General features: G+C 70.0%; 52 protein-coding genes (1 of these 52 running past the window's edge). 29 read left to right on the top strand and 23 right to left on the bottom strand.

Going from position 1 to position 56,771, the window contains the following annotated elements; all coding sequences use genetic code 11:
- Positions 1 to 184 carry the 5' portion of a LysR family transcriptional regulator gene (locus Aco03nite_RS31175; protein ID WP_203801204.1) on the bottom strand. The gene continues 701 nt to the left of window position 1, outside the view, so the window shows 184 of its 885 coding nt (coding positions 1-184); its start codon is at positions 182 to 184; the stop codon falls past the left edge of the window.
- Between the two features lie 84 nt (positions 185 to 268).
- Between Aco03nite_RS31175 and Aco03nite_RS31170 the strand changes: the two genes are divergently transcribed.
- A complete protein-coding gene (locus Aco03nite_RS31170; protein WP_239145586.1) occupies positions 269 to 1,441 on the top strand; it encodes an MFS transporter in 1,173 nt (390 codons plus the stop codon).
- A 4-nt stretch (positions 1,442 to 1,445) separates the two neighbouring features.
- On the opposite strand, the gene Aco03nite_RS31165 is transcribed toward Aco03nite_RS31170, so the two are convergent.
- Positions 1,446 to 2,387, bottom strand: a complete 942-nt coding sequence (locus tag Aco03nite_RS31165) for a hypothetical protein (protein ID WP_203801199.1) — start codon at positions 2,385 to 2,387, stop codon at positions 1,446 to 1,448.
- 206 nt (positions 2,388 to 2,593) lie between these two features.
- On the opposite strand from Aco03nite_RS31165, the gene Aco03nite_RS31160 reads away from it, so the two are divergent.
- Complete coding sequence (locus Aco03nite_RS31160; protein WP_203801196.1) at positions 2,594 to 7,723, top strand: diguanylate cyclase; 5,130 nt, start codon at positions 2,594 to 2,596, stop codon at positions 7,721 to 7,723.
- A 60-nt stretch (positions 7,724 to 7,783) separates the two neighbouring features.
- On the opposite strand, the gene Aco03nite_RS31155 is transcribed toward Aco03nite_RS31160, so the two are convergent.
- From Aco03nite_RS31155 to Aco03nite_RS31145, 3 genes are all read right to left on the bottom strand, one after another.
- Complete coding sequence (locus tag Aco03nite_RS31155) at positions 7,784 to 8,827, bottom strand: M15 family metallopeptidase (RefSeq protein WP_239145585.1); 1,044 nt, start codon at positions 8,825 to 8,827, stop codon at positions 7,784 to 7,786.
- A gap of 120 nt (positions 8,828 to 8,947) precedes the next feature.
- The gene (locus Aco03nite_RS31150; RefSeq protein WP_203801190.1) at positions 8,948 to 10,189 is read right to left on the bottom strand and encodes a glycoside hydrolase family 16 protein; all 1,242 of its coding nucleotides are present in this window, start codon (positions 10,187 to 10,189) and stop codon (positions 8,948 to 8,950) included.
- Positions 10,190 to 10,241: 52 nt separating this feature from the next.
- A complete protein-coding gene (locus Aco03nite_RS31145) occupies positions 10,242 to 12,662 on the bottom strand; it encodes an ATP-dependent Clp protease ATP-binding subunit (protein ID WP_203801267.1) in 2,421 nt (806 codons plus the stop codon).
- Positions 12,663 to 12,834: 172 nt separating this feature from the next.
- Between Aco03nite_RS31145 and Aco03nite_RS31140 the strand changes: the two genes are divergently transcribed.
- The gene (locus Aco03nite_RS31140) at positions 12,835 to 13,590 is read left to right on the top strand and encodes a hypothetical protein (RefSeq protein WP_203801187.1); all 756 of its coding nucleotides are present in this window, start codon (positions 12,835 to 12,837) and stop codon (positions 13,588 to 13,590) included.
- Positions 13,591 to 13,611: 21 nt separating this feature from the next.
- Complete coding sequence (locus tag Aco03nite_RS31135; protein ID WP_203801185.1) at positions 13,612 to 14,280, top strand: hypothetical protein; 669 nt, start codon at positions 13,612 to 13,614, stop codon at positions 14,278 to 14,280.
- Here the strand turns inward: Aco03nite_RS31135 and Aco03nite_RS31130 are convergent.
- Entirely contained in the window at positions 14,209 to 14,694 is a 486-nt protein-coding gene (locus Aco03nite_RS31130; RefSeq protein ID WP_203801183.1) for an NUDIX hydrolase, read from the bottom strand. The genes Aco03nite_RS31135 and Aco03nite_RS31130 overlap by 72 nt on opposite strands.
- A 12-nt stretch (positions 14,695 to 14,706) precedes the next feature.
- Between Aco03nite_RS31130 and Aco03nite_RS31125 the strand changes: the two genes are divergently transcribed.
- On the top strand, positions 14,707 to 15,378 hold the full coding sequence (locus Aco03nite_RS31125; RefSeq protein WP_203801181.1) for a hypothetical protein: 672 nt from the start codon (positions 14,707 to 14,709) through the stop codon (positions 15,376 to 15,378).
- 11 nt (positions 15,379 to 15,389) lie between these two features.
- Here Aco03nite_RS31125 and Aco03nite_RS31120 read toward each other — a convergent pair whose 3' ends face one another.
- Together Aco03nite_RS31120 and Aco03nite_RS31115 are read right to left on the bottom strand one after the other, a co-directional pair.
- Entirely contained in the window at positions 15,390 to 16,097 is a 708-nt protein-coding gene (locus tag Aco03nite_RS31120; RefSeq protein ID WP_239145584.1) for an SIMPL domain-containing protein, read from the bottom strand.
- 140 nt (positions 16,098 to 16,237) lie between these two features.
- Positions 16,238 to 17,149, bottom strand: coding sequence for a LysR substrate-binding domain-containing protein (locus Aco03nite_RS31115; RefSeq protein WP_203801175.1), 912 nt, complete (start codon positions 17,147 to 17,149; stop codon positions 16,238 to 16,240).
- Between the two features lie 55 nt (positions 17,150 to 17,204).
- Here Aco03nite_RS31115 and Aco03nite_RS31110 point away from each other — a divergent pair, with 55 nt between their 5' ends.
- The 8 genes from Aco03nite_RS31110 (at position 17,205) to Aco03nite_RS31075 (ending at position 24,789) form a co-directional block, all read left to right on the top strand.
- Positions 17,205 to 18,377, top strand: a complete 1,173-nt coding sequence (locus Aco03nite_RS31110; protein ID WP_203801172.1) for a thiolase family protein — start codon at positions 17,205 to 17,207, stop codon at positions 18,375 to 18,377.
- Between the two features lie 31 nt (positions 18,378 to 18,408).
- Positions 18,409 to 19,095 (top strand): 3-oxoacid CoA-transferase subunit A, encoded by a 687-nt coding sequence (locus Aco03nite_RS31105; RefSeq protein WP_203801170.1) that lies wholly within the window; start codon positions 18,409 to 18,411, stop codon positions 19,093 to 19,095.
- Entirely contained in the window at positions 19,095 to 19,706 is a 612-nt protein-coding gene (locus tag Aco03nite_RS31100) for a 3-oxoacid CoA-transferase subunit B (RefSeq protein ID WP_203801169.1), read from the top strand. The genes Aco03nite_RS31105 and Aco03nite_RS31100 overlap by 1 nt, the downstream gene beginning before the upstream one ends.
- 51 nt (positions 19,707 to 19,757) lie before the next feature.
- Positions 19,758 to 20,426: a SprT-like domain-containing protein gene (locus Aco03nite_RS31095; RefSeq protein ID WP_203801168.1), complete on the top strand. Its 669-nt coding sequence runs from the start codon at positions 19,758 to 19,760 to the stop codon at positions 20,424 to 20,426.
- A 50-nt stretch (positions 20,427 to 20,476) separates the two neighbouring features.
- Positions 20,477 to 21,130 carry a HEAT repeat domain-containing protein gene (locus Aco03nite_RS31090; protein ID WP_373872645.1) on the top strand — a complete coding sequence of 218 codons (654 nt, stop codon included), beginning with the start codon at positions 20,477 to 20,479 and terminating at the stop codon, positions 21,128 to 21,130.
- A gap of 451 nt (positions 21,131 to 21,581) precedes the next feature.
- Positions 21,582 to 22,673 carry a HEAT repeat domain-containing protein gene (locus Aco03nite_RS31085; RefSeq protein WP_203801166.1) on the top strand — a complete coding sequence of 364 codons (1,092 nt, stop codon included), beginning with the start codon at positions 21,582 to 21,584 and terminating at the stop codon, positions 22,671 to 22,673.
- Positions 22,674 to 23,285: 612 nt separating this feature from the next.
- Complete coding sequence (locus Aco03nite_RS31080) at positions 23,286 to 23,576, top strand: ArsR/SmtB family transcription factor (protein WP_203801165.1); 291 nt, start codon at positions 23,286 to 23,288, stop codon at positions 23,574 to 23,576.
- A 148-nt stretch (positions 23,577 to 23,724) separates the two neighbouring features.
- A complete protein-coding gene (locus Aco03nite_RS31075; RefSeq protein WP_239145583.1) occupies positions 23,725 to 24,789 on the top strand; it encodes an LLM class flavin-dependent oxidoreductase in 1,065 nt (354 codons plus the stop codon).
- On the opposite strand, the gene Aco03nite_RS31070 is transcribed toward Aco03nite_RS31075, so the two are convergent.
- Positions 24,764 to 28,027, bottom strand: a complete 3,264-nt coding sequence (locus tag Aco03nite_RS31070) for a PAS domain S-box protein (protein WP_203801163.1) — start codon at positions 28,025 to 28,027, stop codon at positions 24,764 to 24,766. The genes Aco03nite_RS31075 and Aco03nite_RS31070 overlap by 26 nt on opposite strands.
- Before the next feature lie 63 nt (positions 28,028 to 28,090).
- Between Aco03nite_RS31070 and Aco03nite_RS31065 the strand changes: the two genes are divergently transcribed.
- Entirely contained in the window at positions 28,091 to 28,750 is a 660-nt protein-coding gene (locus Aco03nite_RS31065) for an SDR family oxidoreductase (protein WP_203801161.1), read from the top strand.
- On the opposite strand, the gene Aco03nite_RS31060 is transcribed toward Aco03nite_RS31065, so the two are convergent.
- The 3 genes from Aco03nite_RS31060 to Aco03nite_RS31050 form a co-directional block, all read right to left on the bottom strand.
- Entirely contained in the window at positions 28,736 to 29,662 is a 927-nt protein-coding gene (locus Aco03nite_RS31060) for an alpha/beta fold hydrolase (RefSeq protein ID WP_203801159.1), read from the bottom strand. The genes Aco03nite_RS31065 and Aco03nite_RS31060 overlap by 15 nt on opposite strands.
- 105 nt (positions 29,663 to 29,767) lie before the next feature.
- On the bottom strand, positions 29,768 to 30,727 hold the full coding sequence (locus Aco03nite_RS31055) for an acetylxylan esterase (protein WP_203801157.1): 960 nt from the start codon (positions 30,725 to 30,727) through the stop codon (positions 29,768 to 29,770).
- A 44-nt stretch (positions 30,728 to 30,771) separates the two neighbouring features.
- On the bottom strand, positions 30,772 to 31,779 hold the full coding sequence (locus tag Aco03nite_RS31050; protein WP_239145582.1) for a LacI family DNA-binding transcriptional regulator: 1,008 nt from the start codon (positions 31,777 to 31,779) through the stop codon (positions 30,772 to 30,774).
- A 289-nt stretch (positions 31,780 to 32,068) separates the two neighbouring features.
- Between Aco03nite_RS31050 and Aco03nite_RS31045 the strand changes: the two genes are divergently transcribed.
- Genes Aco03nite_RS31045 through Aco03nite_RS31010 form a run of 8 tightly spaced genes read left to right on the top strand, consistent with a single transcriptional unit; the run spans position 32,069 to position 41,589 of the window.
- Positions 32,069 to 32,950 (top strand): ABC transporter permease, encoded by an 882-nt coding sequence (locus tag Aco03nite_RS31045; protein WP_239145581.1) that lies wholly within the window; start codon positions 32,069 to 32,071, stop codon positions 32,948 to 32,950.
- On the top strand, positions 32,947 to 33,816 hold the full coding sequence (locus tag Aco03nite_RS31040) for a carbohydrate ABC transporter permease (RefSeq protein WP_239145580.1): 870 nt from the start codon (positions 32,947 to 32,949) through the stop codon (positions 33,814 to 33,816). The genes Aco03nite_RS31045 and Aco03nite_RS31040 overlap by 4 nt, the downstream gene beginning before the upstream one ends.
- Before the next feature lie 12 nt (positions 33,817 to 33,828).
- A complete protein-coding gene (locus tag Aco03nite_RS31035) occupies positions 33,829 to 35,472 on the top strand; it encodes an ABC transporter substrate-binding protein (protein WP_203801148.1) in 1,644 nt (547 codons plus the stop codon).
- Positions 35,469 to 36,938 (top strand): GH39 family glycosyl hydrolase, encoded by a 1,470-nt coding sequence (locus tag Aco03nite_RS31030; protein WP_203801145.1) that lies wholly within the window; start codon positions 35,469 to 35,471, stop codon positions 36,936 to 36,938. Before Aco03nite_RS31035 ends, Aco03nite_RS31030 begins: the two co-directional genes overlap by 4 nt.
- Positions 36,935 to 37,576 (top strand): YesL family protein, encoded by a 642-nt coding sequence (locus tag Aco03nite_RS31025; RefSeq protein WP_203801144.1) that lies wholly within the window; start codon positions 36,935 to 36,937, stop codon positions 37,574 to 37,576. The genes Aco03nite_RS31030 and Aco03nite_RS31025 overlap by 4 nt, the downstream gene beginning before the upstream one ends.
- The gene (locus Aco03nite_RS31020; protein WP_203801142.1) at positions 37,573 to 39,558 is read left to right on the top strand and encodes a beta-galactosidase; all 1,986 of its coding nucleotides are present in this window, start codon (positions 37,573 to 37,575) and stop codon (positions 39,556 to 39,558) included. Before Aco03nite_RS31025 ends, Aco03nite_RS31020 begins: the two co-directional genes overlap by 4 nt.
- Positions 39,555 to 41,381 (top strand): alpha-glucuronidase, encoded by a 1,827-nt coding sequence (locus Aco03nite_RS31015; protein WP_203801140.1) that lies wholly within the window; start codon positions 39,555 to 39,557, stop codon positions 41,379 to 41,381. Before Aco03nite_RS31020 ends, Aco03nite_RS31015 begins: the two co-directional genes overlap by 4 nt.
- Before the next feature lie 46 nt (positions 41,382 to 41,427).
- On the top strand, positions 41,428 to 41,589 hold the full coding sequence (locus tag Aco03nite_RS31010; protein ID WP_203801138.1) for a hypothetical protein: 162 nt from the start codon (positions 41,428 to 41,430) through the stop codon (positions 41,587 to 41,589).
- A 35-nt stretch (positions 41,590 to 41,624) separates the two neighbouring features.
- Here Aco03nite_RS31010 and Aco03nite_RS31005 read toward each other — a convergent pair whose 3' ends face one another.
- Complete coding sequence (locus Aco03nite_RS31005) at positions 41,625 to 42,386, bottom strand: HD domain-containing protein (RefSeq protein WP_203801137.1); 762 nt, start codon at positions 42,384 to 42,386, stop codon at positions 41,625 to 41,627.
- Between the two features lie 77 nt (positions 42,387 to 42,463).
- On the opposite strand from Aco03nite_RS31005, the gene Aco03nite_RS31000 reads away from it, so the two are divergent.
- Complete coding sequence (locus Aco03nite_RS31000; protein ID WP_203801136.1) at positions 42,464 to 42,829, top strand: nitroreductase/quinone reductase family protein; 366 nt, start codon at positions 42,464 to 42,466, stop codon at positions 42,827 to 42,829.
- Here Aco03nite_RS31000 and Aco03nite_RS30995 read toward each other — a convergent pair.
- Both Aco03nite_RS30995 and Aco03nite_RS30990 read right to left on the bottom strand, forming a co-directional pair.
- Positions 42,826 to 43,803, bottom strand: coding sequence for an NAD(P)-dependent alcohol dehydrogenase (locus Aco03nite_RS30995; protein ID WP_203801131.1), 978 nt, complete (start codon positions 43,801 to 43,803; stop codon positions 42,826 to 42,828). The two genes, Aco03nite_RS31000 and Aco03nite_RS30995, sit on opposite strands and share 4 nt — an antisense overlap.
- A complete protein-coding gene (locus Aco03nite_RS30990) occupies positions 43,803 to 43,916 on the bottom strand; it encodes a helix-turn-helix transcriptional regulator (RefSeq protein WP_275415922.1) in 114 nt (37 codons plus the stop codon). The genes Aco03nite_RS30995 and Aco03nite_RS30990 overlap by 1 nt, the downstream gene beginning before the upstream one ends.
- Before the next feature lie 136 nt (positions 43,917 to 44,052).
- On the opposite strand from Aco03nite_RS30990, the gene Aco03nite_RS30985 reads away from it, so the two are divergent.
- Together Aco03nite_RS30985 and mraY are read left to right on the top strand one after the other, a co-directional pair.
- A complete protein-coding gene (locus tag Aco03nite_RS30985; protein WP_203801130.1) occupies positions 44,053 to 44,271 on the top strand; it encodes a hypothetical protein in 219 nt (72 codons plus the stop codon).
- Positions 44,272 to 44,295: 24 nt separating this feature from the next.
- On the top strand, positions 44,296 to 45,399 hold the full coding sequence (gene mraY, locus Aco03nite_RS30980) for a phospho-N-acetylmuramoyl-pentapeptide-transferase (RefSeq protein WP_203801129.1): 1,104 nt from the start codon (positions 44,296 to 44,298) through the stop codon (positions 45,397 to 45,399).
- Here mraY and Aco03nite_RS30975 read toward each other — a convergent pair.
- The 4 genes from Aco03nite_RS30975 to Aco03nite_RS30960 form a co-directional block, all read right to left on the bottom strand.
- The gene (locus tag Aco03nite_RS30975) at positions 45,396 to 47,390 is read right to left on the bottom strand and encodes a hypothetical protein (RefSeq protein ID WP_203801128.1); all 1,995 of its coding nucleotides are present in this window, start codon (positions 47,388 to 47,390) and stop codon (positions 45,396 to 45,398) included. The two genes, mraY and Aco03nite_RS30975, sit on opposite strands and share 4 nt — an antisense overlap.
- Positions 47,391 to 47,501: 111 nt before the next feature.
- Positions 47,502 to 49,247, bottom strand: coding sequence for a glycoside hydrolase family 35 protein (locus Aco03nite_RS30970; protein WP_203801126.1), 1,746 nt, complete (start codon positions 49,245 to 49,247; stop codon positions 47,502 to 47,504).
- Positions 49,248 to 49,258: 11 nt separating this feature from the next.
- Positions 49,259 to 50,440, bottom strand: coding sequence for a sensor histidine kinase (locus tag Aco03nite_RS30965; RefSeq protein ID WP_203801123.1), 1,182 nt, complete (start codon positions 50,438 to 50,440; stop codon positions 49,259 to 49,261).
- The gene (locus tag Aco03nite_RS30960) at positions 50,437 to 50,796 is read right to left on the bottom strand and encodes a response regulator (RefSeq protein ID WP_203801122.1); all 360 of its coding nucleotides are present in this window, start codon (positions 50,794 to 50,796) and stop codon (positions 50,437 to 50,439) included. Before Aco03nite_RS30960 ends, Aco03nite_RS30965 begins: the two co-directional genes overlap by 4 nt.
- 196 nt (positions 50,797 to 50,992) lie before the next feature.
- On the opposite strand from Aco03nite_RS30960, the gene Aco03nite_RS30955 reads away from it, so the two are divergent.
- Positions 50,993 to 51,826: an SGNH/GDSL hydrolase family protein gene (locus Aco03nite_RS30955; RefSeq protein ID WP_203801121.1), complete on the top strand. Its 834-nt coding sequence runs from the start codon at positions 50,993 to 50,995 to the stop codon at positions 51,824 to 51,826.
- A gap of 50 nt (positions 51,827 to 51,876) precedes the next feature.
- Entirely contained in the window at positions 51,877 to 52,692 is an 816-nt protein-coding gene (locus Aco03nite_RS30950) for a CehA/McbA family metallohydrolase (RefSeq protein WP_239145579.1), read from the top strand.
- Here Aco03nite_RS30950 and Aco03nite_RS30945 read toward each other — a convergent pair.
- Complete coding sequence (locus Aco03nite_RS30945) at positions 52,682 to 53,413, bottom strand: hypothetical protein (RefSeq protein ID WP_203801119.1); 732 nt, start codon at positions 53,411 to 53,413, stop codon at positions 52,682 to 52,684. The two genes, Aco03nite_RS30950 and Aco03nite_RS30945, sit on opposite strands and share 11 nt — an antisense overlap.
- Positions 53,414 to 53,456: 43 nt before the next feature.
- The gene (locus tag Aco03nite_RS30940; RefSeq protein ID WP_203801117.1) at positions 53,457 to 54,047 is read right to left on the bottom strand and encodes an NADPH-dependent F420 reductase; all 591 of its coding nucleotides are present in this window, start codon (positions 54,045 to 54,047) and stop codon (positions 53,457 to 53,459) included.
- A gap of 107 nt (positions 54,048 to 54,154) precedes the next feature.
- Here Aco03nite_RS30940 and Aco03nite_RS30935 point away from each other — a divergent pair, with 107 nt between their 5' ends.
- Positions 54,155 to 54,532, top strand: coding sequence for a winged helix-turn-helix transcriptional regulator (locus Aco03nite_RS30935; protein ID WP_239145578.1), 378 nt, complete (start codon positions 54,155 to 54,157; stop codon positions 54,530 to 54,532).
- Here Aco03nite_RS30935 and Aco03nite_RS30930 read toward each other — a convergent pair.
- Positions 54,469 to 55,230, bottom strand: coding sequence for a nucleotidyltransferase domain-containing protein (locus Aco03nite_RS30930; protein ID WP_203801116.1), 762 nt, complete (start codon positions 55,228 to 55,230; stop codon positions 54,469 to 54,471). The genes Aco03nite_RS30935 and Aco03nite_RS30930 overlap by 64 nt on opposite strands.
- A 138-nt stretch (positions 55,231 to 55,368) precedes the next feature.
- Between Aco03nite_RS30930 and Aco03nite_RS30925 the strand changes: the two genes are divergently transcribed.
- Positions 55,369 to 56,583 carry an SGNH/GDSL hydrolase family protein gene (locus Aco03nite_RS30925; protein WP_203801115.1) on the top strand — a complete coding sequence of 405 codons (1,215 nt, stop codon included), beginning with the start codon at positions 55,369 to 55,371 and terminating at the stop codon, positions 56,581 to 56,583.
- On the opposite strand, the gene Aco03nite_RS30920 is transcribed toward Aco03nite_RS30925, so the two are convergent.
- The coding region (locus Aco03nite_RS30920) for a hypothetical protein (RefSeq protein ID WP_203801113.1) at positions 56,546 to 56,771 on the bottom strand (226 nt) is incomplete at its 5' end. The two genes, Aco03nite_RS30925 and Aco03nite_RS30920, sit on opposite strands and share 38 nt — an antisense overlap.

The raw sequence follows: 56,771 nt of genomic DNA, 5'->3' as shown, positions 1-56,771 counted from the left end.
CCCCGAGCGGATTCGGGTGTACGCCTTTCGCGTCCCGTTCGAACAGGCGCACCCCGAGTTCGGCCTCGACCCGGGCGAGCAGCCGGGACAGGCTGGGCTGGGTGGTGCCGAGCGCGGCGGCGGCCTCGGTGACGTGGCGGTGGTCACCGAGCGCGAGCAGGCTTCTCAGGTCGTCGAGCTGCATCACGCTGATCATACGTACCGCGCATGAGCTTGATGATTTTCATGCATTGGACGCATGGGGACGGCGGCTGAAGAGTGGGCTCCCGTGAGCACCTATCGCCGGGCCTGCCTCGCGCTCTTCGCCGCGGGGGTGGCCACGTTCGCCCTGCTGTACAGCACTCAAGCCCTGCTGCCGGAACTGTCCGCCGCGTTCGGCGTGACCCCGGCGCAGAGTTCCTGGTCGCTCTCCGCGGCGACTCTCGGGCTCGGGGTGGCGCTGCTGATCACCGGCCCGCTGTCCGAGCGGTTCGGGCGTACCCCGCTGATCCATCTCTCGCTCGGCCTGTCCGCGGTCGTCGGGCTGGCCTGCGCGCTCGCGCCGAACTGGCCGGTGCTGCTCGGGCTGCGGCTGCTGCAGGGCGTCACCCTGGCCGGGCTGCCCGCGGTCGCCACCGCCTACCTGCGCGAGGAGCTGCCGGCGAACACCCACGCGCGGGCGGCCGGGCTGTACATCGGCGGTACCGCGCTGGGCGGGATGAGCGGGCGGCTGATCAGTGCCGCGGTGGCCGAGGCGTACGGCTGGCGCTGGGGTCTGGCCTCGGTGGCCGTCGTCGGCCTGGTCTGCGCCGCGCTCGTCCTGGCCCTGCTGCCCGCCTCGCGGAATTTCGCCGCCCGCCCGGCGTCGACCATGTCCCGCCGTGCCTTCACCGATCCGGCGCTGCTCAGCCTGTACGGGATCGGCGCGCTGTCGATGGGCGCGTTCGTGGCCGTCTACAACGCGATGGGGTTCCGGCTGACCAGCGCGCCGTTCCTGCTCGGCGCGGGCGCGGCCGGCCTGGTCTTCCTGGTCTACCCGGCGGGGACGATCAGTTCCACCGTCTCCGGGCGGCTGGCCGACCGGTTCGGGCGGCGCGCGGTGATGCCGTTCGGCTGCCTGCTGACCGCGGCCGGGCTGCTGCTGACCCTGCCGGACAACCTGGTGGCGACGGTCGCCGGGCTGGCCGTGATGACCGCCGGGTTCTTCTGCGTGCACGGTGTGGCCAGCGGCTGGGTGCCGGTCCGCGCCCACAACGGCGGGGTGCCGGCGGCGCAGGCGGCGTCGCTCTACCTGTTCGCCTACTATGCGGGGTCCTCGCTCTTCGGCAATCTGGCCGGAACCGCCTGGTCGCACGGCGCCTGGCCGTCGGTGGTGCTGCTGGCCGCACTGTGTGTGCTGGCCAGCGGGGTGCTGGCGCTGTCGCTGCGCCGGATTCCGCTGCTGATCCCGCAGCGGAGCTGAGCGATCAGCCGTCGATGCTGCGGGACAGGTTGACGATGCTGTTCACCAGGGCCTTCAGGTAGGCGTCGACCCGCCAGGCGGTGGCCACCACGCTGCCCAGCCGGGCCGCCAGCACCGGCAACGGCACCACCGTGGTCTGGGTGGACCAGACGATCGTCCGGGCCGCCAGATCGCCGATCACGCCGCGTACGATGTCCCGGGTCAGCAGGACCAGATCCCCCGCGGCCCGGGTCACCATCGTCATCGCCGAGGAGATCGCCGACAGCCCGCGCAGCGCCTCCACGTTGTTGGCCATCATCGCCAGGTAGGCGCGTACGTCCGCCCGGTCCACGTCGCCGAGGTCCCCGGCCAGGCAGCGCTCCAGGTCGTCGCCGATCCGCTGCAGCTCGGCGGCCATCGCACCCCAGTCGCCGGCCTGCTTGGCCACCACCTCGGGCATGCCGGTCAGGTCGTCGAGCATCCGGCGCAGCGGTTCGACGGTGTCCAGCACGCTGTCCAGCCCGGCCGACCGCAGCAGCGCGAACCCGTCCTCGACCGGGAGCGCGAACTCGGCCACCGGGGCCGTCTCCAGCGCCGGTTCCACCCACTCGCGCAGCTCGACCGTCTCCAGGACGTCCTCGATGATCGCGGCGGCCGGCCGGGAACGGGACTCCGGCTCGGGCTGGGGCCCGCCGTCCTCCGGTATCCCGATCAGATCGGCGAGGGTCTGCTGCCCGTCGGCGACCCGGTGCAGCCCGCTGACGAACAGCGCGAGGGTCTCCTCGACGTACTCCACCAGCTCCCCGTGCCGGACGTGCCGCTCCCCCAGCCCGGTCAGGACCCACCCGACGAGCCGCCCGAACGCCGCCTGGTCCTGCTCGAACCGGGCGACCGTCTCCCCGATCCGCCCGAGACGGACTCGCAGCACGTCGAGATGCTCGGCGTGTTCCCGGATCCGTTCCCCCACAACGGCACCGTAACGTCCCAGAGCATCCCCCGCCGGGGCAGGGCACCCACCGCCCGGGACCGCGCACCCCGGCGAACAGCCGTCGATCGGCGGTTTCCGCCCGTACACCCCGGGTCAGATGACAAGATGTTCACTCGCAAGGGGCCCGGAACAGGAGCTGGGCCGAAAGGTTCAGGTCCCGGCCGAAGCGACCGATCGTCCGGCATGTGACAGAACCCAGTCCGGTCGTCCCGGGCCTCAGCGCGTTCCAGGCTATCGGCCGGGGCGGGCAGAGCGTCGTGCATCGTGCCCGTCGTGCCGACGGCACCGATGTGGCAGTCAAGATACTGCTGGACCCGTCCGGACGTGCCCGGCTGCGCCGGGAGGCGACGTGGATGGCCGCCTGCCGGCACCCGGGCCTGCCCGAGGTGTACGACACCGGCGAGACCGACGGCCAGCCGTACCTGGTGATGGAGTTCGTCGACGGCGAACACCTGGGTGACGTGCTGCGCTCCGGCCCGCTGAGCCCGGCGCGCGCCGCCGAGATCGCCGCGGACGTCGCCGACGCGCTGAACGTCATGCACCTGACCGGGGTCGTGCACCGCGACATCAAACCGGACAACATCATCATCAGCCCGGACGGCGCCGCCCGTCTGGTCGACCTGGGCTTCGCGACCTGGTCGGGGCAGCAGAGCGGGGAGGCCGTCGCCGGCACCCTGACATACGCCCCGCCGGAGCAGAACGGCACCCTGCAGCGCCCGGTGGACGCCCGCAGCGACCTGTACGCCCTGGGCATCGTGCTGTTCGAGTGCCTGACCGGGCACCCGCCGTTCCAGGCCACCGACGCCGGCGAGCTGCTGCGCCAGCACACCGTCGCGGTGCCGAAGCTGGACCGGGACCTGCCCGCCACCCTGACCGCGGTGGTGAACCGGCTGCTGGCCAAGGACCCGGACGACAGGTACGCCGGCGCCACCGGTCTCGCCGCCGACCTGCGCCGGATCGCCGACGACCCGGACGCGGTCTTCGAGATCGCCGAGAACGACGAGCCGGTGCACCGGCCGGAGATCCCGATGGTCGGCCGGGACGCCGAGATCGCCGAGCTGGCCGCCCTGTGGGGAGAGACCTCCGACCACTGCCGGGCCGCCGTCGTCCGGGGCGGCGCCGGTTCCGGCCGCACCCGGCTGCTGCGCGAGTTCACCGGCCGCCTGGAGAACGCCGGGGTGACCGTGCTGCGCGGCGAGTGCCGTCCCGGCGACGCGCCGCTGGCCGTGCTGTCCCGGATCTTCGACACCCATCTGGAGCAGTCCGGGCCGGAGCTGGTCCAGGCCGCGGCCGGGGACGCCGCGGCCTACCTGGGCCGGCTCTCCCCCGCGCTGCGCGACATCTTCGGCGCCGGTGACGGCGGTTCCGCCTTCATGATGGCGGTCACCGCGTTCATGGGTGACCTGGCCGAGCAGACCGGCGGGCTGGTCCTGGCCCTGGACAACGCCCAGTGGCTGGACGTGGCCACCCTGCAGATGCTGCGCCAGCTGACCCAGAGCAGCACCACCCCGCTGCTGATCGTCGCCACCCTGGACACCGAGGCCGACGAGGCGAGCGAGGGGCAGCTCCCGAACGACGCCGCATGGGCCGGTTCGGAGGCGCTCACCCTGCACCTGCGGCCGATGGACCGGGCCGCCCTGGCCCGGCTGCTGGCCACCTACACCGGCGGGTACCCGCTCACCGACGAGCTGCTGGACCGGCTCGGCGCCCGGGCCAACGGCCTGCCGCTGACCGCGCTGATGCTGGCCCGCGCCGCGATCGAGGCCGGCCTGCTGTTCCCGCGCAACGGCAAGGTCGACGTAGACGCCGACGGGTTCCAGCGCATCGACATCCCCACCGACCTGGCCGGCCTGCTGCTGGAGCGGATCGACGGGCTCGGCGACCAGGGCCGGGACCTGCTGGCCACCGCCGCGGTCGCCGGTTTCCACTTCGACCCGGAGCAGGTCGCCCGGATCGCCGGGGCCGACGCCGAACTGGTCCGGGCCAGCTGCGAGGCCGCCGTCGGCCAGGGGCTGCTGGAACGCAACGGCGACGGGTACGGGTTCGTCCACGAGCAGGTGCACCGCGCGCTGCTCGCCGACCTGGACCCGGACAAGCTGCGCGACCTGCACCAGCGGGCCGCCGACGAGGCGACGTCGAGTTACGCCGAGGCCCGGCACCTGCTGCAGGGCCACCCGGAGCTGGACACCGCCCGTACCACCCGGGTCTGTCTGGCGGCGGCGCACGCCGCGCTGGAGGAGCACGCCGGGACCGACGCGATCGGGTTCCTCGAGGCCGCCGAGCCGTATCTGGACGCCGACTCGGACACCGACGTGGCCTGGACCGAGGCGCTGGGCATGGCCTACGCGCAGACCGGGCGGAGCGAGGAGGCCCGGCAGCGGTACGCGGTGGCGCTGGAGGCCACCGGTGACGCCGCGGTCCGGTCCCGGCTGCACCGCCGGCTGGCCCAGCTCAACCTGGGCAACTGGCAGCTCACCGCGGCGATGGAGGAGACCGGCAAGGGCCTGGCCGCGCTCGGGCTGTCCAGCCTGGGCGGCGGTGTCGTCGGCCTGGTCACCGGGATCGCCTATCTGCTCGCGGCGGTGCTCGTCGAGCGTACGAGGATGGGCTTCGGCACCGAGGACGAGGAGAAGCTGGCGCGGTACCGGCAGCGGTACGCCCTGTACGCGGCCGGCGCCTACGCGGCGCTGCTGGCCACCCGTCCGCGCACGATGATCGGCTACGAGATGCGGGCCCGCTACGTGGCGGCCCGGATGGGTCTCACCCCCGAGTACGCCCGGCAGGCCGCGCACAACGCCGCCATCAAGCACGCGATCACCCGCCGGCCGGCGCCCCGGGCGTTCGCCCGCGCGCAGCGGATCGCCGAGGAGGTCGGTCAGCCGGCCGCCCTGGTCTACGTCGAGTACCTGCGGCGGCTCTGCGAGACCCAGAGCGGCCGTCCCGACCTCGACGAGTACCAGCGCTGGCTGCAGCGGCACGGCGGTCTGCTGGACACCACCGAGAACCTGAACTACGCGCTGTCCCTCAGCGCGCGCTGGTTCCTGCAGGGCCGGGTCATCCCGATGCGGGCGGCGATCACCGACGGCATGGACCACGTGTGGCGCTCGGACCAGTCGGACAACCCGACCGGCCGGATCCGCGGGCTGTCCTGGATCGGCGGCCGCCCGCCGACCATCGACGACGCCACCGAGTTGCTGGACCACGCCGACCCGGCCGCGGACGACCCCGGTTCACGCCTGATGAGCCTGGTCGGCGCGGTGGAGATCTGCCGGGAGCTGCACGACTACGGCAGCACCTTCGACCGGGCCGCGGACGAGATGGCCCGGCTGGGACTGCGGCCGACCGCGGTGGCGTCCGCGCTGCGGGTGGTCTACTCGACGCTGGCCTTCGGCCGGATCGAGCAGCTGCGCACCGCGACGCCGGAGCAGCGGCCCACGGCGCTGGCCGCCGCCCGTAAGGCGGTCCGGCAGCTGCGGGACGCCGCCGACCGGGGCCGGGGCGCCGGCCGGCAGCTGGCCGCGCACCACGCGGTCGCCGCGGCCCACCTGGCGTGGCTGTCCACCGGTGACGTCCAGCGGCAGCTGGCCCGGGCCGACGAGCAGCTGGCCGGCGACGACCTGCCGGGCATGGCGATGTCGATGATGGTGCTGCGGGCCCGGATCGCCGACGAGGGTGACCACACCGAGGAGGCGGCCACCCTGGCCGAGGCCGCGGGCCGGCTCGCCGACCAGCTCGGGCAGGCCCGGGTCGCCCGGGCGGTCCGGCAGGAGTTCGGGCTGACCGCCGGGCAGACCAGCCAGGCCTCGGTGATCGACGGCGGCGCCGCCGACCGGCGCCGGCTGGGCGCTCTGGAACGGCTCAGCCGCACTCTCTCCGGCGTGGTACGCCTGGACGAGCTGAGCCGGGCCGTGCTGGACGAGACGGTGCTGATCCTGAACGCCGAACGGGCCTACCTGTTCCTGATGGACGAGTCCGACGTCCTGCAGCCGCACAGCGGACGCGACGCCGGCGGTGACGACCTGGAGGTGCTCACCGACTACGGTTCCACGATCGTGGACCGGGTGCGGCACACCGGCAAGCCGGTCGTGGTGACCGGCACCGAGGAGGGCGCGGCGCTCGGCTCGCAGAGTGTGGTCCTGCACGGTCTGCGCAGCATCATGGCCGCCCCGCTGGTGATGGACGGCCGGCTGCTGGGCGTGGTCTACCTGGACAGCCGGGTCGCCAAGGGCATGTTCACCTCGGCCGACGTCGGGATCCTCACCGCGATCACGCAGTACGTGGCCGCGGCGGTGGAGACCGCCCGGGCCGCCCAGCTGGCGGTGGCCGTCCGGGCCGCCGAGCAGCAGCGGGACATGGCCGAGACGCTGCGCGAGTCGCTGATCAGATTCAGCCGGCTGCTGGAGCCGGCGGCGATCCTGGACGAGCTGCGCGACACGCTCGCCCGGGTGCTGACGGCGGACTCCACCTACCTGATCACGGCTTCCGACGACGGTGACCTGACCGGCCCGGAGCCGGGGGTGACGGGTGCGCTGGAGCGGACCCCGGTGCTGAACCAGCTCCTGGCCGCCCCGGGCCCGCTGACCGTGGGCCACCTGCACCTGCCGTTCCTGGACCCGGCGAAGAGGCACCTGGTGGTGCCGCTGCACCGGCAGGAGACGCAGGTGGGGCTGGTGGTCCTGGCCGGGCCGGAGGAGTTCGGGCCGACCGAGATCACCCTGGCGGCGGCCATCGCCGAGGAGGCGATGATGGCCTATCACAACGCCGACCTGTTCGCGCAGGTCCGGTACATGGCCACCACCGACGCCCTGACCGGGGTCAGCAACCGGCGGCACTTCTTCACCGTCGCGCAGCAGGCGCACGCGGACGCCGTCGAGGAGGGCCGGGGCTTCGTCGCGGTCATGATCGACATCGACCACTTCAAGAAGATCAACGACCAGCACGGTCACCAGGCCGGTGACCAGGTGATCGCCACCGTGGCGGCCCGTCTGCGCGACGCGCTGCCGGCCGACGGCGAGCTGGGCCGGTACGGCGGCGAGGAGTTCGCCGCGGTCTGGTCGGCCGACGGGGACCGGGCGGTCGCCGCCGAGCGGCTGCGCAAGGCGGTCACCGGCACCCCGATCCCGACCGACGTCGGCCCGCTGACCGTGACGGTCAGTGTCGGGGTCTGCCCGGCCGACCCGTCGTCGACCGCGCTGGACGCCGCCCTGGGCGCCGCCGACGCGGCGCTCTACCAGGCCAAGCAGGGCGGCCGGAACCGGGTGGTGCTGACCGACTCGGAGGCCACCGACGCCGGGGTGACCGTCGGCGGGGAGTGACACGGCACGGCGGAAAGGGGCTCCCGGTGGAAACCGGGAGCCCCTTTCTCGGTGCGTGGATCAGTTGCCGGTGATGCTCCAGTGCCAGGCCTCGGACGGCAGGTTGACGTAGCCGTACTTCGCCGCGTTCGCCTGCAGCCAGGTGAAGGCTTTGGTCTTGCGGCTGATCGTCTTGCCGCCGGAGCTGATGTCGACGGCCAGGCCGAGCTCGTGCAGGGAGCGGCCGGGGATCGCGGTCGGCACCCGGCAGGACGACGACGGCGCCGTCCACACGTCCGGGCAGCCGTTGATCTTCCGCAGCTCGATCTGCCGCTCCTTGGTGCGGAAGCCGCCCCCGGAGATCTGCACGCCGTCCGCGGCCGCGTCGTCGACCATCCGCCGGAAGGCGAAGGCGACGGTGCGGTGCACGGTCACGCCGTGGACGCTTGCGGTGTCGGCGACGGTGAACGACGGGCGGACCCGGTCCACGACGCTCCTGCTGACCGTGGAGGCCTGCGCCGCCAGGGCCGCGGCGGTCGGCGCGGTGTCGATCCGGCGCTGGGTGGTGCCGAGCGCGGTCGTCGCGGCGGCCTGCGCGGTCAGCGCGGTGGTCAGCTCGGCGGCCACGGCCTTCGCCCCGGACCGGGCCACCCCGAGCCGGGTCGCGGCCTCCTGCACCTTCTTGCGGCGCAGGTCACGGGTGGTGGTGGCGACGGTGACGGCCTTGCGGGCCCGCTCGACGACGGTCTTCTTGCGGGGGCGCAGCTTGCCGGCCAGGCTCAGGTCGCCCTGCGCGGCGGCGAGCGCCTTCTCCGCGGCGGCCAGCGCGTCGACGGCGCCGGAGTGGGCCGTGACGGCGGTGCTCAGCCGGGCCTGCGCGGCGGCGTCCTCGCGGGTGGCCACGGCCACCTCGGTGTCCCGTACGACAAGTGTCTTCTTCTGCTGGGCGAGAGTCGCCCGCAGCTTGGCCATGGTGGCGTCGGCGGTGAGACTGCGGTACATCAGGGTCGAGTACGACTGCGCGACCTCGGGGACGGCGGCCTGCGCGGCGGCGGGGACGGTGAAGACCGGCGCGGCCGTCGCGAGGGCCAGGGTGACCGCGGCGGCGAGACGTCTGCTGTGCACCTTTTCGTACGCTCCTCAGCTCCAGTCGGCGAGCGATCCCAGTGGGTCGCTCCGTAGTTGTCCGACTGTGCTGGGCCCGGGGTGCCGCCCCGGGCCCGCAAGAGTGCGAAAGGGTTGCGGTCAGGCCACCTTCCACTTCTGGTTCGCTGTTCCGGCGCAATCCCACAGCTGGAGACGGGCGCCGTTGGCGCTGTTGTTCTCGACGATGTCCACGCACCGGTTGGCGGAGATGTTCACCAGGTCACCGGCGCCGGACAGGGTGAACCGCTGCACCGGGTTGCCGTTGCAGGTGACCAGCTGGATCGGGGTGCCGTTGGCGAGCGCCCCACCGGCCGGGTCCATGCACTTGCCCATCGCGCGCAGCGTGCCGTCGCTGTTGAAGGTCCACTTCTGCGGGGCGAGACCGTTGCAGTCGTACATCTGCAGCCGGGTTCCGTCCGCGGTGTTGCCGGACGGGATGTCGATGCAGCGGCCGTTGAGGTTGCTCTTCAGCGCGCTGCCGGTCGGCGTGGGGGTGGTGTTGCCGTCCCAGGCCGAGACGCGCACCCAGTCGACCAGCATGGTCTGCGGGAACGAGGTGGAGGCGTCCGGGCTGCCCGGCCAGTTACCGCCGACGGCCACGTTCAGGATGATGAAGAACGGGTGGTCGAAGACCCACTGGCCGTTGGCCTGGGCCGGCGTGACACGGAAGAACTCGACGCCGTCCAACTGCCAGACGATCAGATTCGGCGACCATTCCACCGCGTACGAGTGGAAGGCGTCCCCGAGCGGGGCGCCGAGCGTCTTCTTGCCGCTGATCCCCGCGCCGCCGCTGTAACCGGGGCCGTGGACCGTGCCGTACAGGTTGTTCGGCTCCTTGCCGACGTTCTCCATGATGTCGATCTCGCCGGACTGCGGCCAGCCGACACTGCCCAGGTTGTCGCCGAGCATCCAGAACGCCGGCCAGATGCCCTGGCCCTTCGGCACCTTGATGCTGGCTTCGAAACGGCCGTACTTCTGGGTGAACTTGCCGGAGGTCAGCAGTCGGCCCGAGGTGTACTGGCAGGTCCCGTACCAGCACTGGTAGTTGTTCGGGTTCTCCTTGCGGGCGGTGATCGCCAGGCGGCCCTGCCCGTCCTGCCGCACGTTGTTGGTCGAGTTCGTGTAGTACTGCAGCTCGTTGTTGCCGAAGCCGCCACCGCCGATGTCGAAGTTCCACTTCGAGCCGTCGACCGGGGCGCCGGCCGCGCCGTTGAACTCGTCGGACCAGGTGACCGGGCCGACCGCGGCGTCCGCGGTATCACCGCGGGACGCGACGGTCAGCGCACCGGCGAGCGTGGTCGCGACCACGGCTATGCCGAGCAGCATGCGTAGTTTGCGCATAGGGGGATCCTCCGGGGGAAAAGGTGCCACTACTCGCAACAGTCTTTACATTTCAAGCGGCGCCGGTCAATGCCGACGAGTTCCGGAACCCCAGATAACAATTTTTCCCGGACCCCTCCCGATCCACCACCACGGTCTGCCCCGCGACCAGTTCGCCGTGCAGGATCCGCTCGGACAGGGCGTCCTCCAGCTCGCGCTGGATGGTCCGGCGCAACGGGCGGGCGCCGAGGACCGGATCGAAACCCGTGTCCGCCAGGTACTTCTTCGCGGCGGCGGTCAGCTCCAGGCCGATGCCCCTGGCCCGGAGCTGCTCCTCGACCCGGCCGGTGAAGATGTCGACGATCCGCAGGATCTCCGGCTCGCCCAGGCGGTGGAAGACGATCGTGTCGTCGATCCGGTTCAGGAACTCCGGGCGGAAATGGCGCTTCAGCTCCTCCCCCACCCGGCTCTCGGTGGTATCCGCTGCCTGGAAGCCCACCGGGTGGGCCGACTCACGGGTGCCCAGGTTCGTGGTCAGGATGATCACCGTGTTCTTGAAGTCGACGACCCGGCCCCGGCCGTCGGTGAGCCGGCCGTCCTCCAGGATCTGCAGCAGCGTGTGGAAGACGTCCGGATGCGCCTTCTCCACCTCGTCGAACAGCACCACGCTGAACGGCTTGCGGCGCACCTTCTCGGTCAGCTGGCCACCCTCGTCGTGACCCAGGTAGCCGGGCGGGGCGCCGACCAGCCGCGCCGTCGTGGACCGGTCGTGGAACTCCGACATGTCCAGCTGGATCAGCGCGTCCTCGTCCCCGAACAGGAACGTGGCGAGGGTCCTGGCCAGCTCGGTCTTCCCCACCCCGGACGGGCCGGCGAAGATGAACGAGCCGGACGGCCGCTTCGGGTCCTTCAGGCCGGCCCGGGTCCGGCGGATCGCCCGGGACACCGCCCGCACCGCGTCGTCCTGGCCGATCACCCGCCGGTGCAGCTCCTCCTCCATCCGCAGCAGCCGGGACGCCTCCTGTTCGGACAGCCGGTGCACCGGGATCCCGGTCCAGGCGCCCAGCACCTCGGCGACCTGCTCCGCGCCGAGCTCGGTGACCTGCCCCGCGTCGAGCCCGGTGACCTCCGCTCGCAGCCGCAGCCCGGCCCCGGCCTCGTCGATAAGGTCGATCGCCTTGTCCGGCAGGAACCGGTCCGCGACGTACCGGTCGGCCAACGTCACCGCCGCCACGATCGCCGCGTCGGTGATCGTCACCCGGTGATGGGCCTCGTAGCCGGCGCGCAGCCCCTTCAGGATCTCGATGGTCTCGGCCGGCGACGGCTCGCCGACCCGGATCGGGGACAGCCGCCGCTCCAGGGCCTTGTCCTTCTCCAGAAACCTCCGGTACTCGTCCAGGGTCGTCGCGCCGACCAGCTGCAACTCGCCGCGGGCCAGCATCGGCTTCAGGATCGAGGAGGCGTCGATCGCGCCCTCGGCCGCGCCCGCGCCGACCAGCGTGTGGATCTCGTCGATGAACAGGATCACGTCGCCGCGGCTGCCGGCCTCCTTGAGCACCTTCTTCAGGCGCTCCTCGAAGTCGCCGCGGTAGCGGGCGCCGGCCACCAGCGAACCCATGTCCAGGGTGTAGACCAGCTTGTCCCGCAACGTCTCCGGGACGTCACCGCGGACGATCGCCTGCGCCAGACCCTCGACGGCGGCGGTCTTGCCCACCCCCGGCTCGCCGACCAGCACCGGATTGTTCTTCCGCCGCCGGGACAGCGCCTGCATGACCTGGGCGATCTCGCTCTCCCGGCCGATCACCGGGTCCAGATGTCCCTCCCGGGCGCGCCGGGTCAGATCCATCCCGAACTGATCCAGGATCGTCTCCCGGCGGGTCTCCCCGCGCGGTTCCCCATGCGGCTTCGGGTTCTGCCCCGGGATCTGCCCCGGGGTCTGCTCGGCGGGCACGGTCAGCCGCTCGATCACCCGCCGCCGGATCTCGCCCGGGTCCGCGCCCAGGTCGGACAGCACGCGGGCGGCCAGGCCCGCATCGTTCTCCCCGGCCCGTCCGGCCTCACCGCCGTCACGCAGCAGGCCCAGCAGAAGGTGCTCGGTGCCGATGAAGTCGTGCCCCAGCCGCAGGGCCTCGCGCAGCGCCAGCTCCAGCACCCGCTTGGCGCGCGGTGTGAACGGAATGTGTCCGGATTTCTTGCCGCCCGGCGGTTCCTGGCCACTCCGCGGCCCTTGACCACTTCGCGTTTCCGGGCCACTTCGCGGATCCTGGCCGGTTCGCGGATCCTGGCCCGGGGTGGTGATCGACTCCACGCGCTGCCGGGCGGCACTCACTGTGACACCGAGGCCGGCCAGGGTCTGCGCGGCCACGCCGTCGCCCTCCCGGACGAGGCCGAGCAGCAGATGTTCCGTACCGATGAAGGGGTGGTCGAGGGTCCTGGCCTCTTCCTGGGCCAGAACGACGACTCGGCGGGCACGGTCGGTGAACCGTTCGAACACGACACTCACGTCCTCGCGGCAAGGCCCCACGCACCCGGCCCAAGGAGACGCCGATGGTGTCGTATGCGCTGAGTCTGAGCCTCTTGGCGTTGACGCTCGGCCCGCGTGGGTGGCCTCGCTACGCTCGTGCAGGCGCGCTGCAAGCATGAGCTTACCCCGGGGAGGATCCACGATGAGCGTTGTCCACAGCCGACGGGCCGTGCCGGACCGGGCCCGCAAACGTGCCGTCCGGGCCCTCGCCGCCCAGCTCGGCGTGCCGTATTCGGTGGCCGCGCGCCTGCTGGCGAAACGCTCGGTGGTGGACGAGCACCGGGCCTGGATGTTCGCTGCCCGCGAACAGCGCACCTTCCTCGCCCGGGTCACCGACACCCGCCTCGCCGCCGGTCTGCCGCTGGGCCGCGCCACCCATCTGGTCCGCCGGTTCCCCCCGTCGCGCGGCGGGCTCCCGCTCTATCAGGGCGAGGGGCGGGAGACAACCCTTGCCATGTTGTACGCGGTTCTGCTGCACGAGTCCCCGGAGCTCCGCCCACCCGCCGGCGAACTGGACTGGGCCGCCGAGCTGGGCGAGGAGAGCGCGGTGGACGTGACGTGCGCGGCCCTGGACCGGGCGGCCCGCCTGCTGCTGGACACCGACCGCTGGCGGCTGTGGGCCCGCATCGAGACGGCGCTGACCGCCGGCGAGTCCAGCCCCGACCGCCGCTTCCGCGAGGCCGCGATCGAACTGGGCCGCGAACTGCGCTCGACCAGCCTGCGGAGTTCCGTCGACGGCGCCCGCCAGACCCTGGACGCCCTGCTGGTCGAGCCCTACCGGGGCCACGCCCCCGGCACCCACCTGCGCTCCGGAGTCGTGACCGGCGCCCACTGGACCGCCTCCGGCCCGCCGGTCTCCTACGACGTGCGGCCCGCCGATTCCCCGGCCCGCGCCTGAGAACTCCCCTACCGTGAGGCGATGCGGTTACCCAAGGTGACCCTCGCTGTCATGGTCGTCGCCGTCCTGTCCGCCATGGTGGGCGCCACCCACCTCCGGCCGGATCCCTTCGGCATCGGATGCCTCGTGACCCTGGCTGTCCTGGCCCTGCATCCGGTGCTGTTCAGAGGCGCGCTACCGACGATGGCGCGGCTGTCGATCCGGGCCGGTCTGTTCGGGCTGGCCGTCGAAACGCTGGTGCTGACCCGGTACATGGTGGTGTGGCCGTCGACGGTCATCCCGGTGGCCGGCGACGTGCCTACGCCGTCGTCCGAGATCCCGGCGCTGATGATCGGCACCGCTGGCAGCGCCCTGGTGGCCGGCACGATGTTCGGTCTCGCTCTGGCCAGGCTGTCGTGGCGTCCGCCACGCGGCGCGGTCGCCGGCGTCACCATGCTGGCGGTAGCCGGAGTCGTCACGGCCATGTCCGCCTACCGAACCTGGCAGGACACCCCGAGCGGCGTCCCCGAGATCGAGATCCCGGCCGGGAACGCCGCCGATGTCATGGTCGTGTCCTCGACATTCGTGTTCAACCCCGGCGCGGGCCTGGCCACCGCCGTCGTGCTGACCGGCGCCTACCTACTGGTCGACCGCTGCACCCGGCGTGATCGCCCGGGGGTCGCCGGAGAGGGCGCGGGCCAGGCACCGTGACTGGTGCGGCGGCAGCGGTGGCACGTCCTCCGGCGCGAACCAGCCCACCTCGACCGACTCGTCGTCGTTGACCCGGGCCTCGCCGCCGATCACCCGGCACAGCACGCCGATCGCCATCCAGTACACCTGGTCGCCGTTGGGGGCCTTCGACAGGTCGAGCGCCTCCACCGACAGCACCCGCTCGACCGTGACGTCGAGACCGGTCTCCTCCTCGACCTCGCGGATCGCACCGGCGGCGGGCTGCTCCCCGGGCTCCAGGCAGCCGGTCGTGAGCGCCCACTCGCCGGTGTCCGAGCGCCGGACCATCAGCACCCGGTCGTGGTCGTCGAGCACCACGGCGATCACTCCGGGTAACGGCAGCGGGTCGTGCCCGATCTTGGATCTGAGCGCGAGAACGAATTCGGGAACCGGCATCCCCGTACCGTAGTGCCGGTAAGCTATGACGTGTCGGCGCGGGCGCTGAAGCCACTGATGGCCACGTTCTGGTCCGCTTCGGGCTGGCGGGAGCCGCCGGTCTGGCTGGATCCGATCACCATGGCGCGGGCGGTGGCGGACGGCGTGATGTTCGATCGGCCACGTGTCGACACACACGACGGCTGGGTGACGGCCGCTGCCGACGCGGCCGGTGCCGTCTCCGCGGCGGAGGTCGGTGACGCGTTCCTGGAGAGTCTGAGCAGCCGGAGACTGGATCTGCGGTCGGCGCTCGGATCGTGGACGACCGCGGTGAACGTACGGCCGCATCAGTTGTCGGTTGATTCTGATCAGGTTTTTTGTGCGGTGTGCGGGCAGTTCGCGACGCCCGGCGAGGACCTGAACGTGCTCGCTTTCGAGCGGTTCAAGTGGGGTGGGGTGCGGCACGACTCGGTGCGGTACGCCGCCTTCGACCTGGAACAACTCCGCCACGCACCGCGCATCGGGGCATCCGCCGAGGATCGCGAGCTGTGCCGGGCGGTGGTCGCGGCGCTGGCAGCGCTCGGGCCGCGGGCGTCGATGGCCCGGTCGGTGGAAGCGATCAGGATGGTGCCGGGCAGTCGTGCCGAACGACAGACGCTCGTGGAGATCCTGCGCCGGTGCGAGGATCTCCACGAGTTCTGGTAGCTACCGGGCGGCTACTTCGTCGCGCCCAGGGCCCACTCGACCGAGACGGTCGCCGTCAACTGCTGGCGGCCGGGCTCGATGGGCAGGGCCTTGTCCGCCATCATGCCCGCGTATGACCGAAGTTGTTCACTCGGCATCGGGAAGCCGGGTGACGACTCGCTGATCCGCAGCACCCGGCCGAGCGGCCGCCCCGACTCGCGGGCGTAGAGTTCCGCCTTCGCCCGGGCGTCGGCGAACGCCTTCTTCCGGGCGTCCGCGAGCAGCGTGCTGTCGTCACCGATGGCGAACGACACCCCACTGAGCCGGGCCGCATCCCCACCGGCCCGCACCGCGTCGGCGATCAGCACCCCGGCCTTCGTCAGGTTACGCACGGTAGCGGTGATCCCCTGGTTCACCGTATAACCGGTGATCTTGCCTTTGTCGTCGGTCTTCGGGTTGATGTCTACGTTGGAGGTCTGCAGGTCGACCTTGGCGATACCCCCGCTGACCAGCGTGTTCCGCATCTTGGTGGCCGCCGCGGTGGCCCCGCTGAGAGCCGCGCCGACGGTGGCCGCACTGCTCTCGGCGGCGAAGTTGGCGGTCAGCGTGTCCGGTTCCCCGAACACCTTCCCGACGCCGCTGACCTGCACACCCTCCCAGGGCGGCTCGGCCGGCGAGGCATGGGCCGGAACACCGCCGAACAGCGCGGCACCGGTCGCCAGCGCGACGAGCGAGGGCATGGAAACAAGTGAACGATTCATTTTCCTACCTTTATAGCCATTTTCAACCCATTAAAGACACTTCTCCCTGTCGTACGACGGCAAAGGGCCCGGCGTTTTGCCCTTTTCTGATTCTTGCCCCGCCACGGGTGCGGCGCTGATCAGGGGGACGCCAGGTTCCGGATCAGGGTGAGGGTTCGGGTCAGGTGGGGTTCGGAGCGGTCGGAGCGGTGCGCCAGGGCCAGGTCGACGGTGATCGCCGGGGTCGTCAGGGGGCGGTAGACGACGCCCTCCAGGGCCAGCGCGGTCACCGGGGCCGGGACCACCGCCACGCCCAGACCGCCGGCCACCAGGGTGATCAGTGTCGAGGTCTCGCCGACCTCGTGCCGGATGCGGGGCTCGATGCCGGCGTCCCGGAACAGGCCGAGGACCACGCCGTACATCGTGGAACGGCGGTCCGCGGAGTGCACGATCAGCGGCTCGTCCCGCAGGTCGGCGATCTTTATCGTCGTCTCGGCGGTCAGCGGATGCGCGGCGGGCAAAGCCACCACCAGCGGATCACTGCGCAGCGGGACGACGGTCAGCGACGGGTCGGTGACCGGCGGGCGCAGCAGGGCCACGTCGATCCCGCCGGTGCGCAGCGCCTCGACCTGGTCGGGGGCGAGCATCTCACCGCGGAAGGAGAAGTCGACTCCCGGCAAGGCGACGGCCAGATGACGGGAAAGAGCGGGCAGCAGGCTGTAAGTGGCCGACCCGACGCACCCGATGGTGAGATGGCCGACCGCTCCGGCGGCCACCCGCCGGGCCTCCTGAGCTGCGTCGTCGATGTCGGCGAGGATGGCGCGTGCCCGGGCCAGGTAGAGGTGTCCGGCCTCGGTCAGCGAAACCCGCCGGGTGGTCCGATGCAAGAGTTCGACTCCCAGTGACGCCTCCAGGCGCCGGATGGCCTGGGACAGTGGCGGCTGGGCCATGTGCAGGCGGGCGGCGGCCCGGCCGAAGTGACGTTCCTCGGCGACGACCACGAAGTACCGGAGCTGCCGCAACTCCACCGATTGATACTCCGTACCTCTCAATGGCGCAGGATATTGATACTTCAACGTATCAAGCCGACGGCATACGGTGGCCGGTATGAGAGCCTTCGTCTATCAGGCGGTGCGTACCCCGTTCGGCAGGTTCAACGGCGCGCTCGCCGGCACCCGCCCCGACGATCTGGCCGCCGGTGTCATCCAGGCGCTGCTGGAGCGGTCCCCGGGTCTGGATCCGGCGGCGATCGGCGAGGTGATCTGGGGCAACGCCAACGGCGCCGGCGAGGACAACCGCAACGTCGGCCGGATGGCCGCGCTGCTGGCCGGCCTGCCCACGTCGGTGCCGGGCACCAGCGTGAACCGGCTGTGCGGCTCCGGCCTGGACGCGGCGATGATCGGCTCCCGGGCGATCGAGACCGGGGACGCCGACGTGATCGTGGCCGGCGGGGTCGAGTCGATGACCCGCGCGCCCTGGGTGCTGCCGAAACCGGCGAAGGGCTTCCCCGCCGGGAACATGACGGCGGTGTCGACGACGCTCGGCTGGCGCCTGGTCAACCCGCGGATGCCGGAGGCCTGGACCGCCTCGCTCGGCGAGTGCAACGAGATGCTCGCGGACAAATTCAAGATCGATCGGGTACGTCAGGACGGGTTCGCCGCCCGGTCCCATCAGCTCGCGGCGCAGGCCTGGAGTGACGGGTTCTACGACAGTCTGGTGGCACCGGTCGACGGACTCACGCAAGACGAGGGTGTACGACCGGACAGTTCGCTGGAGAAGCTGGGCAAGTTGAAGCCCAGTTTCCGGCCGGACGGCACGATCACCGCCGGGAACGCCTCCCCGCTCAGTGACGGCGCGTCGGCGGTGCTGCTCGGTTCGGAACAGGCCGCCGCAACGATCGGTCATGATCCGGTGGCGCGGATCGTCGGCCGGGGCTCGTTCGCGCTGGACCCGCAGGACTTCGGGTACGCCCCGGTGGAAGCCGCGAACAAGGCCCTGCATCAGGCGGGCATCGGCTGGGACCAGGTCGGCGCGGCGGAGTTGAACGAGGCTTTCGCCGTGCAGTCGCTGGCTTGCGTGGACGCGTGGGGCATCGATCCGGAGATCGTCAACACCCGGGGCGGCGCCCTCGCGATCGGCCACCCCCTCGGCGCGAGCGGCGGCCGGATCCTGGGCACGCTCGCCAAGGTTCTGCACGAGCGCGACGCCCGGTACGGGGTGGCCGCGATCTGCATCGGTGTCGGGCAGGGCCTGTCCGTCGTACTCGAAAAGGTGTCCTGAGATTCCGTCGTACTGGAAAAGGTGTCCTGAGATGAAGCTCCGGGAGAGCGTGGACGAGGCGGTCGCCGGGATCGCCGACGGCAGCACGGTGCTGGTCGGCGGCTTCGGGATGGCCGGCATGCCGTTCGATCTGATCGACGCCCTGATCCGTCAGGGCGCGACCGGTCTGACCATCGTCAGCAACAACGCGGGCAACGGGGACGTCGGCCTGGCGGCATTGCTGAAGGCCGGCCGGGTCCAGAAAGTGATCTGTTCTTTCCCCCGGCAGTCGGATTCTTACGTCTTCGACGACCTCTACCGGGCCGGCCGTATCGAGCTGGAGGTCGTCCCGCAGGGCAACCTCGCCGAGCGGATGCGTGCCGCCGGGGCCGGGATCGGCGCGTTCTACTGCCCGACCGCGGTCGGCACACCGCTGGCCGAGGGCAAGGAGACCCGGACCATCGACGGCCGCGACTACGTGCTGGAGTTCCCGATCAAGGGGGACGTGGCGCTGATCAGCGCCCACCGGGCCGACCGGCTCGGCAATCTGGTCTACCGCAAGACCGCCCGCAACTTCGGCCCGGTCATGGCGACCGCCGCGACCACCACGATCGTGCAGGTCAGCGAGGTGGTGGAGGCCGGTTCGATCGATCCGGAGACGGTCGTGACACCGGGCATCTTCGTCGATCGGGTGGTCCGTGCCGAAGCTCGTAGCTACATGGTCGAAGGGGCCCGCTGATGCCGCTGTCCACCGGTGAACTCGCCGCCCTGGTCGCCCGGGACATCCCGGCCGGCTCCTACGTCAACCTCGGCATCGGCCAGCCCACCAGGGTCGCCGACCACCTCACGCCGGAGCAGGGCGTCATCCTGCACACCGAGAACGGCATGCTCAACATGGGCCCGGCCGCGACCGGCGACGACATCGATCCCGATCTCACCAATGCCGGGAAGGTGCCGGTGACCGAACTGCCGGGTGCCTCGTATTTTCATCACGCTGACTCGTTCATGATGATGCGCGGTGGTCATCTTGACGTGTGTGTGCTCGGTGCGTTCCAGGTCTCGGTGCACGGTGATCTGGCGAACTGGCACACCGGCGCCCCCGACGCGATCCCGGCGGTCGGCGGGGCGATGGACCTGGCGATCGGGGCCAAGCAGGTGTACGTGATGATGACGCTCTTCGACAAGCAGGGGCGGCCGAAACTCGTGCCGAAGTGCACATATCCACTGACCGGCTTACGGTGTGTCAGTCGCGTCTACACCGATCTCGCCGTTTTCGACGTCGGGGCGGGCGGAGCGGTGGTACGGGAGTCCTTCGGGATCACTCGCGAGCAACTCCGGCAAGTGACGTAATCTCACTGTCCCGTTCGTGTTTTTTGCGTCGTGTGGTGAGGAGCCGCTGGGTTGGAACTGGGTGAGGCGCGGGAGCTCGCCGTCGGGTTGATGGCCCGGCACGGGCTCAAGGGCTGGCAGTTGACGTTCGACAACGCCAAGACCCGGGCGGGGGTGTGCCGGCCCGGCACCAAGGAGATCGGGCTGTCCCGGCCACTCATGCACATCTACACCGTCGAACAGGTGACCGAGACCGTGCTGCACGAGATCGCGCACGCGCTGGTCGGCGCCAAGCACGGCCACGACGCGGTGTGGCGTGCCACCGCCCAGCGAATCGGCTGCTCCGGGACTAGGTGTGTGCCGGAGGGCGTACCGCGGGTGGAAGGGTCCTGGGTCGGTTTCTGCCCCGCCGGGCACCGCACCACCGCGCATCGGCGGCCGACCCGGGTCCGGTCGTGTTCGCGCTGCTCCCGGGCGTTCGACCGGAGCGCGGTCTTCGCCTGGACGTACCGGGGGCAGGCAGCGCCGATGCAGGCCGCCTACGCGGCCGAGATGGTCCGGGTGCAGGGTGGGCGGCCCGGCGTCGCGTTCAAGATAGGTGATCGGGTACGCCTGAAGGGTGGCGGAAAATACGGCGGGCTGGTCGGCACCATCGTCAAGCAGGGCCGCAGCCGCTACCACGTGCAGACCCGGGCCGGTCTGCTGAACGCCACGTTCGCGATGGTGGAGCCGGTGGCTTGACCTTGACACGGTGACAAGCTTTTGACTGGGACCGGAGAAAGGTGGTCCCGATGAACACGACCCGAGTCCGTCAGGCGCTGTCACACGACAACTCGTCGGTGCGGTTGCAGGCCGCCCTGGCCGCCGGCACGACACCCGACCAGGATCTGATCGACACGCTTGTCGAGCAGTGCGCCGTCGAGCCGGACTTCTACGTCCGCGACATGCTGACCTGGGCCCTGACCCGTCACCGGTCCGCGGAGACGCTCCCCCGCCTGCTCGGCGAGCTGACGTCGGCACGCCCTCAGGCCCGCAGCCAGGCGTTGCACTCCCTGTCCAAGATCGGCGACCGCTCGGCCTGGCCGTCGATCACCCGGGAGCTGCTGACCGACCCCGACGACGAGGTGGCCCGGGCGGCGTGGCGCACGGCGGCCGGCCTGGTCCCCGAGGGCGAGGTGCACTCGCTGGCCGAGATCCTGACGACCCAGCTGGGCCGCGGCAACCGGGAGACCCGCCTGAGCCTGAGCCGAGCGTTGATCACCCTGGGCGACCCGGTCCTGCCGCTCCTGGCGACAAAGGCAACCAATCCCACCCTTGCGGTACGATACCATGCGCTAGCCACCGAACACCTCTACCGCGACCCGGACGCAGGTTTCGAGTTCGCCATCGAAGAGGCAAAACGCATCGTGGCCCTCGGCCCCGACGGTCCCCCCCGGCCCGCCTGACGAGTCGGGCGCCCTCCCTCAGCCAGCCGAAGAGCCGGAGCCCTTTCCCACTCCGGCCGATGAGCCAGACCTGCTCCCCCAGTCGGTTGAAGTGCCGGACGCGCTCCCCCACCGGCCGGACGCGCTCCCCCACCGGCCGGACGCGCTCGACCACCGGCCGGACGCGCTCGACCACCCGGGTGAAGAGCCAGGCGCTCTACTCCGGTCTGCCGCAACACCCCGGCCCGCCGCATCGTCAGGCGGTCTCCCATCGCTCCCGGAGGCACCGCACGCTTCTTCCACGATGGTGCCCGACAAGGGAAGTCCGATTCCCACCAGCGGAAACGGCGAGCGGATCGCGTGATCCCGCCGCGTCGTCGCGCAGCCCTTCCTCAGCGACAGGGCAATGTCCCGGCGTGCCGTTGGGGCCGGCGGTGACCGGTGGGCTCGGTTCAGGAGGGACCATGGGTTCGTGTTGATCGGAGATGTGGCACGACGGTCCGGGGTCAGTGCCCGCATGTTGCGGCACTACGACTCGATCGGGCTGGTCCAGCCGACCGGCCGGACCGGGTCGGGCTACCGGGAGTATTCCAGCGACGACATCCGCCGGATCTTCCACATCGAGAGCCTGCGGTCACTGGGGCTGTCGCTGAAAGAGGCCGGCCGGGCGCTGGACGATCCCGCGTTCGACCCGGCCGAACTGGTCAGCGAGCTGATCACCCGAACCCGGGAGCGAATCGCCGACGAGACCAGGCTGCTCACCAGGTTGCAGCAGATCGGCGTGGCCGGTGCGGCCGGCTGGGAGGACGTGCTCCAGATCGTGTCGCTGCTGCAGGCCCTGGGATCGGACAACCCCGGCCGCCGCCAGCAGGCAGCGATGTCCGCAGCCGAGGACGTCCCGATGCCGGTGGAAGCCCTGGTGGAAGCGGTCCTGACCGAATCGGACCCGAACGTGGCCGGCGCCCTGCGCTGGGCGCTGGTCCAGCTGGGGGATCAGATCGGCGATCCGGAGGGGAGTCGGGCAGGGGCGCGGAGCGGGGAGGACGCTCTGGCACTTCTGGCGGCCGGGCTCCGGGATTCCTCGGGGGCGGTGCGGAAACGGGCCGTTCTGACCATCGCCGAGTTCCCGGCCGAGGAGGCCACTGCGCAACTCCAGGATGCGCTCACCAACTCCGATGCCGCGGTCCGGCGGCACGCGGCGGTGGCTCTGGGCGCGCGGGGCGCGGACGGGGCGATCCCCACCCTGGTCGGCATGATCGTCGCGAACACCAGCGACGCCGATGCCGCCGACGCACTGGGAGCGCTGGCCGCCGATCCGGTCATGGCGGACCGGATCACCGATGTCCTCAGCGGCCGCATAGCCGAGATCAAGGCCCGCCTGGCGGAGGGAACTCCGGACCGCGGCCGGGCGGCGGCCCGGCAACGGCTGACACAGGCACTGGCAGACATCCCCGGCGAAGCCGCAACCCGAGCCCTGACCGAACTGTCAGCCGACAGCGATCGGGCTGTCGCTCTCACCGCCACCTACGTGCTGACCCTGCGCGCAAACGCACACCCCGACTGATCAGACGAGGCAGACGCACACCCAGACAGATCGGGCGATATACACGCATACCCCAACAGATCAGGTGAAACAGGCGCACACCCCAACCGATCAGGCGAGGCAGACGCGCACCCTGACTGATCAGACGACAAGGATGCCCGCACACGTGGGTCGAGGTCACCACCGGCGACCGGGCCGATAATCGGCTCCAGTTCCACACGCGCGGTGGGCCGTCCTCCGGTACCGGGGGTCTGCCGGGCGCGGTGACGGGTCGGCTGACGTTCTGTGTGGAGCTGGTCACCGAGGACTTCAAGCCTGGCCAGGTCGGCTCGTCGGCGATGCCGCACACGATGAATCGGCGATGCCGCACGAGATCAATCGGCGATGCCGCACCAGATGAAGGTGCGTCCGCATTCGGACGAGGGCCCGCGGCAGAGTGGAGTCCCTGATGGTGGTGTAACGCGGTCCGCGGCGAGTGACGGCTCACCGGTCCGGGCGGCGGAGGACCGGACCGCGGGTTGGGCATCACCATCCGGGGCCGGAGGGGTGAGGAGTGTCATCTCTGGTGGCGGGTTCCACGTTCGGTGACGTAATTTCGGGATTAAGCGAAATGACGAAGGACGGTGCGTCGGCGTGCTGGCGGAGTGCAAGGCGCTGTCGAACGAGACTCGGCTGGCGATTCTGGAGTGGCTCAAGGATCCCGAGGGTCAGTTCCCGGAGGCCGGGGGCGAGACCGCGGAGATCGGGGTCTGTGCCGGGCTGATCCAGCGCCGGGCCGGGTGTTCCGCCTCCACCGTTTCCGCGCATCTGGCGGTTCTTCAGCGGGCCGGGTTCCTGCTCGCGACCCGTCGCGGTCAGTGGATCTACTTCCGCCGGGACGAGGAGCGGATCCGTGCCTTCGCCGAACGCCTCCGCGAGCTGTGATCCGCGGGACATCCGGCCGGCGCCGCCGGGCCGAGACATCAAGCCGACGCCGCCGGGCCGAGACATCAAGCCGACGCCGCCGGGCCGAGACATCAGGCCGGCGCCACCGGGCCGAGACATCTGAAACCGCACGCTGCACCGTGAAACCGTGACTCTGGAAGGCGGCACCCCAATGCCCACCGCACTCTCCCTGCTCGATCTGGCTCCGATCTCCGCCGGGCACACCGCGCGCGACAGTTTCGAGAGCAGCGTGGCTCTGGCCCGGGCCGCCGAGAGCGCCGGCTACCAGCGGGTCTGGTACGCCGAGCACCACAACATGGCCACCATCGCGTCGTCGGCGACAAGTGTGGTGATCGGGTACGTGGCCGCGCACACCGAGTCGATCCGGCTCGGTGCGGGCGGGATCATGCTGCCGAACCATTCACCGCTGGTGATCGCCGAGCAGTTCGGCACGTTGGAGACGCTGTTCCCGGGGCGGATCGATCTGGGGCTGGGCCGCGCGCCGGGCAGTGACCAGGTGACGATGCGGGCGCTGCGCCGGGACCACATGTCGGCCGAGTCGTTCCCGCAGGATGTGCAGGAGTTGCAGGGTTATCTGTCCGGGAAGTCGCTGGTCCCGGGCGTGCAGGCGGTGCCGCGGGCGGAGCAGCCGGTGCCGCTCTACATCCTGGGTTCGTCGTTGTTCGGTGCCCAGCTGGCCGCGCAGCTGGGCCTGCCGTACGCGTTCGCCTCGCACTTCTCCCCGGAGGCCCTGCACCAGGCGGTAAAGATCTACCGGGAGACGTTCGTGGCGTCCGAGCAGCTGGCCGAACCGTACGTGATCGCCGGTGTGAACGTGGTGGCGGCCGAGGACCACGACGAGGCGGTGGAGCAGATGAAGGCGGCCTACCGCGCGCGGACCAGGGCGTTCATCACCCGCGGTTCGGTGGGCCAGAACTTCACCGACGCCGAGATCGACGCGTTCCTGGCCTCACCGAACGGCCGTCAGCTGGCTTCGATGACGAAATACACCGCGGTGGGTACGCCGGACGAGGTCCGTGACTACCTGACGAACTTCGCCGCCGAGTGTCAGGCCGACGAGCTGATCACGGCCCACCACGCGCAGTCGGTGGAGGACCGGATCCGCTCGATCACCCTGACCGGCGCAGCCTTCAAAAAGGACGCAGCCTTCACAACGGACGCAGCGTTCAAAGAGCCGGCAACGACAGCGTGAAAATGCTGCCCACCGGCTGCCCCGCCTGATAGCCGACGACACCGCCGTTGGCTTCGGCGAGCCCGCGGACGATGTAGAGGCCGAGTCCGTGCCCCTGGATCGACGGGTCGTTCCCGGTGGCCCGGGTGAACCTGTCGAACAGGGCCGGCCGCAGTTCCGGCGAGATCCCGGGCCCGTCGTCGTGCACGGCGATGATCGCCCGTTCGGCACGGCGCTCGGCGGTGATCCGGGTGACCCCACCGGCGTACTTGGCGGCGTTGGTGCAGAAGTTGGTGACGATCTGCTGTAGGTGGCTGGGGTGCACCAGGGCCACCAGGTCGCCGGGGCAGGTCACCGGGACGTCGAGGTCGAGCCCGGTGAGGGTGTCGGCGAGCGCCGCCGCCAGCGGGACCGGCTCCGGGCTGGCCTGCAGGCGGTCGGCGTCGATGGTGCACATGGCCAGGATCTCGGCGCGCAGCTGGTTGAGCCGGCGCGCCGAGCGGGCGATCACGTCGAGTGGTTTCTGCTGGCCGGGGCTGAGGTGGACGGTGTCGGCGAGCAGGACCTCGGCGTACCCGGCAATGGTGTTGAGGGGTGTGCCGATCTCGTGCGAGAGCATGCCCATCAGGTCGAGTTTGAGGGCATTGGCGTCGGCGAGCCGGCTGTTGATGTCCTGTAGTTCGTCGTTGCGGATGCCGAGCAGGGTGGCGGCGGCGTCGCGTTCGCGTTCGGCGGCCAGGCGTGCGGTGACGTCCTGGACGACGGCGATGAAGCTGACCGGCTGGCCGTCGGTGTCGCGGACCAGGGACATGCCCATCTCCACGTCGACGACGTGCCCGCCGGTGTGCAGCAGCCGCAGGTACCGGCCGGTGGGCAGGTCCTCGGTGAACATGTAGGCGGCGGTGCGGTCGTTCTCGGCCCGGTCGTCGGGGTGGGTGATCTCGTCGAGGGTGCGTCCTTCCAGGTCGGCGACGGTCCGGCCGAGGATCTCGGCGAACGCCGGGTTGACCTGTTGCAGCCGCCCGTCCAGCGAGAGGGCCGCCTGCCCGACGGTGACCAGGGAGAACTGGGTGCGCAGCCGTTTCTCGCTGTCGGCGAGCTGTCGTTCGGCCTGTTTGCGGGCGGTGACGTCGACGTTGACCTCGAGGTACGCGATCGGCTGGCCGTCGTCGTCGTACTGCACGCCCTGGTGGGAGAGCACGACGATGCGGGTGCCGTCGCTGCGCAGGTGGTCGAGTTCGCCGGACCATTCCCCGGTGGCGAGCAGCTGTTGTTCCACGGCTTCCTGGTCGAGGGGGAAGCGGGTGTCGAGGAGTTTGTGGATGCCCCGGCCGGTGACGGCGGCGGCGTTCCAGCCGTAGACGTGTTCGGCCCCCCGGTTCCAGTAGGTGATCCGCCCGTCCAGGGCCCGCACGATGACCGCCGCGGTCGGGGCGAGGTCGAGCAGTTCGGCCTGCTGGCGCAGCCGGGTGTTGTCGTGGTGCCGGTCGGTGACGTCGCTGCACACGCCGTCGACGTAGAGCACACCGTTCTCCCGGCGGGGCTGGCCGCGGGTCCACACCCAGCGGGTGACGCCGTCGCCGCCGATCAGCCGGCAGGCGACCTGGGCGGGGGCGCCGGAGGTGAGGGTGTCCCGGAAGTCCAGGAAGATCTCCCGGTCGTCCGGGTGGATCATGGCCGCCATGGCGCGGCTGAGGTCGCCGCCGGAGGGGGCGGGGCCGCCGAAGATGGCGGTGTTGTTGGGGCTGGCGTAGACGAGGCGGACGGCGCTGTCGGAGGTGATCCGGACGGTCCACAGGAAGTCGCTGAGGTTGGACACGATCTGGTCGAAGTGCCGGCGGGCGCGGCTGAGTTCGAGTTCCAGGTCGACGGCGCGGCGGCGGTGCACGTACTGGCCGATGTGTGCGGCGACCGAGTCGAGGGCGGCCATCAGGTCGGGTTCGGGGTCGACGACGCGCCTGTCGAAGATGGCCAGGACACCGACGACGTCGGGGCCGTTGCGGACCGGGACGGCGACGACGGTGTTGAGCCCGGCGGCTTTGGCGGCGGGCGCGCGGGTGGTGTCGGAGCTGGCCAGGTCGGTGCTCCAGCGGGCGGCCCGGGACTGGAAGACCTTGTCGACCACGCCGCAGCCCCGGCCGTACTCCCGGGTGTTGCGCATGGGGGTGGTGGTCTTGCTGTCGCGGGACCAGTCGGCGACACGGACCAGTTGGTCGTCGCCGTCCGGGTCCAGGTGCCAGTACTCGACGTAGGGCCAGATCAGGCCCTCGCCGACCCGGGCGACGACGGCTTCGGCGGCGTGTTCGGCGGTCTCGGCGGCGGCCAGGGCTCCGGAGACCGCGTACTCCAGGCGGCGCAGTTGCTCGCGGCGCCGGACCAGGCTGATGTCGCGGACGAAGGCGTAGGTGGTGGGGACGCCGTTCTGGTTGCGTACGGCGGCGGAGATCTCGATCGGGAAGCGGCGGCCCTGCCGGTGGACACCGAGGAACTCGCGGTGGGTCCAGGAGGACCGGTTGCCGAGTTCGGTGATCCAGTGGGTGAAGACGTCGCGCTGCTCGGCCGCGATGATCATCTCGACGGCGGGCTGTCCGGTGGTGTCGGTCGCGCTGCGCCCGAAGATCCGTTCGGCAGCCGTGTTCCAGCAGGTGATCATGCCTTGCGAGTCGGTCTGCACGAACGCGTCGCCGGTGCCGTCGACCATCCACCGCACGTCGCTCTGACCACGTTCGGTCTCGTCGGCGGCCATCCGGCGGGCCACCTCGGAGCCGGCGGCGGTGGCCAGCGCGGTCAGTGTCGCCAGGTCGGACTCCTGCCAGGAGCGCGGCTCGGTGCCGTAGACGCAGAGCGTCCCGACCACGTGCCCGCTCGGCGACCGGACCGGAACCCCCAGGTAGGCGACCGCCTGGTAGGCGGCGATGGCCGGGTTGTTGCGCAGCACCGGATGTTCCCGGGCGTCACCGACGACCAGCGGCTCACCGGCGGCCACCACATATTGGCAGTACGAGTGGGTACGGGGGACCTGGCGCAGTCCGGGGCCGAGCGGCGGGCCACTGAGGCTGACGTGGCTCTGCCGGTCGCCCTCGACCATGTTCATCAGCGCGACGCGGCCACCGATCAGGCGCATGGCGAGCCCGGTGATCTCGTCGAGGACGGGCGACGGCGGTCCGCCGATGAGCCCGGTCGCCGCCACCGCGTCGAGACGGGCCGGGTCGCGGACCACGTCGGGGTCCGCATTCGTCGAGGCAGCTGTGGTAGTCATCACCGCTCCCGGTCGGCACCATTGGACCCGATTTGAGGGGTTTACCGGATGCACAATGGGTGGATGGAACGCATCGTGGTCATCGGCGGGCATGGCAAAGTGGCGCGGCTGTTGGTGCCGTTGCTGACCAGCGCGGGGCATGCGGTGACCGCGGTCATCCGCAATCCCGATCATGCCACCGAGGTGGCCGCGACCGGCGCGATTCCGCTGGTCGCCGACGTGGAGCGGCTCGACGCCGACACGCTCGCCGGGCACTTCGCCGGGCATGACGCGATCATCTGGTCGGCCGGGGCCGGTGGCGGCGACCCGGCGCGGACGTATGCGGTGGACCGGGATGCCGCGATCCGCTCGATGGCGGCCGCGGAGCAGGCCGGCGTGCGCCGCTACCTGATGGTCTCCTACTTCGGCGCCGGTCCCGGCCACGGGATCCTCGAGGACAACCCCTTCTTTCCGTACGCGGAAGCGAAAGCCGCCGCCGACACCCACCTGGCCGGCACCGCCCTGTCCTGGACGATCCTCGCACCGAGCAAACTGACCGACGGCCCCGCCACCGGCCGCATCGAGACCGGCACCCGGGGCGCCACCCCCGGCGAGGTGTCCCGGGCCGACGTCGCGGCGGTGACGCTCGCGGTCCTGCACGACCCGTCCACGATCGGCCGCACCATCAGCTTCAACACCGGATCGACCCGGATCGCGGAGGCCCTGACCTCAGAGCGCGGCTAGGAAGGCCGCGGTCTGCCGGGCGATCTCCGGTGACAGCGTGTGATGCAGGTAGTGGTCGCCCTCCAGGACGACCGTTCTGCCGGTGGCGACGCTCGCTGCCTGCCGCTCGTGGAGGGCCACCCAGTCCGCCACGTCGGTGTCGTTCGATCGTACAAAAAGAAGGATCGGCAGGGTTCTGGGGAAGGTCGCCCCGCTGACCGCGGCGAAGTTGGCCGGGGCGTGCGCCATCTCGTCCAGCATCGTGGGCGCGGCCGCGTTCCGGTTGGTGAGCAGCGTCATCTGCCGGCGGGCCGGCTCGTCGTAGGGCAGGCCCTGGTAGGGGTCACCGGCAACGGCGGCCAGCACCCGGGTCAGCCCGAGAGCACTGAGGGTAGCGATCGCCCCGGTCGGGATCGGGGTGTCCCAGCCCTGCTGATCGGGGACACTGCTGTCGATCCCGACGAAGGCGATCATCTCGTCCGCATGGGCGGCGCTGTAGGTGAGGGCGTAGATCCCGGCGATCGAGTGGCCCATCAGCACGTAACGGTCGACGCCGAGGTGTTGCAGGGCCTCGTGGATCTCCCGGGTGATGTTCGCGGCGGTGCGCTCACTGGCGGCCTGGTCGCTCAGCCCGGTGCCGAACGGTTCGACCGCGATCACCCGGTACCGGCTCTGCAGCGCGGCGATCAGCGGCTGGAAGTCGAGCCCGGGAGCCGCCGTGCCGAGACCCGGCAGCAGCACCACGGTCTCCGGCCCGGAGCCCGCGACCACCACGTTCATCCGCCTGCCGTCCACCGGCACCAGCTGCCCGTACGGCGCGATCGACGACGCTTCCGCCCTGCTCACCTCCCCGTTCACGGCGGCGGTCGTGGTGAGCGACAGGACCGGCAGGGCCACCAGCACGGCGGCAGCGATCTTCAGGGCGTTGCGCATGGTTCTCGTTTCGATCGGCGGGACACCCCGAGCCAACCAGCCACCCGAGTCACGCAGTAGTTCCCGCTGTCACCGGCCGACCATGACAGGTGTCATGCGGCACTTTCAGAAGCGGGCGTGGAGCCAGCGGAGCTGGGCTCGGGTGTGGACCGCGTCGCCGTGTTCGTGGCCGTTGTAGGGGTAGACCTCCAGGATGCGGGACGGGCGGGCCGGGTGGGTGGCGCCGTAGTGGTTGTAGGCGGCGAAACCGGTGCTCGGTGGGCAGACCGTGTCGCGCAGGCCGATGCCGAAGTGGGTGGGTGCGGTGGCCCGGCGGGCGAAGTGGACGCCGTCGAAGTAGCCGAGCGTCGTCCATACGGCCGGGCCCGCGCCGCGGTGTACGGACAGGTAGCCGGCGATCTCCCCGTACGGCGAGGTGTCGGTCAGATCGACGGCCCGTCTGATGTGGCACAGGAACGGCGCCGAGACCAGGACCGCGGCCAGGCCGGGGACCAGCCCGGCGACGGCCAGCGCGATGCCGCCGCCCTGGCTGTTCCCGGCCACGGCCACCCGGGACCGATCAATTCCGGGCAGCTCTTGTACGGCAGCCACAGCCGCCACGGCGTCGGTGATCAGACGGCGGTAGTAGTAGTCGTACGGCGAGAGAATGCCCTGTGTCGTTCCGGCGCCGGCCGGGTCCGGGGTGTCGCCACCGCAGCCGTAGAGATCACCCTGCCCCCGGTTGTCCATCAGCAGATGCGCGTAACCGGCCGCCGGCCAGGACAGACGCTCGTGTGGCAGGCCGCGCCCCCGGCCGTACCCGGCGAACTCGACAACCGCCGGCAGCGGGCCCCCGGTACGGGCGGGCCGGGTGTACCAGGCCCGGATCGGCAAGCCGCCGAACCCGGCGAACGTCACGTCCCAGCAGTCGAACATCGCGAGATCGTTCTCGGACGGCACGGCCGACCGCAGCGGTGACTCCAGACCGGTGAGGGTGTCCGTCCAGAAGCTGTCGAAGTCGTCCGGCTCGGGCACCACCGGCAGGTAGCGCTCCAACTGGTCGAGCGGCAGATCAAAAGCGGCCATGCGGGACCTCACAGATGATGCGGTGGGACGGTTCTCCCGGACGATCAGTGCGGTGGGGCGGTGCTCTCCCGGACGATCAGTTCGGTGACCAGGTCGATGCGGGTCATCGGGACCGGCACGCCGCGGGCCAGGTCGAGCAGCATCCGCACGGCGGTGCCGGCCATGTCCTGGACGTGCTGATCGACGGTGGTGAGCGGGGTCGCCGACCACTCGGCCATCTCGACGTTGTCGTAGCCGACGACGGACAGGTCGGCCGGGATCCGCAGCCCGAGTTTGCGGGCGGCCCGGATGACGCCCATGGCCTGCATGTCGGACCCGGCGAACACCGCGGTCGGGCGGTCCGGCAGGGCCAGGAGTTCGAGGCCGTGCTGGTAGCCGGTCTCGCCGGTGAAGTGTCCGAACCGGATCAGGTTCTGGTCGACCGGGAGCGAGTGCTCGTCGTGGGCGGAGCGGTAGCCGGCGACGCGGGCCCGGCTGCACAGCACGTCGGCCGGGCCGGAGACCACGGCGATCCGCCGATGCCCGAGGTTGATCAGGTGCTGGGTGGCCAGCAGGCCGCCGTTGAAGTTGTTGGAGCCGACCGTCGGCACCGAGGCGGCGGTGGCGCTGTCGGTGTCCAGGACGACGAACGGGATGCGCTGCCGGTGCAGTTGCCGCTGCTGGGACTCGGTCGGGTGGCAGAGCACCAGGAGCACGCCGAGCGGGCTGCGGGCGAGCACGTCGTCGGCCCAGTGCCGGGGTGGCCGGTGGTTGCCGTCGAGCTGGGAGATCAGCAGTTCGACGCGGGCGGCGGTGGTGACCGTTTCCACCCCGCGGATGACCTCCATCGCCCAGGCCGCGTCGAACTCGTGGAACACCAGGTCGATGTGGCCGGTGACGGCGGGTGGCCGGCGGTTGCGGCGGCGGTATCCGTGCGCCTGCAGGCTCGCCTCGACGCGGGCCCGGGTCAGGGCGGCGACGTCGGAGCGGCCGTTGAGGACCTTGGACACGGTGGTCACCGAGACACCGACCTCGTCGGCGATGACCGCGATCGTGGTACGGGGTTGGCTCATCGAAACATCACGCACCGCCATCGGTAGTTGCGAGCGAGATTTCGCTGCACCATACCGGCAGGACATCGACGCAGTCCACTGCCGATCACCATCAGAACAGCCCGCTGATGTGCCTTGACACATGCTCGTAACAGATTTACGTTCGCCGCCAGACATACCGGTCCGTCGATGAAACTTTCGGAGCTGGGCGGTTGGTGTTTGCATGGTGATCACGTCCGAACGGGACGTCGGGAGCGACGTTCCACCACAGCCCGCGCCGAAGCCCCGGCGCCGCACGATGCTCCAGTCGGTGCGACGTGACTGGCAGCTCTACTCGCTGGCCGTACTCCCGCTGGTGTTCTTTCTGATCTTCCGGTATCTCCCGATGATCGGGAACGTCATCGCTTTCCGCCGGTACGAACCCGGCGGCGATCTGTTCGGTGAGTACTGGGTGGGGCTCCGCTATTTCCGGATGTTCCTCGACGATCCGACGTTCTGGCAGGTCTTCACGAACACGATCGTGATCGGCGGGCTGACGCTGCTGTTCTGCTTCCCGCTGCCGATCGTGCTCGCGCTGCTGCTCAACGAGGTGCGGACCCGCTGGCTGAAGGGTTTCGTGCAGACCGTCTCGTATCTGCCGCACTTCCTGTCGATCGTGGTGATCGCCGGCCTGATCCTGCAGACGGTGTCGGTGGACGGCGTGATCAATCAGGGCTTGCGGGCGGTCGGGCAGGATCCGGTCGCGTTCATCCAGGATCCGGGCTGGTTCCGGACGTTGTACGTGTCGTCCGAGGTCTGGCAGACGGTCGGCTGGGGCACCATCCTCTACCTGGCCGCGCTCACCACCATCGACGCCGACCTCTACGACCAGGCGAAGGTGGACGGCGCGAACCGCTGGCGGCAGACCTGGCACGTGACGCTGCCCGGCATCCGCCCCACCATGATCACGCTGCTGATCCTCAACATCGGCACGTTCCTCGCGGTCGGATTCGAGAAGATCCTGCTGCTCTACAACCCGCTGACGTACGGGACGGCGGACGTCGTCTCGACGTATCTCTACCGGGTCGGCATCGTCTCCGGCAGCTTCAGCTACGCCGCCGCGATCGGCCTGTTCGAGTCGCTGATCGGCCTGGCCCTGGTGCTCGGCGCGAACACCCTGTCCCGGCGCGTGGCGGGTACCAGCCTGTGGTGACCGAGTCCCGGGGATACCGGGTGTTCCAGCTGGTCAACGGCATCGTGCTGACCGCTGTGGTGCTGGTGACGCTGTTCCCGTTCGTGAACATCGTGGCCCGCTCGTTCAGCGGCGAGCAGGAGATCCGGTCCGGTCAGGTGACGCTCTGGCCGAAAGGCTTCAACACGACCACGTACGAGAAGGTCATGTCGGATGCCCTGTTCTGGACCAATTACCGCAACACCGTGGTGTACACGGTGGTGGCCACGGTCATCGCGCTGTTCCTGACCACCTGTTACGCCTACGTGCTGTCCAAGCGGCAGCTGCGCGGACGGAGTGTCCTGGTCGGCGTCGCGGTGTTCACGATGTTCTTCAACGGCGGCCTGATCCCCAACTATGTGCTGGTCAGCGCCCTCGGGCTGCGCAACACGCTGTGGGCGATCGTGCTGCCGAACGCGATAAGCGTCTTCAACCTGCTCGTGATGAAGGCGTTCTTCGAGAGCCTGCCGACCGAGTTGGAGGAGGCGGCTGCCGTCGACGGGTCGGGAACTTACGGCACCCTGCTACGGATCGTGCTGCCGCTGTCGAAAGCGGTGCTCGCCACGATGCTGCTGTTCTACGCGGTGGCGTTCTGGAACTCGTGGTTCGCCGGCTTCCTCTACATGGACAAACAGGAGTTGTTCCCGGTCACGGTCTATCTGCGCAACCTGATCGCCGGGGCCACCTCCGGCACCGACGTCACCGCCACCAGCGAGGCCGCGCTGCAGATCGCGGCCAGCATCCAGGCCGTCACGATCGTCCTCACCATGCTGCCGATCATGCTCGTCTACCCGTTCATCCAGCGATTCTTCGTCTCCGGCGTCATGCTCGGCGCCGTCAAAGGTTAGGAGCGATCCGCCATGGTTCAGCTGACCAGACGACACCTGTTGACCGCTGCCGGTGCCGCCGCGGTGGCCGGGATCGCCGGTTGCAGCTCTTCCCCCGAGGAGTCCGCCGACCTCGATGAGAAACGGGCCGGGGCGATGGACGGGTTCAAGGCCGGTGACCAGTTCAAGGCCACCGAACCCCTGACGTTCTCGATCATGATGCTCAGCAACCAGGGGTATCCGTACAAGGCGGACTGGCCGTTCTTCAAGGAACTGACCGCGCGGACCAATGTGACCGTGGAGTCGACGGCGGTTCCGGGCAGTGACTACAACCAGAAACGCAGCGTGATGGTCAGTGCTGGAGACGCGCCGTTCATCATCCCGAAGACCTACCACCCGGATGAGGAGGCGTTCATCGCCGGTGGGGCGATCCTGCCGGTCAGTGACTACGCCGAGTTGATGCCGCACTTCACCGAGAAGGTGGCCAAGTGGAACCTGCAGCCGAACCTGGACCAGTTCAAGGCCGAGGACGGCAAGTACTACCTGCTACCCGGCCTGCACGAGAACGCCTGGCAGGACTACACCCTTGCGGTACGCACCGACGTGATGACGAAACTCGGGCTCAGCCAGCCGCAAACCTTCGACGATCTGACGAATGTGCTGCGCGAGATGAAGAAGGCGCACCCGGATCTCTATCCGCTCTCCGACCGGTGGAGCACTCCCCCGCAGCCGGGTGCGAACAACCTGCTCAACCTGATCGGCACCGCCTATGACGCACACGTCGGCTGGGGCTGGACCCCGACCCACTGGGACGCGGCGGCCTCCAAGTTCGTCTACTCCGGCTCGACCGATCAATACCGGCAGACCCTGGAATACGTGAACACGCTGGTGAAAGAAGGGCTGCTCGACCCGGAAAGCTTCACGCAGACCGATGACGTCGCCCGGCAGAAGTTCGCCAACGGCAAGTCGTTCATGATCAGCGCCAACGCGCAGACCGTCGTCAACGAGGCGCGCAAGGACATCGCGAAGATCCCCGGCGCCACCGTGGCCAAGCTGATCTTGCCGACCGGCCCGATGGGCGCCACCCTTCCCGGCACCTCCCGCCTGGAGAACGGCATCATGATCTCCAAGAAGGCCCTCGAATCGAAGAACTTCGTGGCCATGATGCAGTTCATCGACTGGCTCTGGTACTCCGACGCCGGCCTGATGTTCAGCAAATGGGGCATCGACGGCCAGACCTACTCCGGCAAGGTCGACGACGGCTCGTTCAAGCTGGATCCGGGCATCACCTGGGCCGGCATCAACCCCGACGCGCCCAAGAATCTGCAGGTCGACTACGGATTCTCCAACGGCGTCTTCGCGTACGGCGGCAGCACCGCGATGCTCAACTCGCAGTTCTCCGACGAGGAGAAGGCGTTCCAGGCCGAGATGAACAAACGGCAGGTCCGGGAGGTCTCGCCGCCCGCGCCGCTGAGCATCGAGGAACGCGAACAGGTCACCCTCTGGGACTCGGCCCTCAAGGACCACGTCTTCCAGAACACCCTCAAATTCGCGCTCGGGCAGCGGCCGCTCAGTGAATGGGACGCCTACGTCAAAGAGCTGGAGGGCAAGAACTCCACCCAGTACCTGGACATCGTCAACAAGGCGCACGAACGCTACAAGAAGGCGCACGGATGAGTGCCTGGCGCTTCTGTGTCGGGACCGGGCGGATGGAACTCGCGCTGCGCCGGGACTATCAGGACTCGCTCGCCCTGGTACAGCGGGAGATCGGGTTCCGGCACATTCGCGGGCACGGCATCTTCGCCGACGGCATGGGCATCTACCGGCCCTATCGGTTTTTGAAGAACGAACACCAGCGACATTCGTACACCTACCTCGACCAGGTCGTCGACGCCTACCTCGAGCTGGGCATCCGCCCGTTCCTCGAGATGGGCTTCATGCCGTCGCAGCTCGCCTCCGGCGATCAGACGGTCTTCTGGTGGCGCGGCAACGTCACTCCCCCGACCTCCTACCAAGCCTGGGCCGTTCTGGTACGGGGAACGATCGCGCACCTGGTCGACCGTTACGGGCTGGACGAGGTCCGCAGCTGGCCGATCGAAGTCTGGAACGAACCGAACCTGCCGCAGTTCTGGCAGAACGCGGACGCCGACGCCTATCACCGGCTCTATCGGGTGACAGCCGACGCGGTCAAGGACGTCGACGCGGCACTGCAGGTGGGTGGCCCGGCGATCTCCCCGGGATCGGACGAATGGCTGGAGACATTCGCCGACTTCGTGATCCGCCACGACGTGCCGATCGATTTCGTCAGCCGGCACGCCTACAGCTCGGGGCCGGCGCAGCACATCCCGTTCGGCACCCATCAGACCCTCGAACCCGCGACCCGGCTGCTCGAACAATTCGCTCTGCCCCGGCAGCAACTCGCCGGCACTCCCCTCGACGGGCTGCCGGTGCACATCACCGAATTCAACTCCTCCTACCGGCCGGACAACCCGATCCACGACACCGCGTTCCACGCCGCCTATCTGGCCCCGGTCGTCGCGTTCGGCGGCGAATTCGCGGACTCCTACTCCTACTGGACGTTCAGCGACATGTTCGAGGAGGAGGGGGTGTCGACCGAACTGTTCCACGGTGGATTCGGGCTGCTCACCCACCGGCAGATCAAAAAGCCCACCTTCCATCTGTACGCGTTTCTCGCGCGCATGGCCCCGCACCTCCTCTCCCGCGGCGACGATCACCTGGCCACCAACGATCCGGCGGGGCGGATCACCGTGCTCGCGTGGGCGCCTGTCGATCACGTAGATCTGCGGCAGTCGCCGGAACGGCATTCCCTCCGGCTGTCCCTACCGTTCAGCGGATCGCAGGCGTTTCTGCTGCGGTCGTCGGCCGACGAGGAACGGGGCAACGCGTGGGCCGCCTGGCGGGAGATGGGCCGGCCGGCGTCCCCGATCCCCGCGCAGGTCGAGACACTGCGGGAATGCGCCGAACCGGTGCGCACCCACTCCCGGCTGCCGGTCAGCGGCGGGCAGGTGGAGATCGACATCGCGCTGGCCCGGCACGAGGTGACCTTGCTGGAGATCACGCCGGTAGCCGACACGACACCGCCGTGGTGGGATGACGCGCGCCTGCTCGGGGCCACGTCGTGACGTCGGCGACGGCGTTCGGGACGGGGCTGCTGTCACAGGTGTCGGCGTTCGTCTACCACCTGCTCGTCGTCGAGTTGCTGCTGGTGGTCACGGCCGGCCCGGGGCTGGTGGTGACGTGGCTGCTCGCACCCGACGTGTCCAATCTGCCGTTGGGCGTGCTGTGCCTGCTGCCGGTCGGGCCGGCACTGTCCGCGGCACTCTACGCGGTGCACCATCGGCGGCTCGACCTCACCGAACTGCGGCCCGCTGCCCTGTTCCGGCGCGGTTATCGACTCAACTTCGTCCAGTCCTTGCAGGTCTGGGGTCTGTCGCTGATCGTGGCCGCGTTCAACCTGATCTCCCTGAGTGTCGCCGGGGCGGTGGTGCTGGCCGGGGTCACGCTGTGGATGCTCAACGCGCTGGTGGTCTCGGCTCTGTTCTCCTTCCGGAGCCGGGACGTGTGGCGCCTCTCGGCTTATCTGCTGGTCCGGACACCCTCGGTCACCGTCGCCAACCTCTGCCTGCTCGTGGTGACAGTCGGGGTGGTGGTCGCCTTCTCCGAGGTGGTCCTGGGGCTGCTCGGGTCGGTGCTGGTGCTCGCGGTCCTCGGCAATACCCGTCGTCTGGTCGGTCTCGTGCGGACGGAGTTCACCCGGTGAAGATCCCTTACGGTGGCGATTACAACCCTGAGCAGTGGCCGCGCGCTGTCTGGGAGGACGACTACCGGTTGTTCGATGCGGCCGGCGTGGACACCCTTACGGTCGGCGTTTTCACGTGGGGGCTCACACAGCCCTCGTACGACAAATATGATTTTGCGGTTTTGGATGGGATCGTCTCGCGCGCTGTCGACGGCGGGCGAAAGATCTGCCTGGCCACCGGCACCGGGGCACATCCCGCCTGGCTCGCCGCGTCACATCCGGAAGTCACCCGCGTCGACTTCGAAGGGCGCAAGCATCGCTACGGGGCCCGGCACAACTCGTGTCCCAGCTCGCCCGTCTACCGGCGGCTGTCCACCGAGATCGCGCGCCGGATCGCGGAGCGTTACGCGGGGAATCCGGCGATCATCGCGTGGCACGTCGGCAACGAGTACGGCGGGGCCTGTTACTGCCCGATCTGTGCCGCCGGGTTCCAGGAGTGGCTGCAAAAACGCTACGGATCGCTGGAAGCGCTGAACGAGGCCTGGTACACCACGTTCTGGTCGCACACGTTCAGCGACTGGTCGCAGATCGAGCCGCCGTCCGCTCTGACCGAGCACTGGCGCGGGCCCGACCACACCGCTTTTCAAGGGATCACCCTGGACTATCAGCGGTTCATGTCGGACGCGCTGCTCGCCAACTTCTGCGATGAGAAAGCGGCCATCCGGGAGTTCGACTCCTCCACTCCGGTGACCACCAATTTCATGGGGCTGTACCGGCCGATCGATTACCATCGCTGGGCTGCTCATCTGGACTTCGCGTCGTGGGACAACTACCCGCCCGACGACCGGTCGGCGGCCCGGATGGCGCTCGCCCATGATCTGATGCGCGGGCTCAAGGGCGGTGCGCCGTTCTGGCTGATGGAGCAGACACCGAGCGTGACCGCGTGCCGGGACGTCAATCCGTTGAAACGGCCGGGGGTGATGCGGCTGTGGAGTTGGCAGGCGGTCGCGCACGGGGCCGACGCGGTGCTGTTCTTCCAGATGCGGGCCGGTCGCGGGGCCAGCGAGAAGTATCACGGGGCGGTGATCGGGCACTCCGGGCGGTCGGACACCCGGGTGTTTCAGGAGGTCGCCGCCCTCGGGGCCGAGTTGTCGGCGCTGGGATCGGTGACGCTGGGTGCTCGTACCCCGGCTCGGGTGGCGCTGTTGTTCGACTGGGACAGCTGGTGGGCATTGGAGATCTCGGACGGGCCGTCGAGGCTGGTTCGCTATCTGGACGTCGTCACCGCGTACCACCGGGCGCTCTGGACCCTGGGGGTTGACCTTGATGTGGTGCCGGTGACCGCGTCGCTGACCGATTATGACGTGGTGGTCGCGCCCGCCCTGCACATGCTCAAGGGTGATCTGGCGGAGCGGCTGTCGGCGGTGGCCGCCCGCGGCGGGACCGTGGTGTCCACCTTCCTGTCCGGGCGGGTCGACGAGGACGACAACGCCTTCCTGAGCGACGTGCCGGGGCCGCTGGCAGGCCTTTTCGGGATCCGGATCGACGAGTGGGATGCACGGGACCGCTCGCACGTGAACCCGGTGGCGATCGGCGCGGCGACCTTCCCGGCGCGGCTGATCTTCGAGCTGGTGATTCCGGAGGGTGCCACGGTCGTCGGGACCTACACCGGCGACTTCTATACCGGGACCGCTGCCGTGACCAGAAATGACCACGGGCAGGGCCAGGCGTGGTACGTGGGGACGGCGCTCGACCAGGCCGGGGTGACGTCGGTGCTGCGGCCGATCCTGGCGGCGCACGACCTGCTGGGGCCGCTGGCCGACCTGCCGGACGTCGAGACCGCGACCCGGGTGGCACCGGACGGAACCCGGATCCTGTTCGTCCTCAACCACGGCCCGTCTCCCGCCCCGCTGCCCGCCATGACCGGAATCGATCTGCTCACCGGAGCCGCGCCGCCTGCCCGGCTCGCGCCCAACGGCGTCCTGGTCCTCCGAGCCTCATGAGCATCCACCCGGCGTGGTTGCCGCCCTGCGCTTTCCTGGCCGGCCGCCGAGTGCTTGTCGATTCCGATCACCCGCTGGCCGACACCGTCCGGGAGGAGGTGATCCGAGCCGGCGGAATCCTGACCCCACACGCTGACCTCACCTTCACCGCCGGCCCGGCGGGCGACGCCTTCACCCTGACCGGTGACCGCGTGGCTGCTGACGGGCCCCGGGGGATGATCTACGGGCTGTTCGAGCTGGCCAGGGGTGGTGCAGCCGGACGACATGAGCCCTCCTTCGAACGGCGCATGATCGATCACTGGGACAACGTCGACGTGCATCCGGTGATGGGTCAGGTCGAGCGCGGTTACTCCGGTGGGTCGATCTTCTGGAAGGACGGTGTCCTTCGCGGGGATCTGGGCCGGGTCCGGGACTATGCCCGTCTGCTCGCCGCGGCCGGGATCAACGCGGTCACGATCAACAACGTCAACGTGCATGCGGCGGAGGCGCGGCTGCTGACCGATCGACGGGACGAGGTGGTCACCTTAGCTCGAGAATTCCGACATTTCGGAATTGTCACTCATTTGTCGATCAACTTCGCCGCACCGGTGATCCTCGGTGACCTGCCGACCGCGGATCCCCTGGATCCGCATGTCCGGCAGTGGTGGGCGACAATAGCCAACTCACTCTGTGAGGATATTTCCGACTTCGGCGGATTTCTCGTGAAAGCCGACTCCGAAGGCCAGCCCGGCCCTTTCACCTACGGACGCTCCCACGCCGAGGGCGCCAATATGCTCGCCGCGGCCCTGGCCCCACACGGCGGGGTGGTGCACTGGCGGGCATTCGTCTACAACCACCGGCAGGACTGGCGGGACCGCACCACCGATCGGGCACGTGCGGCGTACGACCATTTCGCCCCGCTCGACGGACTCTTCGCCGACAACGTGATCGTTCAGGTCAAACACGGCCCGATCGATTTCCAGACCCGGGAACCGTTGTCGCCGGTGCTGACCGCGATGCCGTCCACCAGGCTGGCGGTCGAATTGCAGGTGACCCAGGAATACACCGGCCAACAAAAGCACGTGTGTTATCTGGCGCCGATGTGGAAAGAGGTGCTGGACTCGGTGCACGGCGACCTCACCGCGGTCTCGAACGTGGGCGACGACAGGTATTGGACCGGCCACCCCCTGGCCCAGGCCAATCTTTACGCCGCGGGCCGCCTGGCCTGGAACCCGGATCCGACAGCGGTGCTGGACGAGTGGATGACGCTGACGTTCCCCGAAGCGCCGTCCGAACTGCGCACCGTTCTGCACCGGATCATGGATCGATCGTGGCTGACGTACGAGAAGTACACCGCCCCGCTGGGAATCGGTTTCATGGTCCGCCCCGGTCACCATTACGGCCCCGATGTGGACGGCTACGAATACACCCCGTGGGGCACCTACCATTTCGCCGATCGTGACGGGGTGGGCGTGGACCGCACGTCCGCGACCGGAACCGCGTTCGCCGCCCAATATCCGCACAGCCGGTACGAATCCACCGCCACCTGCCCCGACGAACTCCTGCTGTTCTTCCACCACGTGCCCTACACGCACGTGCTCCACAGCGGTTCGACGGTGATCCAGCACATCTACGACACCCATTTCGACGGCGTGACCGAGGTCGAGTCGATGCTGGCGGCCTGGCAGGAGGCGTCCTCCCTGGTGGACCCCGACCTGCACGCCAGGGTCGCGTCCCGCCTGGACGAGCAGCTCCGCAGCGCCACCGAATGGCGCGACCAGATGAACACCTACTTCTACCGCAAGTCCGGAATCCCCGACACCCACGGCCGCCGGATCCACTGACCCACCCGCTACGGTCGACACCAGGTCGACGAATCGGGGGATTCACATGCGTCACCGCCGAGCGAGCATCGTCTGCGGTTGCCTGACCTCAGCCCTGGCCGCCTCGATCATCGCCGTCAAGCTGCCGTACTACGCACTCTTCGCCTCAGCGGCCCTGATCGTGGTCTTCGCGGTGTGGCTGACAGTCCTGGCCAGAACAACCCGCTGACAGTCCCGGCCAGAACAATCCGCTGACAAGGGCCGTCACTCCTTGCGGTGGGCGCGCAGCAGAGCCAGCAGCCGGTCAGCCGCTCGCGGGTCACGGCTGAACAGAGCCGCCGCGAGCAGAGCCAGCACGCTGGCCCCACCGGTCGCCAGAGCCCATTCCGGCAGAACGCCACTACCCAGCAGCGCGGAACCCCCGCCGACCGCGGCGATAGCCTCGGCCAGGGCCCGGGGATCGGCCCGGCGCGCCGCCTGCATCAGCCGGCGACGGCGGTCTCGCAGGTCCGGGCTGTCGATCGTGTCCAGCGTGGCGCATGCCAACGTGGTCAGTTCCCGCGCGAGCTCGGGCGTGCCCAGTCGATGAGCCAACGGAACGTGGAACACCAGCGTGTCCAGAGAAGCACGCTGACGGCTCGCGGCCGGCTTCACGCTGATCGTCCGCAGGTTGTGCAGCCGGTCGGCAACCGTGATCAGGGCCGGGCCGGGATCGACCGGCCCACCGGCGCGAACCGTTTTCCAGGTCACCGCCTGGACCATGCCGGAGATGCCGGTGCCGAAGTCCGCGTCCAACCGGGTCGCGGTGACGGGGGTGTCCTCGATGACGTCGTGCAGCAGGGCCGCGCACACGGCCGGGGTGTCGCCGCCGTTCTGCGCCACGATCCCGGCGACCGCGACCGGGTGGGTGATGTAGCGGTCCCCGCTCGCCCGGCGCTGGCGGCCGTGCGCCCGCTTCGCCGTCTCGTAGGCGTGCCAGATCTGAGGGATGTCGCCATGGCGACCGGAGTCACTTATCGTGTTCATAAGTTCACCCATTGTGTAAACCATGCCGCGAGTGTACGACTTGAGGTGAAGTGGGGTTGAGCTTGCACGATGGCGGGATGACGCATGGTGGGGACGGCTGGGCGGGGCTCGAACAGCACATGACTGTGGAGATCACGACGATCGGGCGGCGCAGTGGGCGGCCGAGCCGGATCGAGACGTGGCGTTATCTGGCCGCGGGGCGGTTCTGGTTGTCGGGCAGTCCGGGGCGGCGGGACTGGTATGCGAATCTGGTCGCCCACCCCGACTTCACGGTGCATCTTCCCGGCCTGGATCTGCAAGCGCGCGCCCGGCCGGTGACGGATCCGGACGAGCGTACGCAAATCTTCGCAGAGTTCGTGCCGGGTTTGAGCTGGGCGGGCAGCGTGCAGAGCTGGATCGAGGGCAGCCCGCTCGTCGAGATCGAACCGCGCGACCGAACCTAGTGCCGGATCTCCAGCGCGATCTTCCCGGCGGATCGGCTCGTGGCGTGGTCGCGGAGGGCCTCGGCGGCCTCGGCCAAGGGGTAGGTGGCTCCGACCACGGGTGTCACGGCGCCCGACTCGATGTGAGCGGTCAGGGTTTCCAACTCCGGTACCCGTACGAACGAAGTCACGCCTTTGAGCTTCTGCGGCATGAACAGGGAGATCAGCGGCGCGGCCATCAACCTGTGGAAACCGCCCATCACCCGGCCTTCCGCGTGGCCACCGCCGACCAGGGCGATGACCGCCCGGGGTTTCGCGGCCCGGCGCAGCAGCGGCAGCGGCCGGCTCCCGGCGAGATCGACGATCACGTCGTACGCCGGGCCGTCGCGGTCGATCTCCTCGCTCGTGTAGTCGATCACCTGGTCGGCGCCGAGCGAGCGGACCAGCTCCGCCTTCGCCGGGCTGCACACGCCGGTCACGCTCGCCCCGGCGATCTTGGCGAGCTGGACCGCGAACGACCCGACCCCACCGCCCGCGCCGGTGATCAGGACCCGCTGTCCGGACTGGACCCCGGCTTGACGCACGGTCTGCAACGCGGTCACGCCGGAGACCGGGACGACCGCCGCCCCGGCGAACGAGATGCCCGGCGGTTTGCGGGCGAGCTGTTTCTCCCGGGCGGTGGCGAACTCGGCGAACGATCCGGACCGGCAGGTGCCGTAGACCTCGTCACCGGGCCGGAACCGGGTGATCCGCGCGCCGGCCCGGGAGATCACGCCGGCCACGTCCAGTCCCAGGATCGGCACCCGGGGGCGGCGCGGCCCGGAGGCGAGGCGGACGGCCCAGGGGCGGCCGGTCATCATGATCCAGACGCCGGGGTCGACGGCCGCCGCCCGGACCTCGATGAGCACCTCGTCGTCGGCGACGGGCGGTGGATCCACGTCGCGCAGTTCCAGAACGTCGGCAGAACCGTACGAACTCCTGGTGATGGCTTTCATCAAGACTCCTCAGCGAGTGCGGGGTACTCGAAGACATCGTCCAGCGGCACACCGAAGACCCGGGCGATCCGGAACGCGGTCTCCAGCGACGGCGAATAACGACCCTGCTCGATCGCGATCAGCGGACTACGGTGCGGAAAAGGTCAGACACGCCGAACCGGTTTTCAAAGCCGGAGTACGCCGGGATCGCGTTGACAGGCGTCCATGTCGGCGGGACGCTGGGCGCCTCGGTTCGCGGCGGAGGCCGGCATGGGCGGATTCATCCTCGGCGCGGTCGTCGCCCTCCTCGTGGGAATGCGACTCGCCCGCCTGATCGACGGCAACAAGAGCGCGCGCGAGGCCTGCGGAAGGCCAAGGCCACCGACGTGGCCGATCACCTGGCCGAATCCATCCGGTCGGCGGGCGGTGCGCGGGTCGGGGCTGCCCGGTCCGCGTCCGGATGGCAAGCTCCTGTCCCGTGATCCATGATTTCCTCAAGATCGAGGCGCGCCCGTGAGGGCGGTCATCGTCGCGACGGTCGTCGCGTTCATCGTGTCGCTGCTGTGTACGCCGCTGGCGATCAAGGTCTTCACCGCGCTCAAGGCCGGGCAGCCGATCCGTTCCCTGGGGCTGGCCTCCAACCAGGGCAAGACCGGCACCCCCGCGATGGGTGGTGTGGTGTTCATCGTGGCGACGCTGATCGCGTACGTGGCCGGGCATTTCGCGCTGACCACCCTGCCGGAGCGGCAGATCGCGCAGGAGAAGCCGACGATGACGGCGCTCGTCCTGCTCGGCCTGTTCGTCTTCTGCGGCGTGATCGGCTTCATCGACGACTTCCTCAAGGTGCGCCAGCGCAACTCCGACGGCCTGTCCGCCAAGGGCAAGCTGCTCGGCCAGGCGGTCGTCGGCGCGATCCTCGGTGTCGTCGCGCTGAACTTCGCCAGCACCAACGGCCAGACCGTGACCAGCGAGTACATCTCCTTCATCCGGGACATCGAGTGGCTGGACATCGGCAAGTTCGGCTCGGTGATGATGTTCGTCTTCGTGATCACCGCGATGTCGAACGGCGTGAACCTCACCGACGGCCTGGACGGCCTGGCCACCGGCGCGTCGATCCTGGTGCTCGGCGCGTACGCGTGGATCGGGTTCTGGCAGTACCGGCACTGGTGCGCCGACACCGCGTACTCCAGCGTGAACGAGTACTGCTACCAGGTCCGTGATCCACTGGAGATCGCGATGATCGCGGCGGCGGCGGCCGGGGCGTGCGCGGGCTTCCTGTGGTGGAACACGTCGCCCGCGAAGATCTTCATGGGTGACGTGGGCGCGCTCGGGCTGGGCGCCCTGATCGGCGGCCTGGCGGTGGCGACCCGTACCACCCTGCTCTCGATCCTGATCGGTGGTCTGTTCTTCCTGATCACGATCACCTGGGTGATCCAGATCGTCTCGTTCCGGACCACCGGCAAGCGCGTCTTCCGGATGGTCCCGCTCCACCACCACTTCGAGCTGGCGGGGTGGAGCGAGGTCAACATCGTCGTCCGTTTCTGGATCATCGCCGGCGTCTGTGTGGCCGCCGGACTGGGCGTCTTCTACTCGGACTTCCTGGCGGCAGTGGGTTAGCGGGCCCGGGGACGGACGAAGTCCTCGGCCACCTGTTCGGCGGCGTCGAACCCGGCATCGAGATCGACGTCGGCGTCGATCGTCCTGGCGCCGTCGCGCAGGCGGTTCAGGGTGTCCGCGACGACGGGTGCGTCCTTCTCCGCCGGGCTGGCGACGGTCACCGCCAGTTCCACGGCCCGCAGCGGCGTACGCCCGTCGAGCGCCAGGTCGAGGAAACGGTCCGCTTCGGCGGGGTCCGGCGCCCGGGTGGTCCCGGCGCGGTAGTCGGTGAACGGGCGGGCCAGCGCGTTCGCCATCACCAGCGCCGACGCCGCCCCGGTGTCGGTCCCGGAGTGGATCTCGGCCAGGTCGGTGAGCAGCGCGCGGGCCCCCTCGTCGTGGGTGAAGTCGCCGAGCGCCAGGGCCCGGCCGACTCCGGCGCTCAGGGTCTTGGCGGAGATGTCGAGTTCGGAGTCGGTGCCGGGCATCCGGATGTCGATGACGGCCGGCGCGGACGTGACGACGGTCAGCGGGTCAACGGTCAGCCGGGCGACGACCGTGTGCCGGCCGGGCTGTTCGAAGGTCACCCCCTGGTTGGTGAAGAACACCTGGGCCCGGCCGGTGACCGACTCCCCCGGTTCGAGGCGGACCATCGGGCGGGGGCCGCAGCCGACCGCGATGTCGAGCACGTGGTCGAGTTCGCCGCGCGGTGAGGTCCGCTGGAACACCAGGTCGCCCTCGGCCAGGGTGAGCAGGCCGGTGACGTCCCGGGCCCGGTCGCCGGTGTTGGTCAGCACCACCTCGGCGGTGAGGAACTCGCCCACGTACGCCTGACCCGGCAGCCCGACGGTGAGCAGCAGCCCCTCGTCACCGTCGTCGGCGGCGGCGAGTCCCGCGACGTCCACCGGGGTGGGCAGCCCGGACGACAGGCCGCCGTGCCCCCACCCGAAGTTCTTCCAGCCCGGTCGCACCTGCGGGTCGGGCGCGTGCACCAGCGACAGCCGGTCGTGTTCGCTGAAGAAGAAGGACGCGTTTCCCGGGTACGGGTCGGCCACGGTCGCGAACCCGATGACGTCCCCGGTCTGGTTCATGATCTCGGTGCCGATGGCCGGCGCGTGCACGTCGTGTTTCGGGTGGAACAGGTTGAACGCGTGCCCGGCCTCGTGCACCAGGGTGCGCAGGAACGCCGCGGGCACCTCGTTCAGCCGCCGGTTGCGGGCCGCGGGGTCGATCACCGGGCTGCCGCCCAGACCGGCGTCGGCGAACCCGGCGGCGCCCTGCCGGGGGAACGTGTCGTCGTCGAACATGATCCCGAACAGTCCGCCCTGTGCCGAGCCGACCAGCAGCCAGAGCCGCCACGAGTCGTCGGTGGCGGTCCGCTGGTGCCCGGTGAGCAGGGTCTGGAGTTCGGCGTTGGTGAGGTCCGCGTCGTCCGGGATGCTGATCTCGTCGGTGGTGACCCGCAGGTCCCAGCCGGCCGTGGCGTAGATCGAGCGGAACGTGGCGACCGCGCCCGAGCCGACGGTGGCCGACGCCGGGAAACTCCGGTTGACCATGGCGTCCACCTCGACACGGCAGCCGCGGTACAGGGTCGAGGTCCGGGTGGCCCGGACCTCGGCGGTGACGTCGCCGAAGCGCAGGGTGCCGCTGAGGTCCGGGTCGCCGCTCAGGGTCAGGGTTCCGGTGTCGGACGCGACGAACTCGCTCGTGGCCCGGTCCCACAGATGACGCACGACGGCGACGGTCAGGACATCACCGGAGAACGTGGCTCCGGACGACCGGAAATACCATGAATATTGAGACCTGGGGAATGTTGGATACCACGGTTCGGAATCCGGTGGAATGGTGTCGGGAACGGTTCCCCGGCGGGTGTAGACATCGCCGGAGACGCGGAGCGCGGTCTCGTCCGCTTCGATGCGCATGTGCCCGCGGACCTGCGGAGCACGAGCATCGGGGAGGGACGGTCGCACGGTGATCAGCCATGATCCGTTGAGGAGAGCCTGTTTGGACATGGGGAATGCTGTACACCGGACGTACGATGATCAGCAGCTTTCAGTCTTTGATCCGACCACACGAAAAACGGTCGCCCGGAATTCACCAGGCGACCGTTTTCGGACCGGGAATCAGTCGGCGACGATACCGAGATCGGGTTCGGGCAGCAGGTCGACCGTGTCCGACGACGACGCCTGCAGCTCCAGCACGACGATCTCGTTGACCCCCGCCTTCAGGACCGGCGCCGGCACGTACAGCGTCCGCTGGGGTCCGCGGGCCGCGAAGCGCCCGAGCGGGAAGCCGTTGATCCAGGCCGCGCCGCGCTCCCAGCCCGGCAGCGCGAGGTACGAGTCGGCGACCGTGTCCAGGGTGAACTCACCACGGCGCAGGGTCGGGCCGATCGGCAGGCGGGTGCCGGCCGGGGCGAACGGCAGCCCGGTGACGTCGTCGAGCGGCACCGCGGTCTGTGTCCAGCCGCTCAGTTCCGCCCCACCGGCGGTGACCGGGCCGAGCAGTCCCTTCGGGTCGAGCATGCCGGGGCCGTAGTTGACCCGCCCGGCGTTCTCCACGACCAGGGTCAGCTCCGCACCGGGCCGGGACGCCACGACCGGTAGGGAGCGTTCGTGCCGGGAGCGTTCCAGCAGGCCGGCCGGGTTGCCGTCGAGGAAGACCTGGACCCGGTCGGAGTACGCGGTGACCGTCAGCACCGTGGGCCCGGCCTCCGGCAGGGTGGTCCGGTAGATCACGAACCCGTCGGCCTGGCCGAGCGCCTCCATCGTCAGCGGCTCCGCGGACTCCACCGGCGTCCCGGGGACGTCGAGCAGCGAGACCGCGGAGTCCAGGACGATGCCGGAGTGCCCGACGGTCGGCGCCGGGGCGGGCAACGGCTGGTCCGGTACCGGCACGTGCTTGGCGATCGCGGCGCGCATCAGCTCGTACTTGCGGGTGATGTCGCCGTTCTCGGCCAGCGGCGCGTCGTAGTCGTACGACGTGATGGTCGGCTCGTAGGCGTGTTTGAGATTGGCACCGCTGGTGAACCCGAAGTTGGTGCCCCCGTGGAACATGTAGAGGCTGACCGATCCACCGGCGGCGAGCAGCTTCTCCAGGTCGTCGGCGGCGCTCCGGCCGTCCCGGGTGTGGTGCGGGCCGCCCCAGTGGTCGAACCAGCCGTTCCAGAACTCGGCGCACATCAGCGGCCCGGTCGGCTGGATCTTGCGCAGGGTGGCCAGGGCGGTGTCGACCTTGCCGCCGAAGGTGCCGGTACGCAGGACGTCGTCCAGGCCGCCGTTGCGGAGCATCTCCTCGGAGTGCGCCTGGTCGCAGGTGAACAGCAGTTCGGTGATGCCGCGGCGCCGGTAGCCGTCGACGATGTGCCGCAGGTACTGCTCGTCGTCACCGAAGGCGCCGTACTCGTTCTCCACCTGGACCGCGATGATCGGGCCGCCGTGGTGCGCGAGGAACGGCTCGATGACGGGGATGAGCTGGTCGAACCACTCGTCGACGGCCTTCAGGTAGGCCGGGTCGCTGGTGCGCAGCTTGATCGACGGGTCCGAGGTGAGCCAGGCGGGCAGGCCGCCGCCGTCCCATTCGGCGCAGATGTACGGGCCGGGCCGGAACAGCACCTTCAGGCCCGCCTCGGCGATCAGCCCGAGGTAGCGGGGCAGGTCGAGGATGCCGTCGAAGCGCATCTCGCCGGGCCGGGGCTGGTGGGCGTTCCACGGCACGTACACGTCGATGGTGTTGAGGCCCAGCAGCCGCGCCTTCTCGATCCGGTCGGTCCACTGCTCGGGGTGGATCCGGAAATAGTGCATGGCACCGGCCACGATCCGGAATGGTCGTCCCTGCCAGAGGAACTCGTCGCCTGCTGTCTCGAGCACGTGCCGCCCTTTCACCCACTGATGTTTACGTAAACATACCGGCTGCTCCGGTCCAGCGGCAGAGAGAATGTGAAGCGCGAGCCCCCGCCCGGATTGTCGGCAGCACTGATCACGCCGCCGTGCCGTTCCACGATGCGCTTGCAGATCGCCAGGCCGAGACCGGTTCCGGCATATCCGCAGTCGCGGTGCGCCCGGTGGAAGTTGCCGAAGATCGCGTCGTGCTGGCCGGCCGGGACACCGATGCCGTTGTCGGCGACGGTGACCTCGGCGAACCCGTCCCGGACCGCCCCGGTCACGGTCAGCCGGGGAGTCACGTCCGGAGCGGTGTACTTGACCGCGTTGCCGATCAGGTTGTCCAGCAGCTGCCGGGTCAGGACCCGGTCCGCGCACACGTGGCCCAGCTCGCCCACGGTGAACTCCGGCACCGGCGTACCGGCGGCCACCGCGGCGTCGGTCCGCGCGGCGGCGATGTCGGCGACCAGCTCGGCCAGGTCCACCGGCACCGGGGCGATGTTGCCGTCCCGGCTGGTGGTGTAGGCCAGCAGATCGTTGATCAGCCCGCGCATCCGGCCGGCGGCGCGACTGACCCGGCCGAGGCTGTCCCGGGCCAGGTCGAGGCGGGGCGCCGGGTCGTCCAGGATGTCGGCAGCGGTGTCGGTCCAGCCCTCCACGGTGGTGAGCGGGTTGAGCAGGTCGTGGGCGACCACCCCGGCGAACCCGGCCAGCTCGTCACGCTGGCGGCGCTCGGCGGTGACGTCGTGGAAGACGATGACGGCGGCGTCGCGGCCACCGATCGATCTCGCCACCGCGGTCGCCGTGACGCTGATGATCCGGCCCTCCGGGATGCCCGGGTTGCGGACCAGCAGGTCCATCTTCTCGATCGGCCGGCCGGCCATCGCCCGGGCGTACGGCAGATCCTCGTCCCGTACCGGGGTGCCGTCCAGGTGGAACAGCCCGTAGTGGGCGCCGTCGGTGATCTGGTCGCCGGGGCTGGTCCGGCCGCCGAGCAGGTGCACGGCCGCCGGGTTGCGCAGCACCACCCGCCCGGTGGAGTCGACGACCGCGAGCCCCTCGGCCATCGCGTCGACGATCGCGGGCATCAGCGCCTCGCGGTCACGGCGCCGGCCCAGGGCGGCAGCCGCGTACCCGAGCGAGATCCCGGCCGCGCCGATCAGAATCGCACCGAGGCTCATGCCCGGACCAGCCTGCGCACGGCGTGCCCGAGCACCGCCACGGTGAACGGTTTGGCCAGGTGGGCGGCGCCGGTCTCGCGGATCCGGTTCATGTCGGCGGGTGTCCACAGGGCGGAGACGAACATCGCGGCCAGCTGCGGCTCGCGCCGGCGCAGTTCGATCAGCAGCTCGATGCCGTCCATGCCGGGCATCGCCACGTCCAACAGGGCGACGTCGGGCATGCCGTGCCGCTCGACCGCGACGAGGGCCGCCGCGGCGCTGTCGCTGGCCAACACGTCGTGACCGTCCCGGCGCAGCCAGCGCACGATCAGGTCCCGGACGTCCGGTTCGTCGTCGACCACCAGTACACGTATCACGCCGGATTCGTCGGTCACCGGCGGCCGGACTTGACGCTTTCACTCCCGCGGGTGACTGCCGGGCGTTGCGTGCGCCGGGGGAATCCGCTGGCCGGACCGGCGGGGCGCAGATCATGCCCGGCAAACCGGGACGATTTGCAAGTATTTAGACGGTATGGTGCCGCATGTCCAAATTCAGACCTCCCCGAGGACTCACATGTCGTACCCTGCCGCGATCTTCCGCCGTGTAGTGGCGGTCTGCGCCACCGTGGCGATGACCGCCACCGGCTGGGCCGCCCCGGCCACCGCCGTCGCCGTGTCCATCGCCCCCGCGCCCCTGCAGTACGTCGCCCTCGGTGACTCGTACGCCGCCGGGCTGGGTTCCGCACCGACCAGTGACAAGTGCGGCCGAACCTCCGTCGCCTACCCGGCCCTGCTGGCCCGGCAGGCCGACGGCAAGGTCGCCTTCCGCAACGCGGCCTGCAGCAGCGCCGCCACCGCCGACGTGATCCGCCAGGCCGGCACGCTGACCGCCCGGACCGGACTGGTCACGATCACCGCCGGGGCCAACGACCTGGGGTTCCGTCAGGTGCTCGCGGCCTGCGCGAACGCCGCCACCGCGGCCGCCTGCCGGCGCGGCAACCTCGCCCTGGACCGTAGGCTGAAGACCCTGCCCCGCGACCTGAACCGGATGATCCGCGCCGTGGTCACCGCCGCCCCCGACGCGCGTGTCGTGGTCACCGGCTACCCGCTGCCGTTCGCCAAGGCGAAGTCCTGCCCGTCGGTGCCGCTCAGCGCCAAGGTGCGGGCCCGCGCCAACCAGGTCGTCACCAGCCTGAACAGCGCCATCGCCGCGGCGGCCACCCGCAACCGGGTCCGCTTCGTCGACGTGGACAAGGAGTTCGCCGGACATGCCCTGTGCAGCACCCGCCCCTGGCTCGTCGGGACCTCGGGTCTGCGGGACAACACCGTGCTGCACCCGACCGCTACCGGGCACGCCCGCGGTTACCTCCCGGTCGTCGCCGGTTCCGGTCTCGCCGACCGCGCCTGAACAACTCCCCGGCGCTCTTTCATGGAGCGCCGGGGATATCCTCTGCTCCGATGGCCACCTTCCGCGGCGACTGCCACGTGCACTCGCTGAAGTCGCACGGCGGTGAGATGACTCCCGCCGCGATCGTCGCCGAGGCCCGCGCGGCCGGTCTGGACTTCCTCGCCGTCACCGAACACGACGCCGCCGCCGATCTCGCCGAATGGTCCGGCCTGCTGATCATCCCCGGTCAGGAGGTGATCACTCCGGACGGCCACTGGCTGGCCCTCGGGCTCCCGCCCGGTGTCGTCGTCCGCGAGGTGACCGAGGCCCGCCGGCACGGCGCGCTGTGTGTGGCGGCGCACCCGTTCGCCCCGTACCCCGGCGGCACGCTCCGGCTCCCCCTCGACGACTTCGACGCGATCGAGGTGTGGAACGGCCGGTGGCGCTCCGACCTGCCGTGGAACGCCGACAACGAGGCCGCCCTGTCCCTCTGGCACGACCATCCGCGGCTGCCCGCGATCGGTAACAGCGACGTGCACCTGCCGGGCCAGATCGGCGCCCCGCAGCTGGTGATCTCGGCGCCCGTGCTGACGGCCGGGTCGGTGCTGTCCGCCATCCGGTCCGGTGCCTGCTGGATCGCCGGCTCCGCCGACATCAACCTGACCTTCACCCCTGCCGCGGTACGGGTGACCGGGGCCCCGTCCGCGGTGGTGACCATCCGCACCGACCGTGGCGTCCTGCTCCGCGAAACCCTGCCTGCCTCGGGCGACGGCGTCGTCTCCCTCCCCGTCTCCGTCCGCACCCCCATCCGTGTCGAGGTCCGCCATCCGGACGGCACCATGGCCGCGCTGACCAATCGCATCGGCGCCCTGCTTCTCAGCGACTGAATTCGATGGCGGTCAGGTCGCCGTGGAACTGGTCGGTGTCGATGTCGGAGCGGCGCGGGCTGATCTGTTTGCCACCGATCACCACCCGGCCGGCCGGCAGGATGTCACCGAGAGCGGTGCTGTCCCGGACCGGTGGCCGCAGCACCTCACCGGTACGCGGGTCACGGACCCGGATCTGGAACAGCGACCGGGACAGCCGCGCGCACGTCACCCGGTACCACCGCCCCACCTGCAACGACAGCCCCGCGTCGAGCAGCACCGCCGCGTTCCCGTCGGACCACCGGCACGACGGCCGCCCCGAGTCCACCTGCAGCTTCCACTGACTGTGCCCCGCGCCGGCCCGGCCGAACTGGAACACGTTCATGCCCGCCCCGGCCGGCGCCGGTTCGGTCAGCCGGATGTCGGCGCCGAAGGTGAACCGCCCCCGCCCGGCCAGACTCTCCGATCGAGGCGGGCGAATGATCGCTTGCGGACACGGCGCGCTGGTGCAACTGCCGCCGGGGAACCGCAGGACCCGATCGCCGGCCGGTTCGGTCACCGACGTGACGGCGCCACCGCCGCCGGTGAGGACCTCCCCGTGCAGCTGCCGGCCGCTGACGTCGGCGACCCGGGCCGGCCCGGCGAGACCGCCCAGATAGCGGACCTCCACGGTTCTGACGGGCGGCACGATGCCGAGGGGCAGGGCGAAGACGACCACGACAGCGGCCCGGATTAGCCTCACGACCAGGAGCACAGCCGACCACCCCGCCCGATGGCAAAGCCGGTTACCCCGAACGGACGACACCCCACCCGAACGGGACCGGACCGAGGACCTCGACCACCGGCCGTACGGCCAGAACGAACCCCTCCGCCCATCGTGCCGTGACCAGCGGCCCGAGATCGGCCACATGCCGCGATTCCCAGCCGAGTCCGGTCAGCAGCTCCCGGGCGCGGTCCTTGGCCGCGGCCGAGTCCCCGGAGAGGAAGACCGACACCCCTTCCCCGCCGGTACGCGCCATCAGTGACGCGTGCATGGTGCTGAGCGCTTTGACCACCTGGCTGTCCGGCAGCACCCGCTGAACGTTTTCGGCCAAACTGCTGTCCGGGTAGAGCAGTTCCGCGGCGAAGCCCCGCTCATCCACCCGCACCGCGTTGGCGACGTCGACGACCACTTTCCCCCGCAGTTCGTCCCGCAGCCCGGCAAGCACCGCCACGCTGACGTCACCGGGCAGCGCGTTGACGACGACGTCCCCGTACGCCGCGGCCTCCGCCAGATTCCGCCGCGAGCCGACGACCACCGGCCGCCCCGCCGAGGCCAGTCCGGTAGCGATCGTCCGGGCGACCGCGCCCGCTCCGAGAAGTGCGAACCGTGTCATGGGCCCACGCTAAAGTGGCGTCCCCGAGCACCTCCAGTAGGCACTTCAAGGTGCCCAGTCATGATTGTTCGTGCTTTCGTTCCTTCGTTTCGTTCGGGGGTGGGACCGTGGCGGCGCACATTCCGGAGAACCGCCGGGCCGAGCACCGGCAGGCGATGGCCGAGTGTCCCGGCCATCGGGTGCTGACGATGCTCGGCAACCGGTGGGTGAGCCTGATCCTGAAAGCGCTGGGCGACGGGCCACGCCGGCACGGCGACCTGTCCCGGGCCGTTCCGGGCGCCAGCCAGAAGATGCTCACCCAGACGTTGCGCGGGCTGGAACGGGACGGGCTGCTGCGGCGGGACGAGGCGGGCTACACGCTGACCCCGCTCGGGGCCGGGCTGCTGGACACCATGAACGTGGTGGTGGGCTGGGCGAACGTTCACATGGCGGCGTCCAGTTCGGCGAACAGGCCGGTCGGCACCGGGGCCAGCTCCGGCCAGTAACGGCGGCCGGTGGACCACGCGGCGGACAGGGCGGCTCGCAGCGAGTCCGGGTCGGCGGTCGCGGTCGCGAGGTGCAGGTCGTGCAGGACGGCCGGAGGCAGGTCGGTCTCGGCGGCCCGGGACGGGGTCAGCCAGTGCTGGGTGCGGTTCTCGGCCAGGCGGGCCATCCACAGCAGGTGCCGTTGGACGTGGGTCAGGGCGTCGACGGCCCGTAACCACTCGCCGCGCCGGGTCACGTGGTGGGCCAGGATCAGCCAGTTCGCGAAACGGCCGCACAATTCCGCTCGTTCGTCCGGCGTACCCGGCAATCGGGGTTGATCGGGCAGTTGATCCAAGGCTTTTCGGAGTGCTCCGGAACGGTCGACGACGATCATGCGGTCGACGGGTGCGCCGCGGGCCGGCCAGGAACCCACCGACGGGATGTCGGCGGCGGTGGCGAAATGGAACTCGCCCCGGATCAGGCCGGGGAAGAAGGCGACGTGCGCGCCGAATTCGTTGCCGACCACATAATGGGAGGGACCGACCCCGCGGATCCATTCGTACGGGTCGGGCGGGCTCTCGAAGAACAACCAGAATTCGATGTCGCTGTGCACGTCGCCCTGCCCCGCGGCGAACGATCCGTAGGTGAGGGCGGCGGCGAGTCGCCCGTCGGCCCGGCAGATCCGTTCCACGTCGGCGATCAATCGGTGTTGGCGCATGTTCACCATCCTGTCGCGTTCTCGTCTCCGAGAACCTCTCGAAATATCGGCATGGGATCGTCGAACAACGCGGTGCCCCGTGGACACGGCGTGCCAGCATGGCGGCCAGATGGCCGCTACACAGGGTTCGGGGGAGCCGTGACTGATCGACGTACCTTCATGCGGGCCGGGGGCCTGCTCGCCGGGGGTCTCGCTGTCGGCGCGGTGGTCGCCGAGTCCGCCCGGGCCGACTCGGGCGGCGCCGACCTGCCGCTCCTGGCCTGGCACACGGCGCTGGCCGGGCGCCGGTGGTCACCCGCGGTAGTCGCCGTTCTCGGCTCGTCGACGAGCGAAGGGGTCGGGGTCAGCGCTTACGGGCGAGGCTATCCACACCTGCTGGCCGACAATCTGCGGACCGCGTTCCCGGTGGCCGGGGCGGCGGGCGGGGACAATTACGTGGCGGCGTGGGGCACCACCGGAATCAGCGGATGGCCGGTGGAAGCCGAGGGCCAGCGGATCAAATCCGGCGGTTGGGGATTGAAGTCGCTGATTCAGGCAGCCGGTCAGAAGGCCACCTACACGTTCCAGGGAACCGGGGTGGAGATCTGGTTCACCGCCCAGCCCGGCGCCGGATCCTTCACGGTGACCATCGACGGAATCCCGCAGGACGACGCGCCGTCCACCGCCGGCCACACATCGATAAGCACGACCGCCGGCGGGGTTTCCGGAAATGCATCGATCAGCACCGAAGCGACTTCGGTCGACCGTAATGCGCGCTGGATCTCCCCGCCACTCCCCCGAGGTTCCCACACGATCGCCGTAACGTGCGTGCGGGGCCCGGTGACCCTGCACGGTTTCGCCACCTACGCCGGCGACGAGTCCCGGGGAATCCGCCTGTACAACGCCGGCCACGGCGGCCGGACAAGCACCGATTTCGCCACCGACACGGCATCGTGGACCCCGAGGTTACGAACCATCCGGCCGAACCTGGTGATCCTGCAACTGGGCGTCAACGACTGGCGGATAAACGTCCCCGCGGCCACGATGAAGGACAACCTGAAGACCATCATCGCGGCGGTTCGAAAGACCACGGAAATCGCCCCGTCCTTCGTGATCTACGGTTCCCCGAGGGTGACGGCAGGCCGGCCGGACCAGGACTTCGCCCTGTTCACACAGGCATGGCAGGAGGTGGCGAAGGAGGACACCGGAGGCCCGGGAGGAGGAAGCGGAGTGGCCTATTTCGACCTGGCGTCCCGCCAGTTGTCCCCCACCACGGACAACACCCAAAACCTGTACAACACCGACCGCCTACACGTGACCGACCAGGGAGCAGCCTTCACAGCCGACGCCCTGACAACTTTCCTGTCCCCATAGCCCCCTCGCCGTCCCCCTCCCGGCCCCTCACCCTCACCGCCGTCGCCCGGTCCCCCTCGCCGTCACGGTCCCCCTCGCCGCCGCCGTCGCTCTCGCCCTCGCCGTCGCCCTCGCCCTCGCCCTCGCCGTCGCCCTCGCCCTCGCCCTCGCCCTCGCCCTCGCCCTCGCCCTCGCCCTCGCCCTCGCCC

It is taken from the genome of Actinoplanes couchii (genome assembly GCF_016862075.1).
GTDB classification, from domain to species: domain Bacteria; phylum Actinomycetota; class Actinomycetes; order Mycobacteriales; family Micromonosporaceae; genus Actinoplanes; species Actinoplanes couchii.
This window is presented reverse-complemented; position numbering and strand designations above follow the sequence as displayed.

Excerpts from the sequence above, each read along its gene's own strand:
- Aco03nite_RS31150 (WP_203801190.1), bottom strand. The coding sequence starts at position 10,189 with ATGCGCAAACTACGCATGCTGCTCGGCATAGCCGTGGTCGCGACCACG.
- Aco03nite_RS31140 (WP_203801187.1), top strand. The coding sequence starts at position 12,835 with ATGAGCGTTGTCCACAGCCGACGGGCCGTGCCGGACCGGGCCCGCAAA.
- Aco03nite_RS31135 (WP_203801185.1), top strand. The coding sequence starts at position 13,612 with ATGCGGTTACCCAAGGTGACCCTCGCTGTCATGGTCGTCGCCGTCCTG.
- Aco03nite_RS31130 (WP_203801183.1), bottom strand. The coding sequence starts at position 14,694 with ATGCCGGTTCCCGAATTCGTTCTCGCGCTCAGATCCAAGATCGGGCAC.
- Aco03nite_RS31120 (WP_239145584.1), bottom strand. The coding sequence starts at position 16,097 with ATGCCCTCGCTCGTCGCGCTGGCGACCGGTGCCGCGCTGTTCGGCGGT.
- Aco03nite_RS31110 (WP_203801172.1), top strand. The coding sequence starts at position 17,205 with ATGAGAGCCTTCGTCTATCAGGCGGTGCGTACCCCGTTCGGCAGGTTC.
- Aco03nite_RS31105 (WP_203801170.1), top strand. The coding sequence starts at position 18,409 with ATGAAGCTCCGGGAGAGCGTGGACGAGGCGGTCGCCGGGATCGCCGAC.
- Aco03nite_RS31100 (WP_203801169.1), top strand. The coding sequence starts at position 19,095 with ATGCCGCTGTCCACCGGTGAACTCGCCGCCCTGGTCGCCCGGGACATC.
- Aco03nite_RS31090 (WP_373872645.1), top strand. The coding sequence starts at position 20,477 with ATGAACACGACCCGAGTCCGTCAGGCGCTGTCACACGACAACTCGTCG.
- Aco03nite_RS31070 (WP_203801163.1), bottom strand. The coding sequence starts at position 28,027 with ATGACTACCACAGCTGCCTCGACGAATGCGGACCCCGACGTGGTCCGC.
- Aco03nite_RS31065 (WP_203801161.1), top strand. The coding sequence starts at position 28,091 with ATGGAACGCATCGTGGTCATCGGCGGGCATGGCAAAGTGGCGCGGCTG.
- Aco03nite_RS31060 (WP_203801159.1), bottom strand. The coding sequence starts at position 29,662 with ATGCGCAACGCCCTGAAGATCGCTGCCGCCGTGCTGGTGGCCCTGCCG.
- Aco03nite_RS31055 (WP_203801157.1), bottom strand. The coding sequence starts at position 30,727 with ATGGCCGCTTTTGATCTGCCGCTCGACCAGTTGGAGCGCTACCTGCCG.
- Aco03nite_RS31050 (WP_239145582.1), bottom strand. The coding sequence starts at position 31,779 with ATGAGCCAACCCCGTACCACGATCGCGGTCATCGCCGACGAGGTCGGT.
- Aco03nite_RS31035 (WP_203801148.1), top strand. The coding sequence starts at position 33,829 with ATGGTTCAGCTGACCAGACGACACCTGTTGACCGCTGCCGGTGCCGCC.
- Aco03nite_RS31030 (WP_203801145.1), top strand. The coding sequence starts at position 35,469 with ATGAGTGCCTGGCGCTTCTGTGTCGGGACCGGGCGGATGGAACTCGCG.
- Aco03nite_RS31015 (WP_203801140.1), top strand. The coding sequence starts at position 39,555 with ATGAGCATCCACCCGGCGTGGTTGCCGCCCTGCGCTTTCCTGGCCGGC.
- Aco03nite_RS31010 (WP_203801138.1), top strand. The coding sequence starts at position 41,428 with ATGCGTCACCGCCGAGCGAGCATCGTCTGCGGTTGCCTGACCTCAGCC.
- Aco03nite_RS31005 (WP_203801137.1), bottom strand. The coding sequence starts at position 42,386 with ATGAACACGATAAGTGACTCCGGTCGCCATGGCGACATCCCTCAGATC.
- Aco03nite_RS31000 (WP_203801136.1), top strand. The coding sequence starts at position 42,464 with ATGACGCATGGTGGGGACGGCTGGGCGGGGCTCGAACAGCACATGACT.
- Aco03nite_RS30995 (WP_203801131.1), bottom strand. The coding sequence starts at position 43,803 with ATGAAAGCCATCACCAGGAGTTCGTACGGTTCTGCCGACGTTCTGGAA.
- Aco03nite_RS30985 (WP_203801130.1), top strand. The coding sequence starts at position 44,053 with ATGGGCGGATTCATCCTCGGCGCGGTCGTCGCCCTCCTCGTGGGAATG.
- Aco03nite_RS30975 (WP_203801128.1), bottom strand. The coding sequence starts at position 47,390 with ATGTCCAAACAGGCTCTCCTCAACGGATCATGGCTGATCACCGTGCGA.
- Aco03nite_RS30965 (WP_203801123.1), bottom strand. The coding sequence starts at position 50,440 with ATGAGCCTCGGTGCGATTCTGATCGGCGCGGCCGGGATCTCGCTCGGG.
- Aco03nite_RS30955 (WP_203801121.1), top strand. The coding sequence starts at position 50,993 with ATGTCGTACCCTGCCGCGATCTTCCGCCGTGTAGTGGCGGTCTGCGCC.
- Aco03nite_RS30950 (WP_239145579.1), top strand. The coding sequence starts at position 51,877 with ATGGCCACCTTCCGCGGCGACTGCCACGTGCACTCGCTGAAGTCGCAC.
- Aco03nite_RS30940 (WP_203801117.1), bottom strand. The coding sequence starts at position 54,047 with ATGACACGGTTCGCACTTCTCGGAGCGGGCGCGGTCGCCCGGACGATC.
- Aco03nite_RS30930 (WP_203801116.1), bottom strand. The coding sequence starts at position 55,230 with ATGCGCCAACACCGATTGATCGCCGACGTGGAACGGATCTGCCGGGCC.